Below are 55,709 nucleotides of genomic sequence, written 5' to 3' on the forward strand. Positions count from 1 at the left end.
GCCCCTGCTTCAACCCACAACCGGGCTCACCGTCGAACGACTGTCGGAGCCAGAAGAACTCGGTGCGCTGGTACCCGAAAGCCTTGCTGCAGACATGGCGGGCTACTTAAGGCCGTGCGCGGCGGCAATGTGTGGTCTCCGAGCGAGAAGGGCTTCCAGCCGGCTGTCAGGCCACAGTTCGATGTAGGGCGCGTTGCCCTCCGAGTTGTGCCGTTCCGCCCAGGACACTGCGTCAGCAGTGAAACGGCCGCTAGTGGCCAGGACAATCCCTCGCACGAGCGGCGGCCCCCACAGCTTGCCCGCCGTTGCAGTCTCGCTGACGGCAACAGCGTTCACCGAACGACTCCGCCAGTGTTTTGCCTGAACGATGACGCGTTCCGTACGGACACCGCCGGTACCGTCGCGAAGGACGCGGTCCATGGATAGGTCACGCCCGCGGTCGGGAGCGCGAGTTTGCATCAGCCACTCGACATTCTGATGCTCGGGAATGTCTCGCAGCAGGTCATAGAGAAGCCGTTCGAAGCCATCGTCGTCCAGCCGCTCCCACGGCAGTGCCAACGTCGCCGCCCCCGTGAGATTGCCAGAAGCTGCCTGCCCAAGGTCGATGTCCGGGACGGGTAGCGGGTCACTGTCACCTAGCGCCTTGGCCTCGATGCCGGCGCGTACGGCGGGCCAATCGAGCTCGGTGATGTCGCGCCAATCCTGGCCCTGACTGAACCGCATATGCCGATGCAGATCCCACCACCGATCGATGTTCTCAGCGTCTTCACCCAGGAGCCTGGCGATCTCTCCAATCGCCGTCTCGATCTTCTCAGTCTGTTCGTTCTCTAGGCGCTCCATGGAGTCCCGCGCCGTACCTCCCAAGGCGAGAGGGAGAACGGCGTCAACCGTAGAGACAAGCTGATCCAATCGACCTCGTGCGGCGCGTCGGCGAGCCCGGTCCAGCCGGTATCGATAGGCAGCAATGTCCGCTCCCGGCTTGTCCCCAGCAGCATGCACAGCGGTTGGCGGCACGCCGATGTCGAGGCAGTCGATGAAGGCTTGACCTAGGTCGTTGATGTCCGGAAGCGGGTCGGTGATCGTCCAACCGTCGATTTGCGGGAGCCCGGGGAGTAGGTCCGCCCAGGCCTCCCTGAGGCCGTCGTACTGAACATCCGAGCCGAGTTGCGGGCCGGTTGGGATGAACGGCTTTGCCCTCTCCCATACGCTGTCCAGTTTCTTCAGGTTGGCCGCCGTGCGGTCCATGGCGCGAAGAAGCTCCTCCAGTTCCATGCGCACAGACTCGCACTGCACACCGTGAGAGCGGGAGGGTTTTCCGCATCAGTTCAAGTCCCTGGTTTCCCTGGAGGCCGCACGCCAGCGGCCCACGTACCTTCTTCGGCTACTGACGCCACCCGGCGTTGCTTGAGTCGCTCAGGCACCGACCCAGGTGAGGCACGATCACTGAACGTAGCTTAATCGTTACTTATTGCGATCTGGTCAGATTAACGCACATCTAGCCGAGCCGACCACGATGGCCGATCTGATCAACGCCTCCGCGCGGGTCGCAGGCAGCCAGGTCGAGGTCGTTCCGGTGCTCGCCGTAGCGGTGCCACCCTTCTTCCCGCTGATCCGCCCCGAATCGATGTGGTCGACGCAGCAGCGCAGCCCGTATCGCGCCCGAGCCGCCGGTATCCCAGCGACTCCGTTGGCGTTGACTGCCACTGACATGCTGGCCCGGGACCGCGAGCGCGGCGAACCACCGCTGGGGCACGGGCTGTCGTCAGAAGCAGAGGCGAAACTGCTCGCTGGAACCTGATCGCCAGAGCGGGCCAGAGCTACCCAGTCACATCACAATCTACGGCTGGAGTACTAGCTCAGATATCTCAACGTTCATAGGCCCCAACGACCTCTGACCTGGAGTTGTCGGGTATGACAGGACCGAGGACCGGACGGTATGCACTATACGCACATACAGCCCCAAGCCTACCAACCAGGTCCGGGGCTATTCCCTGTCCCCGAAGGCGGAAGTGGTGGGTCGTTTTTAAAGCTTTTCATCCTTCACCGCTGAAAGAATGCGCCGCTGACCCGAGCTACGGATATCGGCTTCCCACTGCGGGTAGTCATTGCCGTCGATCATGCGCCTGGTGGAGGTTATTTTCCCATATAGCCGGTCGAACTCTCGCTGGAAGGCGGGCTCGGAAACGATCAGGACATGAACTATCTCCGCCAAGTGGTCAATTATCTCACCCCGACGCGAGATGGCGAGATAATTCATCGGATCCGCAGCTCGCCCTTTGAATTGCGTCTCCAGATTGTTGAGTTCCCAAATCCATTGGCCGTGCGCGATCTTATTTCGGCCTTCGATGATCGGCTTTAGGTCATCGTCCAGCATCTCGGCAATAATCTCATGGCGTGAAATTACTGTCGGATCTACGCCTGAATCTCGAATTTCCAGATGCATCGGAACCGCATATTGCCGACGAAAAGCAAAATCTACGGCCGACTTCCATCGGTCGATTTGAGATTTCGAGCTGGCGATCAGTTTGCGCTCGCGCTCATTAAAGCCCTGGGGGTCGTGAGTAATCTTCCTAAGTCGAGCTTCAGCGATCATTCCGACCATCAGAGAGTGCATTCGCCTAGAGAAGGCGACCCCAGGCGCATCTCCCTGCCTGATCATCTGTTTGTGTATGCGCTCAGCCTGACGGAGACCTGAGACTAGAGTGCCGAGGTTCTGAGAATGCTTGCGAAATGGGTGATCTGTCGGAAGTTTTGGATAGCCACTTTGACCATTCTGCATACGAAGCGTTTCCCCGACCTCTTGACTCACGAACACCGAGAACAACAGAGTTTAAGCTGTTGATCTTGGTGCCCGGGAGTCGAACCCGGTGAACTCTGCACGAGGCAGAGCGCGCTCCGTGCGCCCACACCCATGCTGATCATAGCAGCGGCATGCTGGCCGGGTCAGCCGTATCGCAGTTGTCGATCTTGGAAAGCCCTGCAACCACGCAACGCCAGCATGAGGGTTGCGGAAGTAGTCGCCGGCTTCTCAAGCTGCCGACACGAGCGAAGGCCGCCCTCAATCGCCTCGTTGAGGCGATACTGGCCTTGCTGAGTCCCTAATGTGCGACCATGACTGAGAAGCCGTTCACCAGCCGTGTGCAGCATCTGTTCAAGCACATCACCTACGAGCAGATGGCAGAAGAGTCATGTGGCACGCGAAGCGCCTCCTGGTGGCGTCATGTGCAGCTTGAGCAAACCGACCGGTTCAACCCGCCGCCGCCGAAGGACCTGCCTGGTATCGCGAAGCTCTTCGGTACGACGGAAGAGCAGGTTGCGGCGATGATCGCTAACGAGTTCTACGGAATCACCCGGTTCCCCAACCCGCGTTCGGAGCGAGAGCGCCGCTTCGCCGAAGACCTTAATGCCTTGTCAGAGGAGGATGCGGACCTCGTGCTGAGGCTGGTGAAGAGACTGATCCACAAAGCTGATGCCGAGCCGAACGGACAAGCGAGTTGAGGCAGCGTCCTTGACGCTGCGGGGTGCGTGCCAGAACCGTGCCAGATCCTGCGGGGAACCACGGTGAGTGGCGGAAAACAATTCGTCCGCCAAGCAAGGCCCGTAGCCGCTTCGCTACAGGTCAGTCTCCCAACCACTCGCAGACAACCCAAGCTTCCCAAGCTGAGAGCGCGAGTTCGATTCTCGTCACCCGCTCCAGCAGAAACCCCCAGGCCAGAGGCCCGGGGGTTCTTTGTTGTCTAGACCGGTGAGCGGGTGCCGCACCACTAGCGCACCATTAGCCCGCTGATGACTCCTGCTCGTGGTGCGGGCCAGCGCCTTTGTGGTGCTTCGCACGCTCAGAGCGCACCATGTCGTCCAGCCCGGCGGCGACCTCCCGTTGCCGCTCGTCGTCGGAGTGCTGGTAGATCATCGCGGCCTTCTCGGAGGACTGGCCGGCGCGGACCATCGTGTCCTTGAGGGTGGCGCCGGATCGGGTCGAGAGGGTGTGTCCGGTGTGACGAAGGTCGTAGAAGCGGAAGCCGTCCGGGAGGCCGACGACCGCGCGTGCGTGGCGCCACTTCCGACCGAAGGACGTGCGCCGGAATGCCGCTCCCTTCTCGCCGATGAAGAGAAGACCATCGGGCCCTTTCTCTGCGTACCAGTCGAGGTGCCGCCTCAGATCCTTGTGGAGGAAGGCCGGGAGGACGACCGTACGGACGCCCGCATCGGTCTTGGTCTCGCCGGGAGCCCGTTTGCCGTTGGTCCGCTCGGGCTCGGCGACGCGGACGCGGATCAGCAGGTTGTCGAGGTCGACATCTCGGCGGCGAAGGCCGGCGAGTTCCTCGGGCCGCATCGGACCGTACGCGCCGAGGTAGACCATGAGGCGCCAGCGGATCCCGATCGCGTTGGCGAGGGCGTCGACCTGGGCGACGGTCGCGATACGACGCTCTGCGGCCGACTCCTTGCCCGCGCCCTTGATCCTGCACGGGTTGCGGCTGATCAGTTCGTCGTCGACGGCGGTTTCCATGATGGCTTTGACGAGCCGGTACGCCTTGGCGACGGTCGTCTTTGCACCGGTCGCCCGCAGTCGCTCAGTGCGCCACTCACGGACGCGAGGGGCAGTGATCTCGTCCAGGTCAAGGTCGGCGAAGGCCGGGAAGATGTGGACCCTGAGGAGGTCGTAGTCCGATGATGCGAGCACCGCACCACAAGCGCACCAGTTCGGGCGGGGAACAGCGGGGAACCACGGGGAATGAGGCCGATCCGAACGGGGCCTTCTTCGCCCGTTCGCCCAGGTCAGTGCATGAACAAGCCGCAAATGACCGCAGCTTCCCAAGCTGAGAGCGCGAGTTCGGTTCTCGTCACCCGCTCCATGGAGAAGGCCCAGGTCAGAGACCTTGGCCCCTTCTGCTTGTCGAGCGTGGGCTCAACTCCAGGCCTCTGGCGGCAAGCGTCTCAGGCGACGGTGTACTCAGCATCCCCGAAGTCTGCGACTACGCGCAGTCGACCGCCGAGCGCCTCCACGTACGCCCGGAGGGTCGCGACCTCCGCGCGATCCAGCTCGCCGTGCTCGATCGCGGAGACCCGAGGTGCTGAGACCCCCATCGACGCGGCCACTTGGCGCTGAGTCAGCGCCTGTTCACGCCTGACCTCCGCGAGCTTGTGAGCACGCACTTCGGCTGTCAACCGGTCCATGGCCGCTTGCTTCTCCTGAGCTGACCGTACCGGCAACCCAGCGGCCGCACGCCGCTCGCGCGCCTTGCGTTTGGTTTCCTCCCAGTTGACGGTGCTCATTCGTACTCCCTGGTTTGAAGATCTGCCAGATGCGTCCGGTACCGCTCCTCAGCAAGCGGAATGTTGGTGTCGTACCAGCGCTGCCAGTTCCCGGCCTTGTCACCGGCCACCAGCAACACGGCCCGGCGTACCGGATCGAAGGCGAAGAGGATGCGGATCTCGCTGCTCCCGGATGACCCTGGCCTCAACTCCTTCAGGTGATGATTCTCAGCACCCTTGATCCGATCGACCAGCGGGCGGCCGAGCGTTGGGCCCGTGGACGCCAGCATGTCGATAGCGTCTTCTACCTGTTCAGCGCTGTCCCAGTCCGCTTCGGCCAGTGCCTCGAACCACGCCGCGACCTCCCCGACAAGGACCACCTCCCATTGAGCCACGGCCATCATGTTAATGCAAGCGTTAACCTCGCCTGTATTGACAAGACCGGAGCGGAGCACACCACAACCGCACCAGATCGAGCGGGGTACAGCGGGGAAGCACGGTGAAAGCACCGGGCTGCATCACCATCGTTCGCCGAGGTCAGCCGCCTAACCGCCCTCAAATGATCGCAGCCTCCCAAGATGAGAGCGCGAGTTCGGTTCTCGTCACCCGCTCCATATGAAACCCCCAGGGCAATGACCCGGGGGTGCTTTGTTGTCCGGACCGGTGCGCGGGGCGCGCGCGGGTTCGTCGTTGGGAGGAGGTACCCGGTGGTCGCCGCCGGGCCGTCGGGCACATCCGGCGCGCGGCGTGGGCGTTCGACGAACTCCTCGAAGTCCGTTGGCCAACCAGTGCGTTGGGGAGGCACCGTGACCTTCTCGTCCCTCCGACCCCCTGCAACCCGCGAGCCGTCGAACCGTTAGACACGCGTCTTCCCCTGATCCCGTACATCACCCAGGGAAGGGTGAGGACGCGGCGCCGGACAATCTCGTCGTCGCGCGGCACTCCTCCGGCCCGAGGCTGTACTACGCCGACGAGGGCCCCCGGGACCGAGACCCACGGGGTGTGCTTGGGCCCGGTGCGGAGGGAATCCCGCCGACGCCCACGGCCGGATCACCGGTGAGCCTCAGTGGAAGCTGATGCACCCCCAGCGGCAGATGGTGCGCATGCGGACGCTCACCTGCCAGGTCTGCACCCGTTTCGCCCGCACACCGCTCGGCCCGCCAGCGCCACCCTGACCCGGCTCGCACCGGCCCCTGTCCCGGTCACCGTCGGCCTGGGCTCAGCGGCGAACTGGACGTCGCCGAGTCCGCCGGGGCAGCTGCTCGGCCGACGACGGCCAGCCCTACCAGAACGTCCTCCCATCCGGCACGCAACCGCGGCGGTACGCCGGCCAGGACCAGCCCATCGCACATCGCCACGTTCATCGCCAACCAATCACGGCCCGGTCTTCGTCAAGGGCACTCACACCGACCGTCCTCCGGCCCGGTCACACCCAGCGCCGCGAAGCCGCGATCGGCCCCCGTCTCCCCCGCGCCCCCGATTCCCCCGATGTCTCCCTCCTCGCGGATCGCGCGCAGGAGGGGGCGCCTTGTTCTCCAGTGCCCCGTGTCGTCTGGTCGAGGACGAAGACCGGGGAAGGCCGCACGTCACTCGGGGATTCGGCGAGGCGGTGAATGCCGTGGCGGGACGCGGCGGGCAAGGCGTCCAGAAAGAGGGCGCCCGCGAGCAGACCGGCGCTGCCCCGGGGACTCCAGCCGCGTTCGTTCAGGTCGGCGTCGAAGGCGGCGAGTGCTTCGGTGCCTGCGGCGGTCGCCATGCCGCCGACGTCGAGGACGGCGCGGGCACCGGCATGTACGTGGCGCAAGCCGAACGGTCCGGCGACATAGAGCAGTTCGCTGTCGCGGAGAGTCGAGATCACGGTCAGGAGGGCGTCGAGGCGGGCTTGTTCCTCGGTGGCGCCTGCCCTCCGGGACGCGGCCAGCGCCTTGAGGGCACGGCGCACGTGAGGGAAGCCCGCGCATGCTTCGCCGCGTGCGCCGGCCGCGCCGTATTTCACCGACATCGCCGAACCGCGTGTCGCCCTTCGGGGTGCCTTGGAGTCGGAGTGCGCGACGATCCGGCCGGCGGTCCTGGCGACGCCGTCGCCTTGTGCGGACGGATCGAGCGCGGCTCCCGCGACCAGCAGGCCAAGTGTCCACAGAGCACCTCGGTGACCGCCGCCCGCCAGCCGGAGGGAGTGCTCGGTGCACCGGCCTATCGCCCCGAGTTCAGCGCGCAGCAGGGCGGTGGGCTGCCCGGTGCGGCGGGCAGCGGCGGCCATCGCCGTGAGGCCGGGCACCAGGGCCTTCGCCGACCAGCGCAGGGCCTGGTGGTCTGTACGGGTGGTGCGTGCCTCAAGATCACGGGTGTCGGGCAGTCCGGGCTTGGGGGTCAGGGTCAGCTGTGCCGTCAGGGCGGACAGAGCGGTTTGCGCCAGTTCGATGTCGCGATGGTCGGTCATGGCAGCCTGCTGGGGAGAAACGGGTGGGGTCGGCCGAAGCGTGTGCGGGCGTCGGCGCCCCGGGGGGGCTGGGGCATTGGGGAGGGGCTGAGGCACTGGAGAGGGCTCGGGCCCTGTGGCGGCTGGCGACGTGTGGAAGCTGGGGTCCTGTGGAGGCTGGGGCCCTGTGGCGGCTGGGGCGTTGCAGAGGGCTCTCGACGGTGCACGACATGGTCAGCGACGAGGAACGCGGCCACTACGCCTCGCTCGGGGTCGCCGCCGAGATGTCCGCGCACCTCTTCGACGCGGAGGGCCGCCGGGTCGGCCGGGACCTGGGGGAGCGGTGCATCACGGTCAAGGCCGACCAGCTGCGCCGGGTGCCCCGAGGTCGTCGCGATCGCGGGCGGGCAGCGCAAGGCGGCGGCAATCGACGCGGTGCTGCACTGTGGGAGCTGGCGCCCCGTGGGGCGGGGACACTGGAGGACTGGGGCACTTTGGCGGCTGGGGCCCTGTGGCGGCTGGCGCCCTATGGGGGCTGAGGCACTGGAGAGGGCTCGGGCCCTGTGGCGGCTGGGGCCCTGTGGGAGCTGGGGTCCTGTGGAGGCTGGGGCACTGGGCGGTGGCAGGAGCGCGCGCAGAGGGGCGGCGCAGGGCTGCCGAGGGGATCAGCCGTCCCGCCCGGTCGCCCGGCGCGGCCCGTCGGTTCCCTGTGCCGTTCTCGCGCGGCTCCTGTCACCCGTCACGGGCCGCTGGGCCCCGCGGACAGCCGAGGTGTTGTCCTACGACGACGCTGACGGCGAGGCCGGTATACCGGGCACGGTGGCGTCGTCGCCGTCATGGGTGGCCTCCGGATCCACGCCGACCGTGATCGACGCGGCGACACCCTTGGCGATCTTCTTCTTGTCGTACCGAAGGGTGAGCAGGCCGCCCGTGGCGCCGCTCTGGTCGTAGATGATGTCCTCGGTGAGGGTGGTGCGGGTGACGGTGCTGGTCGAGTACGGCTTCAGCTCGGCGGCGGCGAGGACGGCCTCCTCCTCGAAGTAGAACTGGCCGGTGTGGCAGGTGTGTCCGCCCTCATAGCCGTTCTTGGTCCACTTCCCGTCCACATGCACCTTGGTGTGGATGTGCACGGCCCGGCCCTGGTACCAGCCCGGGAAGATGGTGGTGAAGCGCGCCTTGCCCTGGTGGTCGGTGCGCCAGGTGCCGCGCAGATAGCGCTTGTCGTCGGTGGGTTCCTGGTGCATGCCGGCGCCACCGCCGTCCGTCGGCACGGCGGTGGGAGTGCCCGTGGGGGTGCCGGAGGGCATGCCGCCGCCCAGGGACGAGCCGAGGGACTCATAACCGGAGTAGACGCCCAGCGCGTCGCAGTGCCAGATGTCGACCGCCGCGTTCCGCACCGGCTTGCACGTCTCGGAGTCGATCACCTTGATGGTGAGAACGGTCAGGGTGTGCGGCTTGCCGTCCGCGGGGACATCCTCCAGAGCGGTTCGCTGTGCGGTGGAGAGGGGCCGCTGATGTCCGTCGTCCGCGACCACCGCGGCGGCGACGACGTCACCGTCCGCGTCGAGACGAGCCGCGAGGGTTCCGGCGGTCTGACCACGGATCCTGAGAAAACCGAGGTTCCGGGTGTCGCCGGCGTACTGATCGAGGGCTCCCTGGCTTCGTTCAGCGGCTTCGGTGACCCGCTCGTCCAGGTCTCGCATCAGAAAGTCCCGCTGGACGATCGCGGTGGCCGCGGCCATGGCACCGCAGACGAGAACGAGCATCACGGACAGGAAGACGACCAGCCGCGTCCGCAGAGACCGGCCGCGTGGGACGAGGGTTCCGCGTACGCCGGTCACGGCGCCACGGGATGCCCGTCCTCCGCGGGCCGGATCGTATAGCCGAGTCCGCGCACCGTGTGGATCATCGGAGCCCGCCCCTTGTCGATCTTGGAGCGCAGGCTGTAGATGTACACCTCGATCAGATTGCCCTCGCCATCGAAGGAACTGTTCCAGATCCGGTCGAGAAGTTGTGCCTTGCTGAACACCTGCCGGGGCCGGCCCATGAGGAACCACAGCAGGTCGAACTCTTTGGTGGTGAGCCTGACAGGCGTGCTGCCGCGCCACGCCTCACGGCTGCTCTCGGACAGCACCAGATCGCCCAACCGCCGGACGGACTCGGGTACGGCGGTCTTCGCGGTTCCGGCACCGGTGCCGACGCGACGCAGCAACCCTCGCAGCCGCAGCATCACCTCTTCCAGGGCGAACGGTTTCGTCACATAGTCGTCGGCTCCCGCCGACAGCCCCTCCAAACGGTGGGCGAGCGCGTCGCGGGCGGTCAGCATGAGAATGGGCAACCGCGTGTTCTCGGACCGCAGTCGGCGCAGTACGTGCAGACCGTCGAGATCGGGAAGCATCCAGTCCAGGACCACGGCGTGCGGCGCGCAGTCGCGCGCGAGCCGGATGGCCTTGTGCCCGCCGCCGGCGACGTACGGCTGCCATCCGGCGTCGGCGACAGCGGCGGACAGCAGCGCCGAGAGCTCCGGCTCGTCATCAACGATCAGCACTCGCACGGTGTTGTCCCGGGTGACATCTTGCCCATGCATGGCCTCATCGTCCGTCCCGAAGCTGTGGCACACCTGTGAGCTTCGGCCTCACAGTCTCCAGGGGAGACTGTTCTTCGGTGGCCTGGGCCACATAGTGCGAACATGGTGCTCAAGTCGCGTCACTTGGGCGGCAGTTGGCACGAGCCTTGGACAACGCCTCTTCATGGGCATCGACGGGGAGAGCGTGCGCCATGGCGGCGACCTGGGTGGTCCCGCTCCGCTGTCGCCCTGCGTTCGTCAACCGCCGGCCGGGCTACGGGGCGCAGACACGTCTCACCGGTCGACGTAGCTGAGATCGCCTACGGTCCATGCGCTGACGTCCTTGATCGCGACTCGGTACATGCCGCCCGTCTCCGGGATGCCGAGGCTTCCCTGGAGGATCCGGGCGAGATGAAAGTGCAGATGCGTGGGCGCCTCGCCACTGCCGGGCCGGCTCCCTCGCGGGCCGCGGGTGAAGACGTCCGAGAACGGGCCGAGACGATCCGAGCCCTTGAGGACCTCCGCCACCCGCTCTCTCCACACGGCCTCGGGCGCCAGCCGGCCGGTGATGACGGCGCCGCCGACGACCACGGTCAGCGACATCTGATTGCTTCGCTCGGACTCCACCGCGGCGGAGATGGCGACGAGCAGCTCATCAGGGTTCGACATGACAGCAGAGCTTATGCGCCCCGTCGGTACCCGGACCGCCCGCAGGGCTGAAGCGGTTTGCGCGGGCGGCGGGAGGCCGGCTTCCGGCACCCGGTAAGGGCCGTTCACGGCAAAGTTTCTTCCTCCGCCGGAAGGGTGAAATCTGCGCTTGCCGGAGCAGGGTTTCGTATCTGTCGTGGGTACGGTCTTCTTCGTAGACACGGTCGAAGGAGACCCGCCAGACACGAACTGGCGGGTGGCTGAATGCGAAGTATGCAGGTCAGTGCGGCTGTCGAGCCTCGAAGCCACAGTGTTTTCAGAACGGTGACGGGACTGACAGCCGCACTGGGCGGCTCGCACGTCGAGAAGCCGCCGACAGCGGTACCTGTTCATTCAGTGGTTGGTCCAGGAAGGGATGGTGGTCCCCGGTCACGCAGTTGCGATCCCCCGCTCCGCCCTGCCGGGCCGGTAGCGGAAACAGAAGGTCGGCACAGCAGTAGGGCCGACAGATGGTGTTGACATCCCCTTCGGGGCCCCGGTGCCGTACGGCGCCGGGGCCCCTCGACGCGTTGCACAACGAGGTGACATGACATCGGACAGCCCTCTGAACGACCGTCTGGACGACGACGACTACCCCGCGTACACGATGGGCCGGGCGGCCGAGATGCTCGGCACCACCCCGGCCTTCCTCCGAGCGATCGGTGAGGCCCGTCTGATCACTCCGCTCCGCTCGGAGGGAGGACATCGCCGGTACTCCCGCTACCAACTGCGGATCGCCGCGCGCGCCCGCGAACTCGTCGACAAGGGGACCCCGATCGAGGCCGCGTGCCGCATCGTCATCCTGGAGGACCAGCTTGAGGAAGCACAGCGCATCAACGCCGAGCCGCCACGCTTCCGTCGGCGCGACTCGCTCCGGTCGACGACATGGCAGCGTGGCTGAGGCCGGTGGGGTGCGTCGAGGCACACGCGTACATGGTCGGTCGACGCACCCGCCACCGTGACCGACTGTCGTCGGCTCAGGCCCAGTCGGCCGGGGGCCCACTCAGTCGGATGCCCGGTGCGGCTGTCGCTCCTCGCCGTTCAGAGCGTCGCTGATCTCCCGCAGGCGACCCTCCGGCAGAGCGAAGGCGTTGCAGGGGTTTCGGTAGGAGTGCCCGCCGTCGTTGATCGGTCATGAACAGGGCAAATGCTAGGATCCGGCCACTTGCTTGGGGGGATGTCTGAACGGCATGTGTGCCGCGTCCATGGCCTGGGGCTCGGGCGGCGTACGCACAGGTCTCTCCCGGCTTTCGCCTACCGTTCCCGGAGAGGTCCTGCATGGGCAGACGTGCGCTCGTACGAGGCGCCACCGCCGCCGCCGTGTCCTTCACACTGGCTCTCGGCCTCGGCCCGCTGACGGTCGGCAGCGCGCACGGGGAAACGGCCACCGGTGAGGTGACCGTGCCGGCCACCGCGGCCCTGCTTCCCCAGACGAGTCTGCTGAGCGCGGGGCCCTCGGGGTTCCTCCGTTACGAGAGCGGGCGCGGCCGGTTGTGGACGACGTACGACGGCGTCGACACGGTCGTCGACGGGTCCGCGACGGCCGGGACCGAGGTCACCGGTGCCGGCGCGGGCTCGGACGTCGTCGCCCGCTACGACGGCTCCGCCAGGACCGTGACGCTGCGCGACATGACGTCCGGCCGGGTCAGCGAGGTCGCGCTCCCGGACGGGCAGGCGTACTTCAGCACCCTCGGGTCGACGGTCGTCACGACCGCGGGGACCCCGGGCACCGACGCCGTGTGGCATCTGCTGGACGTCCGGGACGACGGCTCCGTCGCCGACCGCACGGTGGAAGGCGTACCCTCCGGCGTCTATCTGTCGTCCCCCTCGTCGCTGGGTGACGCGCACGGACAGGTCGTGCGGTACCGCAAGGGCGACGACGACTTCACCGGCTGGCTCGATGTCGAGCAGGGGCGCCTGACGACGCTGCCGTACGCCGTGCGGTCATGGTACTCCCTTGTCGCGCTCAGCTCCACCCACCTGGTGTGGTGGTACGACGGCACTTTGCACATCGCCTCCCGCAAGGACCTGACCGCCGCCCCGCGGACCATGCCGCTCGCCGACGTCGGGCAGGTGCTGGGCCTGGTCGGTGACACCGTCGTCGTGTCGCGGTACGACTCCTCGCTGGGCCGCTACGACACCGGCCTCCCGGTCTGGCGGGTCGACGCCGTCCCCCTCGACGGCTCCGCGCCGCGGACGCTTCTGGCGAGGACGTCCCGGCAGGCCGTGCCGACTCCGGACGGCGGGCTCCTGGTGCCGGGCGGCGCCGGCACCGACCAATGGGGTGTCTCCCTCGTCGAGCCGGCCGAAGGCGGCGGGGTCACCGTGCGCAGGGTCGCGGACGCATATCCCCGGACGACCGTCCACAGCGTCTCCCAACTGACGCTCACCCAGGGCCGGTTGACCACCGTGGAGAAGGACCCCGAGGGGGAGTGGACGTATCTCCACACCCGTGAGACCGGCGCGACCGGCTCCCCCACGGTGGGGGCACGCACCACCCGGGGCCGTATCGCGCCGGAGAACTACGCGCAGGGCGGCCCGCGCCTCCTCGACACCGGTGACGGCCGGACCGTCATCTCGGGTTACGGCACGAGCACCGCCCAGCAGCCCTACGTCCTCGGGCCCACCCAGTCGCTGCCCGGCACCCGGATCGACAGCTCCCGCGTCTACCGGTCCGCGACCGCCGCCAGTGGCCGTTTCGCCGCCCTGACCAGGCCGTGGGCCAGCGACGGAACGGCGGAGACCCGGGTCGTCGACCTCGACTCCGGGCGTACGGTGTTCACGACGACGGACGGCGTGCGGGCGCTGTGGGGCACCACCTTGTGGGTGATGTCCGGCAACGACACCGCGGTCCCCGTCGACGTGCTGACCGGGCGGCGGGGCGAGCCGGTGTGGTTCGGAAACGGCTGTCTGCTGAACGACTTCCAGGCGGTCGGCCGCTGGCTGCTGTGGAACTGTGTGCCGCAACGACGTGCTCGTCCGGTTCAGCAGCGGCGCCCTGCGCGCCTACCGGCCCGCGTGCGGGGCGGCGGTGACGCCTTCCACCGCGTACACCTCGTTGGGCACGGGCTGGAACCAGTACGACATGCTGACCTCGCCCGGGGACATCAGCGGTGACGGCCGGGCCGACCTGGTCGCCCGCCAGTCCTCGACCGGCGACGTCTACCTCTACAAGGCGACGAGCACGGGCAAGCTCTCCGCCAGGGTGAAGATCGCGTCCAGGTGGACGGGTTACAGGAAGATCGTGGGCGCAGGTGACCTCAACGGCGACGGCTACGGCGACCTGCTGGCGCAGGACAAGTCGAACGAGCTGTGGCGCTACGACGGCACCGCGACCGGCAAGTTCAAGAGCCGGGTGAAGGTCTTCGACGACTGGGGCCCGTCGTACAACGTGATCGTGGGTGTGGGCGACATCACCGGCGACGGCAGAGCTGACATCGTCTCCCGCGACAGCTCCGGCACCGTCTGGCGCAACAACGGCAACGGCAAGGGCTCCTTCGGCGGCCGTACGAAGATCGCCACCGGCTGGCAGGGCTACAAGGCCCTGTTCTGACCGGCCCTCACACATCCCCACGGGCCCGGACGACACGGATCGTCCGGGCCCGTCCCGTGCGCCGGGCCTCGTCGGCCACCGGTCCTCCGGAGACCGGGCGTGCCCGAGCCGAACCCGTACGCGGGTCGCCGGCGTCGGAGCCGTGCAGGTGCGGCGGATCCGCTCGGGGTGGGGCCGGTGGTGCTTCTGGCGGTTGCCGGGCTGCGGGACGTGGTGTTTCCCTACGCTGGGTTTGCGGTACAAGTGGGTTCGCGGGCCGAGAGGTTGAGGATGAGTGCGGAGATCGTTCAGTTCATGGGGCAGGCGGGTCCGTATCTGACGGCGGCCCTGGGTGCCTATGGCACAGGGGTGTTGACCCGGGCCGAGGACGCCGCGGTCGAGGCGACGGCGAACGTGGGGCGGCGCATGCTGCGAGCGGTGTGGCGCAGCCGCGACGAGCAGGGGCGCGCCGAGCTGGAGACGGCCGTCCAGGACGCGGCCGAGGAAGCCGGCGATGCCGAGGCCGCGGACGCGGCTGCCGCGCTGCGCCGGCAGATCAGGCGGACGGTACGCGAGGACGCCGGGTTGCTGCGGGAACTCGCCGCGCTGCTGCCCGCCGGCGGGCCGGTGACGGTGACGGCGTCGGGTGAGCGGTCCATCGCGGCCCGGACGATCGGTACCGCCGTCACCGGTGACAACACCAGGCTCGGGCCGTGAGCGGCCCCCAGCCGGTGCCGCCGGGCGGACCACAGGCTTCGGGGCCGCGATCGGTCGCGGCCGCCGGCGGCATCGAGGTGGCGATCACCGGCGACGGCGCCCGCGTGGTGATGCTTCCGCCGGAGGCCGTGCGCTGGGCGCGGGAGGTGAGCGCACCGCCCGGGGCGGCGAACCTGCCCGGATCGGCGTCCGGGGTGTTCGTGGGCCGCGGCCGGGAACTGGCGCGGCTGCGGGAGCTGCTGGCCCGCGAGGGCGACGCCGCGGTGACCCCGCCCTCGTCCCGGACCCGGGCCGTCCACGGGCTCGGCGGGGTCGGGAAAAGCTCCCTCGCGCTGCGCTACGCCCACGCGTACCGGAGCGAGTACACACTCGTGTGGTGGATCACCGCCGAGTCCGCCGAGCAGATCACCACGGGTCTGGCCGCCCTGGCGCTACGGCTGTGCCCGCACTGGGCGGCGGCGGTGGGCGTGCCGGAACGGGCGGCGTGGGCGATCCTCTGGCTGCAATGGCATCCGGGCTGGCTGCTCGTCTTCGACAACGTGGAGGACCCGAAGGACCTGCGCCATTGCCTCGGGGCGCTGCCCGACGGCCATCACCTGGCCACCAGCCGCAAGGCGACGGGCTGGCACGGCATCGCCCCGACCATGGCCCTGGGCCTGCTCGAACCGGACGCCTCCGCGGACCTGCTGTGCGCCCTCGCCCTCGGGCCGGAGCGGCCACCCACTGCGGACCAGCGCCACCAGGCCGAGGATCTGGCCGCGGAACTCGGGTATCTGCCGCTTGCGTTGGAGCAGGCAGGCGCCTATCTGCACCAGACCGGCACCGAACTGGGCTCATACCGGCGGCTGTTGGGCCGGGTCGTCGACAGGGCGGCGGACGGCACGGATCCGGAACGTACGATCGCCCGCGTCTGGAACCACACGCTGAGCGCCGTCGAAGGCCGTGACCCGCTGGCCGTCCGGTTGCTCCACACGATCGCGTGGCTGGCGCCCGACGACATCCCCCGGACGCTCCTCGCTACGGTGGCCCCCGACCCGGTCGCACTGGGCGACGCGCTGGGCGTACTGCACGCCTACAACATGATCGCCTTCACCGCCGACCGCCAGGGCCTCACCGTGCACCGCCTGGTGCAGACCGTGCTGCGCATCCGAGCCACCGCCGAATCCCACCCCGCGGTCCGGGGCCGGCAGGAGGCCGAACAGGGCCTGTGCCATGCCATGGCCGACGCGGACCGCGTGGCACCGGAGCGGGACGCGCGATGGGAACGCCTCCTCCCCCACGTCTTCGCCCTGGCCGAATCCGCGCCGCCCGACCGCCCGCTTTCACCCCAACTGGCCGACCTGTACCAGGACGCCGCCCACTGCCTTGACCGACAGGGCCGGAACGCCGACTCCGTCCCCCTGCGCACCGTCGTCGTCGCGCAACGCGAACGGGCCCTGGGCGACACCCACCCCGACACCCTGACCAGCCGCAACAACCTCGCCCGCGCCTACGAGGACGCGGGGGATCTGGGGCGGGCCATCCCGATGTTCGAGGCCACCCTCGCCCAGCGCGAACGGGTACTGGGCGACGAGGACCCCGCCACCCTGCGCAGCCGCAACAACCTGGCCCTCGCCTACAGCGAGGCAGGGCAGGTGGAGCGGGCCGTCCCGATGTTCGAGGCCACCCTCGCCCAGCGCGAACGAGTGCTGGGCCCCACCCACCCCGCCACCCTGACCAGCCGGAACAATCTGGCGCTCGCCTACAAGAGGGCGGGCGACCTGGCGCGCGCCGTCCCGCTGTTCGAGACCACCCTCGCCCAGCGCGAACAGGTACTGGGCGACGCTCACCCCGAGACCCTGACCAGCCGGAACAACCTCGCCCGCGCCTACCGGGCGGCGGGTGACCTGACGCGCGCCATCACACTGTCCGAGACCGCCCTCGCACAGTCCGAGCGGGTGCTGGGCGACACCCACCGCGACACCTCGACCCTCCGTAACAGCCTCGCCGGCGCCTATGTGGCGGCGGGCGAGCCGGCGCGGGCCGTCCCGTTGTACGAGGCCACCCTCGCCCAGCGCGAACGACTGCTGGGCACCACCCACCCGGCCACCCTGCGCACCCGCGCCAATCTCGCCATCGCCTACGAGAAGTCGGGGGATCCGGCACGGGCCATGCCGCTGTACGAGTCCGCCGTCGCCGACTTGGAGCGGGTACTGGGGGACACCCACCCCGACACGGTGGCCGCCCGGAACAATCTCGCCGGTGCTCGCCGGAATGCCCAGGCGGTGCGGCAGTCAGGTGCTGCATTGGCGTCACCGGCGTCACCGGGTCGGCGGACTGCGCCTCCGGCCGCCGAGCCGAGCGTCCCGGATCGGTGTGACTATCACTCCAGGTGACTTCGCCTCTCCCTACCGTCACCATGGAGGACGATCGATGAACATCACTTTGAAGCGCCTGCTCGGCACCACCGCGGCGGTGACCACCGGCGCGGCGGCCCTGCTCGGCGCCGGCGCCGGTACCGCAGGCGCAGGCGGCGCCAACGGCAGGGCGCACTGTGAACGCGCCGAACGGGTCATGTGGAGCAGCGGGCCCGCCACCGACGTGATCGGCCACCGGTGCGACCTGCCGGACGAAAAGCGCCGCTGGTACACCATCGAGATCGACACGCTCGTGCACACCCATCACCAGATGGACTACGCGGACGGAAAGGTCGTCCGGACCGAGACCCTGCACGACAGATCCGTCAGATGCCTGGGTTACACCTCCCGCAACGGCACGGTCCACTGGTTCGGCTGCCCACCCTCCTGACGCCCCCCGGGGCTCCCATGCCGACACCCCGCCCTCCCGGCCCGGCAGGCCACCGCACGGCGGGGGCGGCGGGGTCGGGCCGGCTCGCGTGACGTGTCGGACGGACGGTGAACACCGGCCGCACGGCTCGGCGGAACGGCTACGGCGACGGCTACAGCGACAGAGGCAGCGACGGCTACAGCGACAGCGACAGGTGCGGCTACGGCTCGAGGGCTGCGGTGGGGTGGGTGGTGCTGGTTAGTCTGCTCGCGTGAGCGGTGAGTTGGTTTTGTTGGCCGGGGTCGTCTGGCGGGGGCGGGAGATCACCGCGCCCCGGCTGCGTGGGCTGCTCGCGCTGCTCGCGCGTGATCTGCGCACCGGGTGCAGCACCGGCCGGCTCGTGGAGGGGCTGTGGCCCGACGAGTTGCCGGAGCGGCCCGGCAAGGCCGTACAGGTCCTGGTGTCGCGGCTGCGCGCGCAGTTGGGTGCCGAACTGGTCGTGAGCACCCCGGCGGGCTACCGGCTCGCGCTGGAGGAGACACAGGTCGACAGCTCCGCGCTGCTGCGGTACGAGGCGGCGAGCGCCGAGCGGGCGCGGGCCGGGGACCACGAAGGCGCCCTGCGGCAGGCCGAGGCGGGCCTGGCGCTGTGGGACGGGAACACCGGCGCCGCGGTGGCCGAGGAGCTGCACGACCCGGTGGCCGCCCTGCGCGCCGACCGGGTCCCGGCGCGCCGTGCGCTGGCCCGCTCCCGGGCGCTCGCGCTGGCCCGCCTTGACCGCCCCCGGGAGGCGACGGCGCCGCTGACCGAGCTGGCCCGGGAGCGGCCCCGGGACGAGGAGGTGCTCGCGGAACTGCTGCGCTGCGAGGCCGTCACCGCGGGCCGGGCCGCGGCCCTGACCCGGTACGACACCTACCGGCGCCGGCTGCGCGAGGAGCTGGGCACCGATCCCGGGCCCGCCCTGCGGTCCCTGTACCAGCGGCTGCTGCACGCGGACGCGCCGCCGGTACGGCACGGCGTACCGCACGAACCCAATGAGCTGCTCGGCCGGGACGCCGACCTCGACGCCGTGGCCGGGCTGCTGCGCCGGGCGCGGGTCGTCACCGTCGTGGGGCCCGGCGGGCTCGGCAAGACCCGGCTCGCCCACGCGGTCAGCCGGGCGGCCGAGCAGCCCGCGGTGCACTTCGTCACCCTGGCCGGTGTCACCGCCGACGACGACGTGGCCGCCGAGGTGGCCTCGGCCGTCGGCGCCGGCGAGGGCCGCCAGTTCAGCGGTGGCCACGACCCGGTGGCCGGCATCACCGCCGCGCTGGGCACCGGACCCGTCCTGCTGGTGCTGGACAACTGCGAGCACGTGGTGCGCGGCGCCGCCTCGCTCGTACAGGCGCTGGTGTCGCGGTCGAGGGAGCTGCGGATCCTCGCCACCAGCAGGGCCCCGCTCGGGCTGACCTCGGAGTCCGTGTACGCGCTGCCCGAGCTGTCCCTGGCGACCTCGGTCGCGCTCTTCGAGCAGCGGGCGCGGGCGGCCAGGCCCGGGGTGGAGCTGCCCGCCGACCGGGTCACCGAGGTCTGCCGTCAGCTGGACGGGCTGCCGCTGGCCGTGGAACTGGCCGCGGCCCGGGTACGGGTGCTGTCCGTGGCCGACATCTCCCGTCGGCTGCGGGACCGGTTCGCGCTGCTGCGCGGCGGCGCCCGCGACGCCCCCGAGCGGCATCGCACGCTGTGGGCCGTGGTGGAGTGGAGCTGGAACCTGCTGGAGCCCGACGGCAGGGCGGCGCTGCGCGCGCTGTCGGTGTTCCCCGGCGGCTTCGCCGAGGACGCGGCGGAGCGGCTGCTCGACGGGACCGGGGACACGCTGGCCCTGCTGGAGCAGCTGGCCGGCCAGTCCCTGATCAAGGTGGATGACAGCCCGTCCGGGGTGCGTTTCCACATGCTGGAGACGCTGCGGGAGTTCAGCGCCCGACGGCGGGCCGAGGCGGGCGAGGAGGAGACGGTCACCGACCGGTTCCTCGGCTGGGCCCGGGACTTCGGCCGGGCCCGCCACGATGTGCTGTTCTCCGGCGATCCGTCGGTCGCCTCGGTCCGTATCAGGGCCGAACAGGACAACCTGGTACTGGCGTTGCGGTGGGCGCTGGCCCGGTCCGACGGGCCCACCGTCGCGGCCCTGACCGCCGTACTGGCCTCCCTGTGGGCCGGCGACACCAACCTCACCCGGCTCGCCGCCCTGGCCGCCGAGACCGGCGGGCCGCTGTCCCGTTTCCGGCCAGGACCAAAGGACGTGGAGGTGGCCCGCAGCGCGGCGGCGGCGTGCACGGCGAGCCTGTTCATGGGCCACGGCCCGCACGCGGTACGCCAGTTGGTCACCCTGCGCCGGCTGCCGCCCGCCCCGCCGGACACGGTGCTGCGCGCCCTGGCGGTCGTGCTGTGCGCCGTCCCGGACATGCGCCCGCCGCACTACGCGCGGCTGCGGGAGCTGTGCGACCGCGACGAGCCGCTGCTGGCCGGCGTCGCGGCGTTCGTCGCCAGCTATCTGTGGGAGTCCGAGCACGAGCCGGAGCGGGCGCTGGCGTACGCCCGCCGGATGGCCGACGCGCTCGCGCCGGTCGACCACCCGATGCTGCGGGTGGTGTGCCACGGGCGGATCAGCGAACTGTCTCTCCAGGCCGAGCGGGGTGTGGAGGCGTACGACCATCTGCGGGCCGCGCTCGACGCGCTCGGCGAGTTGGACGACTCGTCGGACTCGATCGGCGTCCGCTGGTCGCTGGTGCTGGCCTGTCTGCAACGCGGTGAGGTCGACGAGGCCGAGTACTGGCTGGGCCTCGCGGCCCTGGACCGGCAGCCGGAGGCCGCCCGGATCTTCACCCCCGACCTGCCGGCCCGCGCCGAGATCGCGCTGGCCCGCGGGCTGACCGAGGTCGGGCTCGGGCTGTGGCGGCAGGCGGTGGAGCGGATACGGGAGGACAGCCTGTCGCATGCCGGGGACCCGTTCGTGGACCCGTGGGAGCTTGAGGTGCAGGCCGCCGCGCTGGCCGCGCACGCGCGGCACGGCCGGCTGGACCCGGTGGCCGGGCTGGCCGAGCGGCTGCGGGAGCGGCTGCTCGGCATGCTGTCCGGCTCTCTGGGCGACCGCTCTCCGGTGGATGTCCCGGTGTACGGCACGGTGCTGCTGGCGCTCGGGCTGGCCGGGCTGGCCGCGGGCGAGCCGGCGGCCGTCCGGCTGGTGGCGCTGGCCGAACGGATGCCGGTGGTACGGGAGTTCCCCACACTGTCCACAGCACGGTCCCGGCAAGCCGCCGAGGACACCGACCCGGCGGCGTACACCGAGGCACGATCGGCATACGCCACCCTGGGACGACAGGAACTGCGAGCCGCAGCGCTCCACGAACTCAATGCCGCGGCTCCCGAGTGAACTGTCCCCTGGCCCACAGGTAGCCGAGCAGGGCGAGGCCCAGGCTCCAGGCGACGGCCAGCACCGCGTTGCGGGTGCCGATCTCGCCGCCCAGCAGCAGGCCGCGCAGGGTCTCGATGGCGGGCGAGAAGGGCTGGTACTCGGCGAACCAGCGGAACCAGCCCGGCATGGCGTCCACCGGTACGAACGCGCTGGACAGCAGCGGCAGCAGCATCAGCGGCAGTCCGATGTTGCTCGCGCCCTCCGGGTTGGGGGAGGCCAGGCCGATACCGACCGCGACCCAGATCAGCGCGAGAGCGACCAGCGTCAGCAGACCGGCCGCCGCGAGCCATTGCACCGGGCCCGCGTCGGGCCGGAAGCCGATGGCCAGCCCGACGCCCAGCACCAGCGCCAGGGCGAGCAGCGTCTGGATCACGCTGCCGATCACATGGCCGGTCAGCACGGAGGCACGGGAGATGGCCATGGTGCGGAAGCGGGCCATGATGCCCTCGGTCATGTCGGAGGCCACGGACACCGCGGTGCCGAGCGCGGTACCGCCCACCGTCATCAGCAGGATGCCCGGGACCAGGTAGGCGAGATAGTCGCCGCGGTCGGCCGGTCCGCCGGTGATGCCGGCGCTCATCACGTCACCGAAGACGTACACGAACAGCAGCAGCAGGACGACCGGGGTGAGCACGACGTTCAGGGTGAGGGAGGGGTAGCGGCGGGCGTGCAGCAGATTGCGCCGCAGCATGGTCAGGTTGTCGCGGACGGCGTGGCCGGCGGCGGTCATCGAACGGTCTCCTTGTCGGCGGGGGCGGTGGCGGTGGCAGTGGCGGTCGGGGCGATGCCGGTGGTGCCCGTGGCGCCCGTGGTGCCGGTGGTGCCCGTGGCGCCCGTGGTGCCGGTGGTGCCGGTGGTGCCGGTCAGGGCGAAGAAGACGTCGTCCAGGTCCGGGGTGTGCACGGACAGTTCGTCGGCCTCGACACCGGCCGCGTCGAGCCAGTCGAGGATGGCGCGCAGCTCACGCTGGCTGCCGTCGCTGGGGATCTGCAGCGCGAGCGAGTCGTCGTCGCGTGCGCTCTCCCGCAGTGCGGTCGCCGCACGTTCGTACGCCTGCGGGTCGGCGAAGCGCAGCCGTACGTGGCCGCCGGGGACGAGCCGCTTCAGTTCGTCGGCGCTGCCCTGGGCGACGAGCCTGCCGCCGTTGAGGACGGCGATACGGTCGGCGAGCTGGTCGGCCTCCTCCAGGTACTGGGTGGTCAGGAAGACGGTGGTGCCGCCCGAGACCAGGGTGCGGATGATCTGCCACATGGTGTGGCGGGAGCGCGGGTCGAGGCCGGTGGTCGGCTCGTCGAGGAAGATGATCCGCGGGTCGCCGACCAGGGTCATGGCGATGTCGAGCCGGCGTTTCATGCCGCCGGAGTAGGTGGACGCCGGCTTCTTCGCGGCCTCCACCAGGTCGAAGCGTGCCAGCAGTTCCGCGGTCACGCGGCGGCCCTCGGTGCGCGGCAGATGGTGCAGGTCGGCCATGAGGAGCATGTTCTCCTCGCCGGTGATCAGACCGTCCACGGCGGAGAACTGGCCGGTGACGCCGATGGCGGCGCGTACCGCCTGAGCCTCGGCGGTGAGGTCGTGTCCGGCGATCCGGGCGCGTCCGGCGTCGGCGGAGATCAACGTGGAGAGGATGTTGACGGCGGTGGTCTTGCCCGCGCCGTTCGGTCCGAGGAGGGAGAAGACGGTGCCGGTGGGCACGTGGATGTCGATGCCGTCGAGGACGGTCTTGTCCCCGTATGCCTTGCGCAACCCGCTGGCTTCGATGGCGAGTTCGTGATGCGTCGTCATACCGCGAAGCCTGCGGCCACCCGCCTTCAGACCGGCTTCAACCCGGTTTCACCCTCCCCCGCCCCCACCTCGACCGCTGAAACCGGCGTCGGGGGCGGGCACGCGCATCTGGCGACAGCTTTATGCGCGTTCTAGGCGGGGGCCTGGGGCGGGTTCAGACGGTCGAGTTCGTCGGGGGTGAGGTCGGGGCGGGAGTGGAGTGCGGTGCGGACCGTCGTGGCCTTCGCCGTCCCGGCGTGCTCGGTCAGCCAGGCGAGGGCGAGGGCGATCGCCCGCCGTATCTCCTCGGCGGCCAGGTCACCGCGGGCCAGCAGCGGGCCGAGCACGAACCGGGCCCGTGCCGCGGCCCCGTGCTCGCCGAGCCAGGCGAAGGCGAAGGCGACCGTGCGCGCGGCGTCGGCGGGACCGAGTGCGGTGTCCGCGAGGAGCGGCTTGAGGACGATCGGCGCGCCGGCGACGGTGGCGTGTTCCTCCAGCCAGGTCAGGGCCAGCGCGCGGACCGCGGGGGCGTCCTCGGCGGGCGGGTCGTCGCGGGCGAGCAGCGGGCCGAGCACGAACCGGGCCCGCGCGGTGGGCGCGTGCTCACCGAGCCAGCGGAGTGCGGCGGCGGCCGCCCGCCGGGCGTGGTCGGGTGTGAGGCCGGTGCGTTCGAGCAGCGGTCGCAGCACATGTGCGGCGCTCGGCGCGAGGGGGTAGCGGTCGAGCCAGTCGAGCGCGGCGGACACGGCCCGCCGCACGTCGTCGGCCGGCCGGTCGGCCCGGACCAGCAGTGGTTTGAGTACGTATCCGGCCCCGAAGGCGGTGGCGTGCCGGTCCAGCCAGGCGAGCGCCACGACGGCGGACCGCCGGGCCTGGTCGTCGGTCGCTTCGGGCCGGCCGAGCAGCGGGTCCAGCACGAAGCGGGCCTCCGTGAGGGACGCGTGCTCGTCGAGCCAGGCGAAGGCCGTGGCCAGCGCGCGCCGGGCGTGATCGGCGCTGAGGTCGCGGCGGGCGAGCAGCCGCCCGAGCACATAGGCGGCGTCGACGGTGAGTGTGTGCCGGTCGAGCCAGGTGAGCGCGGCGGACGCGGACCGCCGGGCGTGGTCGTCGGTCAGGTCGGTCCCGGCGAGCAGCGGTTTGAGGACGTATCCGGCGGTGAGGTCGAGGGCGCCCCGGTCGAGCCAGGCCAGGGCGGCGGCGGCCGATCGCTGGACGTCCGCGGCCCGCAGATCGGTCCGCACGAGCAGGGCGTTGAGGACGAACCGGCCCTTCGGTGTGGTGGCGTGGTGGTCCAGCCACACCAGGGCGGCGGCGACCGACCGCTGGAGGTCCTCGGCGGACAGATCCGTACGGGCCAGCAGCGGGTCGAGGACGAAGCCCGCGCCGGGCGAGGCGGCGTGCAGGCCGAGCCATGCCACGGCCTTGGCGACCGCCCGCCGGGCGGCGTCGGACGGCAGGTCGGCGCGGGCCAGCAGCGGGTCGAGGACGAAGCGCGCCTCCGGCAGGGCCGCGTGCCCGTCCAGCCAGCGGTACGCGGCGGCCAGCGCCCGCGGTGCCTCGTCGGCGCCGAGATCGGCGCGGGCGAGCAAGGTGTTCAGGACGAACTGGGCGCTTTGGCCGGTGGCGTGGTCGTCGAGCCAGGTGAGGGCCGCCGTGACGGCCCGCCGGGCGGCGTCGGACGGCAGGTCGGCGCGGGCCAGCAGCGGTTTGAGGACATAGCCGGCGCCCGGCCCGGCGAGATGGTTGTCGAGCCAGACCAGCGCCGCGGCGACGGCCCGCCGGGCATGGTCGGCGGGGAGATCGCCGCGGGCGAGCAGCGCGTTGAGCACGGACTGCGCCCTCGCGGTGCCGGCGTGGTGGTCGAGCCAGGTCAGCACGGTCGACGCGAACCGCTGGGTGTCGTCGGTGCCGAGATCCGTGCGGGCGTCCAGGGCGTCGAGGACATGGCGGGCCTCCGGCGCGGTGAGGTGGTCGCCGAGCCAGGCGAGGGCGGCGGGCAGCAGTTCCTGTGCTTCGTCCGGCGGGATGTCGGGGTGGGCGATCAGCCGGCCGAAGACATATCCGGCGTCGGGTGTGGCGGTGTGCCGCTCCAGCCAGACGCGGGCCGCGGCGAGCGCCCGCCGGGCCTGGTGGGGGGTCAGGTCACCGCGGGCGAGAATAACGTTGAGGACGTATCCGGCGCCCAGCGTCCTCTCGTAGTGGGCGAGCCAGGCCACCGCGGTGCGGATCGCCCGCTGGGCGTCGGGCGCGGTGAGGTCGGACCGGGCGAGCAGCGGTCTGAGGACATAGCCGGCGTCGCTGATCATGTGCTGGTCGAGCCAGGTCAGGGCGGCCGTCACCGCCCGCCGGGCCTCTTCGGGGGTGAGGTCGGTACGGGAGAGCAGCGGGGCGAGGACGTGCCCGGAGTCGTCGGCGGCGTGCTGGTCGAGCCAGGCCAGGGCGGCGAGGACCAGCCGCCGCACATCGGCCTCGGCGAGGTCGGACAGCGTGAGCAGACGGCCGAGGAGGTACTTGGCCCGTTCGGCGGTGGTGTGCCGGTCGAGCCAGGCGAGGGTGGCGCGGGTGACCCGCTGGGCGTCGGCGGCGGGCAGATCGGTCCGCAGGACGAGGCGGCTGAGGACGAACTCGGCGTCGGCCGCGGTGGCGTGCTCCTCCAGCCAGACCAGCGCGGCGGCCAGCACCCGCGCGGCGTCCTCGGCGGCCAGGCCGGAACGCTGCACGAGACGGCTGAGGACCGACTCGGCGTCGGCCGCGGTGGCATGGTCCTCCAGCCAGACCAGCGCGGCGGCCAGCACCCGCGCGGCGTCCTCGGCGGCCAGATCGGTGCGGGCGAGCAGCGGGCCGAGCACGAACCGGGCCTCCGCGGTGGTGGCGTGCTGGTCCAGCCAGCGCAGGGCCGCGGCCTGTGCCCGCCGGGCGGCGTCGGCGTCCGTGTCGGTGCGGGCGAGCAGCGGGGAGAGGACGAACGTGGCCCGGTCGGTGATTCCGTGCAGGTCCAGCCAGGTGAGCGCGGCCCGTACGGCCCGGCTCGCGTCGGCGGGGCCGAGGTCGGCGCGCGAGAGCAGCGGCCGGAGGATGTGCCCGGCGTCGGGCGCGGTCGCATGGTGGTCGAGCCAGGCGAGGGCGACCGACAGCATCCGCCCGGCGTCCGCGGCGTTCAGGTCGGAGCGGGGCAGGAGGGTGCTGAGCACATAGCCGGCGCTGTGCGTCGCGGTGTAGCGGTCGAGCCACACGAACGCGGCGGCGAGGACCCGTTGGGCGTCGTCGGCGGGCAGATCGACGCGGGCGAGCAGGGGTCTGATGACATAGCCGGCGCCGGCGTGCGTGGTGTGCCGGTCGAGCCAGGCCAGCGCGATGGTGACGGCCTGCTGCACGGCCTCGGTCGGCACGTCGGTACGGGACAGCAGCGGGCCCGCGACATAGTTGGCCTCGCTGGTCAGACCGTGGGTCTTCAGCCACGCCAGCGCGGCGGGTACGAGCAACAGGGCGCCGTCGCCGGGCAGATGACGCAGTCCGCGGTGGAGCACGTGCCGGGCGTCGTGGCCGGCGCCGTGGTCGGCGAGCCACGGGCTGACGACCTGCCCCCAGTTGCGCACGGCGGAGGCGGACCAGGGCGGTCCGGAGCAGATGGCGCCGAGCGCGTACCCGCCGACGTCCGAGTCGTGCCGCATCAGCCGGCCGATGTCGGTGGCGTGTGCGGTGAACCATGCGTCGAGCACCGCCGCGCTCGCGGCGGCCCGGTCGGCGAGGACCAGGTCGTTGACGAGCCGGCCGATGTTGACGGCGAAGCGGCCGACGGTGCGGGCGCCTGTGAGGCAGCCGGCGAGCAGGGCGTGGGTTCCGGGGACGTCCGGCGCGGAGTCCGGCTCGGGCAGGATGACCGACTCGATGAGCTGGTCGGCGACGATGTCGTGGGCGACCGACAGCACCCCGTCCTCGTCCTCGAGCCAGCCCAGCGACACCAAAGTCGCCACCACGTCGGCGGCGGCGGGCACGTCGCCCGTGGCGTCGGCGACCGCCGCGTGCGCGGCCGCCACGACCTCCGCGTTCTCCTGAGGGCAGGCCGCCGCCGCGGCCGCCGCGGCCACCAGGCCGTGCGAGGCGCGGGCCGGGGTGTAGATGTTCGGGCGGCCGGGCACGGCGAGTTCGTCCTCGCTGAGCCGGCTGTGCAGCCAGGCGGGCAGTTCGCCGCCGGCCCGCAGCCCCGCCGTCTCCGGCATGGACAGCACTCCGGCCTTGACGCGGCGCTCGATCTCGCGGGCGATCAGCAGGGCGACGATGGGGCGGTCGCCGCTGACCGCGAGCATCCGGTCCCGGCCCAGCTGCCGGATGGCCGTGGGGGCGAGCGTCCGCAGCACATTGTCGGTGATCTGCCGCTGGAACGCCTCGTCCTGTCGCAGCTTCACCTCGTCGAACAGCTCGTGCACCAGCGCGCGATCGGCCTTCAGCAGCCAGCCGGGCCGGGCGGAGGCGAGCAGCGCCAGCGGAACGCCACGGCGGCGGGCCTCGGGCAGCAGATGGTGACGCAGGGCCAGCAGATCCAGGCTGGTCTCGTTGAGGTCGACCACCAGCAGGACCGGGGTCAGCTCCGCGAAGACCTGGTCGGCTATCTGCTCGATGACCGACTGGTTCTCCTTCTCCTTCTCCTTGTGGGGCAGGACGTGCAGCACGCGCCAGCCCTGTTCCAGCGCGAGCCGGCCCACCTCCAGGCCGGTGCGGCTCTTGCCGGTGCCCGCCGTGCCCACCAGCAGCACACCCCGGTCCTCGGACATCACCAGCCTGGTCAGCAGCTTCTTCGGGGATGCCTCGTTGTCGCCGCCCGGTGAGACGAACGGCAGCCGCTCCGGGGTGAGGTTCTTCTCGAAGTCGCTGAAGCCCTCGATGAGTTCGCCCTGGGAGATCACCGCCCGCAGCCGGCGTACGGGTTCTGGGGCGGGCGGGTCGAGCGGCACCGCGCTGGGCCGTACGAAGTTGTCGGCGAGTACGGCGGCGAAGGCGGGGTCGCGCAGTGCCTCGGCCACCGGCTGGGCCTCCGCGCTGTTCGGCCCCGCGGCGCGCAGCCGGTGGGACTGCACCCCGATCAGAAACCTGTCGTGGGCGAACAGGGCCGTGCCGGACATGCCCTGCCAGGCGTCCTGGCCGTCGGGGCCCCGTTCGTGCGGGAAACGCGAGGTGATGGCGAGGTCGAGCAGCCCCGACTTCATATTGGAACCGAGCTGGACGCGTCCGGTGACCTCATGGGTGTCCCGCCGGTCGAAGCCCTCGAACCGCTTCGAGGCGGCCCGCTGGGCGAAGGCGGGAAAACCGATGCCGGTGAACGGCACACCGCCCACCGCGTCCGGCAGGCTGCCGAAGACGACCTGCGGTACGGCGCCGAGGCCCGCGGGCGCCTCGTCGAGGCGCAGCAACGCCATGTCCTGCCGGGTGCCCCGCCACACCACGGTGGCGGGCAGCTCGTCCTTGTCCCGGCCGAGCATCACCGTGCACGCCGGGTCCGCGGCCCGGCCGAGCAGGTGTTCCACGGTGAGGACCAGCCGGGCGCTGATCAGATAGCCCGAGCCGTACTCGATGCTGCCGTCGCGTCTGACGACGACCTGCGCGACCCTGCGTTTGTCGAGCGAACTCATCCAGCGGTCAGCCGGTGGGGAAGAGGCTCGACACGTCGTCGCCCGTGAGGACCTGCTCGCCGGTGTCCGTCTCGGCGGCCAGGCTGAGCTTGACCGTGTGGGTCTGCGCCGACTTGCCGCCGCCCTTGCCGCCGAGGGACACCACCCAGAACCGCACGCCGGCGTTGGCCTCGGCGGTCTTCTCCACGGCGACCTGGAGTTCCAGGTCGATGGAGTTGATCCGGAACCGCACGTCCTGGCCGGCCGCCGCCAGCCGGGCACGGTCGATCTCCGAACGAAGTGACGTGAGCAGATCGGCCAGTTCGATGTCCATGGGTCCCCCGGAATGACGCGGAATCAGTCTGCCGCCTGTGGCGTGAATGAAGTGTCTCAGACACCAGGGCAACGCCAAGCCGAACCAGCCACATCGGCACCGTTCCCCGGCCCGCCGCCGGCTCAAGCAGCGCCCTCGGAGCGGAACTCCGGCCGGGAACGGCCGTGTCCGGGGACGCCGTCCGCCGACCCGCACCCGCCAGCCACGAAGAGGCCGCCGGAAACCCGAACCAGCCACACCCACAAGGGCCTCCCGCCCGGCCGCAGTTCAAGCGGCATGCACGCAACCGGACTTCGGCCGAGGGCCGACGTGTGGGGTGCGCGACCTCCTGAAGCGCTGACCGCGCACCCGCATTCGGCAGCCACGAAGGCGCGCCGGCGGACACGCGAACGGTCCCGCGGAGCACGAGGGAACGCGCTCCGCGGGATCGTGTGCGACCGCTACTCGGTGCCAGCTACTCGATGACGGCTACTTGATGTAGACGAGGCCGTCCGTGGTGATGGTCGGTCGGCCGCTGGTGCCGACCACGACGATCTTGACGGTGTGTTTGGCGCTGCTGGACCAGGTCTTGGTCCATATGGCCTGTCGGTACAGCGTGCCGGACGACTTCAGGTCGACCGTCGCGACCTTGGTGCCGTCGACGTACACGTACGCCTGCCCGGAGCTGGAGGCGCGGGAGACCACCCAGCCGGCCGAGCGGCCGGTGAAGGTCCAGCTGAGGCTCGCGTTCTTGGCGGAGCTGGAGTACGACGTGCCGCCGAGGTAGCTGGAGCTGGAGCGGGTGGACCAGGTACCGGTCTTGGTGGCCGAGTTCTCCTGGAGGATCACGGGGGTGTAGGAGGGCGAGGACGTGCGGTAGTTGCCGGCCCAGTCGTACGCCCGCATGGACCAGGTGGTGGCCGAGCCGGACGGGGCGGTGCGCTGGGAGCTGGTGGTGGTCGGGCCGAAGGTGACGGCCGTCGGGGACAGCAGCTTCACCTGCCGCAGGGCGGTCTCGTCGGCCGCCTTCCAGCCGAGCGTGACCGGTACGGCGGTGGTGTTGACGGTGCCGGTGCGCAGGGACAGTTTCGGCGAGCTGGTGAAGGTGGGTGCGGTGGTGTCCGCCACGACCTTCACCGAGGCGGTGGCCGTCCTGCCGGACTGGTGCACGGCCCGCACGGCCACCGTGTGGCTGCCCACGGCCAGCGTGGTGCCGGCGGACGTGGCGGAGCCGGCGAGGGTGGCGACGGTCTTGCCGTCGACCAGCAGCTGGTACTTGGAGATGAGCGGGGCCGGCGTGGTGGCCGACCACTTCACGGTGACGGCGCCCTTGGTGTAGTAGGCCGAGCCGTTCTGGGTGGCGCCGGAGACCGAGGAGACCTTCAGGCCCTGCACCGGGCCGGCCGCCAGGGTACGGATCGTCGGCAGCTGCGCGTAGAGCGCGCTGCCGGGGCACTCGGTGTTGTAGCCGTCACGGTGCGCGGAGATCCTCGGGAAGGTGTACTTGGTGCCCGCGGTGAAGCTGGTGCCGAAGTAGTTCTTCTGGCTCGCGCCCGCGGTCAGCTGCACGGTGCCGGCCGGATCGGCGCCGTACTGCCCGAGTTTCCAGGCCGCGACCCGGGCGATCGAGGCCAGCGTGGCGTTTGAGGCGCTGACGGTGGTGTTGGTGCCGAGCACCGCGATGCCCGCGGACTCCCGGTTCCAGCCGTAGGTGTGCGCGCCGAGCACCGGCCGGTCGACGCCGCCCTTGCGGCCCTCGAAGACGGTGCCGCACTTGTCGACCAGGAAGTTGTAGCCGATGTCGTTCCAGCCGTTGGTCTTCACGTGGTACGTGTAGATGCCCCGCACGATCGCCGCCGAGTCGGCGCACGAGTAGTCGTTGACGCTGTCCGTGTGGTGCACGAACACGGTCTTGACGTCCGCGTTGTACTCCGACGGGTCGGGGCTGATGGATTCGTCGGCGCCCCAGCCGGCCCGCGAGACCATCGAGGGCTGCGGCACGGTGGACGGCGGCGCCGGGGGAAGGCTCTCCGACGTGCTCGCGGAGGGCGACGTGGAGGCGGACGCCGATGCGGAGGCCGAGGCCGACACGGATGCGGATGCGGACGGGGAGTCCGAGGGGGACGCGGACGGGGAGTCCGAGGGGGACGCGGACGGGGGGTCCGAGGGGGACGCGCTGGTCGACGGGGACGCGGAGTCGGTCGAGGTGACGCCGGGGCTCTCCGCGACGGCGAAGGCGGCCGGGTCGGCGTCGCCGCCGGACTTCAGCTCGGCGTCGGTCACCACGCCCGGGTCGACCAGGTTGACCTGGAGTCCCGGGGGCAGCGCGCGGGTCGAACCGTCCTTGCGGACGACCTGGGCCTGGACGCCGTCGGAGGGACCGACCCACAGCGGCTCGGAGGCACCGCGCGCCTCGGCCTCGGGGGCCTCCGGCGGATCCGCGTTCACCTCCAGGTCGTGCCAGGCGCCCCATTCGCCGGTGGCCAGGCTGCGGGTGCGCACCTGCGCGGTCCCGTCCAGCCGCTGGGCGGCGCCCTTCCAGGAGACGCCGAGCATCGAGAACTGCTCGGTGCTCGTCCGGGCCAGTTCCCGCTTGTTGCTCGCGGCACCCTTCAGGGCGAGCGCGTAGACCTTCGCGGGTCGCTTGGCGCGGGCCGCGGCTCCGTGCCCGTCGGCGGGGCTGGCGACGGCGTAGGTCACCACCCCTCCGCCACCAAGGACGACCGCTCCCAGCGTCAGCCACACCCGGCGCTTCATGCCCAACGGTCTGTACGCATGCGACGTACGACGACTCACGACGTAATCCACCCCTAAAAAGGCCGCTGAGGGTCACACAGGACCCGCGGTAGAAGTCACAGGAGGCACACCCGAGACATGGATGCACCGTTGTCTTCAGCGCACCGCGGACACCGAATGTCACCCTGACCTCATGGAGCGGTGGCGCCCCCACCGGCCGCGGGCGGGTCACGACCGAGGTACGCCACCACGCACCCGCGCCGGCCCGCCCGGCCGCCCAAGCACCCCCGCACGGCGTAACGGGACGCACGGCGGCCCCGGTTGCCATGGCGCCGCCCTCCGTCCGGCAGCTTCACGGTGTGCTTGCTGCGTACCTGTGTACTGGCGTCCGTCTCCGGGTTCGCCCTGTAGACCTCGATCGTTTCACTGGACGCTCCCCCAAGGGTCCGCCTGGGCGCCTGTGCGGGCGGTGCGGGGCGCTTCTCCCCGGGCGTCGACACAGGGCCGGACAAGAGGCCCCGTATGCTCCCGTGTTTCCTCTGCCTCCCCATCGCGCTCCGGCGCGCACCACGCGGCGCGCGGCTGGCGTTGAGGCGGGTACGGGGTCCCCGTGTGCCGTTCCGCGCGGCGCCTGCCGGCGATGACCAACCGCGCGCCCCACGCGTCCGGCGTAGAGCCCCTGCGGGGAGGCACTGCTGTGCTTGCCGGGGCGCGTCGGCGGAATGCGGCTCTCACTCGTTCGAGGGTTCGTGATGGGCGTTGCATCGTCCGTCTGCTCCTGTCGGATCGGCCATGCCCCCAGCCTTCGCCACGTCGCAGGGTGCTTGCTTCCGTCTGTCCATGCTTGGGAATCGCAATGGCTACGCGGTAGTTGACCAGGATTGACTACTCTGGAAGCACTGTCGGTCGACCCCCGAGGTTCACGATGCGCGACTTTACCGATCTTGCTCGCGGAGCCCTGCGGGACAGCGGCTATTCGATGAAGGCTGCCGCGCGCGCACTGAATTACGACGTGGCTTATCTGTCGCGCGTACTCAACGGGAAGCAGAAACCGTCGGCAAAACTTGCCGAATCACTCGACGCTCTTGTTGACGCAGGAGGCGCACTGGCCGCAATCATGCTCGACCCGGACGATGAATCCCGTGTGGCACGTAGCGCTGCCCAGCCTTCCCGTCTGGATGCCGGAGCAGTCGACGCATTGGCAAGAGTGCTAGCCGCATACCGACGCCTGGACGACACCGTGAAGCCTAAATCGGTAATCCCTGCGACCATGGAGCAGATGCGCGAGGTTACACGGATACTGAAAGGTGCCCGGGGTCCACACCGTGACAGCCTCGCGGAAGTGGCCTCAGAATGGGTGCAATTCGCGGGCTGGATGCTTGCCCAAGTACGCAGGGATGATGAGGCGGTAAGACTCCTCAACCACGCTTTAGAACTTGCCGACGAAATCGGAAACGGTACCCTTGCCGCCCAGGCGCTCAATTTCAAAGGATATATCGCCCGGCAACAGAACCGCCCCCAGGGCATTGCGCGTTGGTTCTCTGCCGCAGCGAACACGCCTGGGGCACACCCTGCCCAGAGGATCGGCGACTATCTGCAAGCGGCTGCCGGAATGGCAGCCATAGGGGAACTTGACGCAGCCCTGCACCTGGTCGAGGACGCGGAAGGGTTGACGGACAAGGCGGCTGCCCTGCCGCCCCCAGACACCGCCTATTGGCTTACCCCGGCGTTCAACCGCCTGAATATGGGTCTGTGCACTCTAGCCCTGGGGCGCTACAGCGAGGCAGCCGACCACTTGCGGAACGGGCTCGCAGGATTGCCCGATGACTTGCGGGATGCGCCCTGGTCGTGGGAACACAAGGATGCGCTACGGAAGGCGCTGGAGGCGGCCTAGCGTTTACGGCAGCCGATATTTGCCACGCCCATTTCTGATTGCTGCGGGCGAGTCGGTCAAGGTCGTATCCGAACGGCTCGGCCACACGAACGCGGCGATGACCCTGAACGTGCACAGCCATCTGTTCTTCGACCGTGTACAGCCGCCTGTTCCCCGACTCGGAAGACAAGACGCGGAAGGCACTCGGCAAGGCTTTCGCAGCGCCGAGCGCCCCCGCTGCGCCCCCCGGCCGGCCTCTGACCCACAAAGACGCAGGTCAGACGCAGGTCAGGACCCACGAGCTACCGGCTGTCAGACGTTGACACCGAAGTCGGTGGCGATGCCGCGTAGGCCGGAGGCGTAACCCTGGCCTACCGCGCGGAACTTCCACTCGGTGCCGTGCCGGTACAGCTCGCCGAAGACCATCGCCGTCTCGGTCGAGGCGTCCTCCGACAGGTCGTAGCGGGCGATCTCCTGGCCGCCTGCCTGGTTCACCACCCGGATGAACGCGTTGCGGACCTGGCCGAAGCTCTGTCCGCGCTGCTCCGCCTCGTGGATGGAGACAGGGAAGACGATCTTGTCGATGTCGGCGGGTACGGCGGCGAGGTTCACCTTGATGCTCTCGTCGTCGCCCTCGCCCTCACCGGTCAGGTTGTCGCCGGTGTGCTCCACCGAGCCGTCCGGGCTCCTGAGGTTGTTGTAGAAGACGAAGTGTGAGTCGGAGGCGACCTTGCCGGACGTGTTCAGCAGCAGCGCGGAGGCGTCCAGGTCGTAGTCCGCGCCGGTCGTGGTGCGCACGTCCCAGCCGAGGCCGACCAGTACGGCGGTCAGGCCCGGCGCCTCCTTGCTCAGCGATACGTTGCCGCCCTTGGCGAGGGAAATTCCCACGGCTCGTCCTTCCGGTGTGGTCCGTCGGTACCGTCACTGCTTTCCACGCGAACCCCGCACTCACGGTTCCGATCATTGCGCAATCACGAAAGCATTCGGGCGCAGGCGACGGCAAGGGCAGGGGGCGTCGGACCGGCGAGTTCTCCGCGGACGCCCGGGCAGAAGTCCCGTTCCGCGCGAGGCCGCAGTTCCAGGACTTCCCGTTCGGTCTAGGAAGCCGGGATCTGTCCGGGGGACGGGGTGTCCAGGGTGCGCAGCAGGGTCAGCGAGCGGTCGAGGAGGAGTCGCGTGGCACCCCGGCATCCGCCGCGGCCCGCGCCCTCCCACCACGATGATGTGACGCACACCACACAGCAGCCTCCAATTTTTACCCGGCGCGCTGATCGGCCGTCGCGGTCGCCGCGTACCTCGTGGTACGAGTCGTACGCCCCAGGAGGCACCATGCGCATGTCCCGCAGCACGATCGGCACCGTCTTCGTGGCCGGCGCACTGGGCATGACCCTCACCGCGCTCGCCTATCCCGCGATGCTCGGCGTGCAGAAGACGTCGAGCAGCTCCTCCAGGATCATCGCCAACACCCGCTACGGACCGCTCACCGAGGCCGACCGCGACTTCGTGGTCAAGGTCCGCTCCGCCGGGCTGTGGGAGTACCCGCTGGGCGAGATCGCCCTGAAGAAGGGGTCCACCCCGCAGATGAAGGAGGCCGGCAAGCATCTGATCGTGGGACACGCGGGGCTGGACGAGCTGTGCCGCAAGATCGCCCCGGAACTCGGCATCACCCTGCCCAACCAGGCCACGCCACAACAGCAGCAGTTCGTGGAGACCTCGGCCGCGCAGTCCGGCAGGCAGTTCGACACGACGGCCGCCAACATCATGCGGATAACCCACGGGCAGATCTTCCCGGCGATCGCCAAGATCCGCGCCGAAACGCAGAACACCCTCGTGCGCGAGCTGGCCGACCTCGCCAACGACACCGTTCTCGACCACATCACCGTGCTGGAGAAGACCGGAGTGATCAACTTCGACCAGGTCAACTTCCAGCAGACCACCCCGCCCAAGCTCCCCAAGGACCAACTCACCCCGCCGCCGCCGCAGGCCGGCGCCCCGGTGGTCGCCCTGACCCCGCGCCCCGACCTGAACATCAACACGGCGTCCCCGACCCCGAGCCCGTCCACAGGCTGACGCCCTCCCCGGAACGCTCCACGGCACCCGCGTGCCGGCCGGAGGGAACGCGGCGCCGTCCGGTGCCGTCCTCCCGGTGGGGACGCGACGGGCGAGGAGAAGAGGGGGCCGTGTCCACTCGGCAACCGGACAGCGATGGACCGACGGGCGGGGGCGATGGCGCCGCGCCCGTCCCGGACACGGTGTGGCAGCAGTTCCTCGACGACTCCGAGCGGGCCATCCGCAGGTCGGCGCCCAGGGAGCCGTCCGCGCGGGAGCGGGCCGTGCCGCCCCCGGCGGCACCGCGGCCGACGGCACCGCGGCCGGACGCGGTCGGCGAGTTGTGGCAGCCGCGGGAGCTGTCGTACGGCCCGGCCTGGCGCGATCTGGACGGCCCCGCCAGGCGCCGCCGGGTGGGCCGCGTCCTCGGCACGGTCGCCGCGGCCGCACTGGCCCTGTCCGCCCTCTCGCTGCTGCCCGCGGGCCCGGGCGGCGGCCCGGCGGGCCCCGACGACGCGACCTCGCAGCGGTCCGAGGACGTTGCCGACCCGCTGCCCACGGCGACCGCCTCGCCGGACGTCCTGATGCCGCCCGTCCCGACGCCGGCCGGCCCGACGTCGACGAACCACTCCGGGTAGGACCTGCCATCGCGCCGTCACAGGAGGACACTGAAAGGCGAGGGGTGGCCTGTCGGTGCCGCAAGGGGGTGTCGACCATGGCAAGGACACAGCTCCGCCGGATGCGGACCTGGCGCTGGCGCCGTAATCCGCTCAGGCGCCGCAGTGACGTGATCGAAGCCTGGCTCGTGCTCACGGCGTGGGTGATCGCCCTGGTGGGCGGCGCGCTCGCCGGGCTGCTGGCGGCGTCCACGGTGGCAGGCAACCTGGCCCAGCAGCGGACGGAGCGGCACCCGGTCGCGGCCGTCGTCACCCAGGACGCACCGACCGGCCCGTCCGCCCAGACCCTGGACGGCGGTCATATCTGGGCCCCCGTGCGCTGGCAGTCCCCGGACGGTTCGACACACCTCGCCCGCACGGAGGTGCCGCCCGGCGCACCGCAGGGCACCCGGGTCACGGTGTGGACGGACGCGCACGGCAAGCTGACGGCGAAGCCGCTGTCCAGCGGTGACGCGACGTTCCAGGCGGCCTGGACCGGCGTCCTGGTGGCGGTGGCCACCGCCGGCAGTGTGGCCGGGTGCGCCCAGTTCGCCCGCTCCCGGCTTGAACACCGCCGCATGGAGCAGTGGGCCGAGGAGTGGGAGCGCGTCGACACCCGCTGGGGCGGAAAGACGGGCTGACCCCGCCGCGCCCCCGCACCCCGAGCCCGGCACCCCGCCCCGCCCGGCGTCCCCACACCCCTGCACACCCAACCGGCCCCGCACCGCCCGGCGTCCCCACACCCCTGCACACCCGACCAGCCCCACACCCCGACACCACGCCACCCCTCACCCAGCCAGCCCCACACCCCGACACCACGCCACCCCACACCCGACCAGCCCCACACCGCCCGGCATCCCCACACCCCAACACCACGCCCCCACACCCAACCAGCCCCACGCCCCCACACACCCAACCGACCCCGCACCCCAACGCCACGCCCCCCCACACACCCGACCGGCCCCGCACCCCGACACCACACCGCCCCTCACCGACCGGCCCCGCACCGCCCGGCATCCCCACACCCCTGCACACCCGACCAGCCCCGCACCCCGACACCACGCCACCCCACACCCAACCCGCCCACGCCCAACCCGCCCACGCCCGCAACCACACCCGCACCCGCACCCGCCCCCACACCCACGCCCACTCCACGCCCACGCCCACGCCCACGCCCACGCCCACGCCCACGCCCACAAGGGCAACCGGCCCACCGCCGCCCGCCCCGGCGTATGCAGTGAATCTGCGCAGGAGTGGCACACGGGCTGCACACAGACTTTCGAAAGGCTCGTTACTGTTGCTGGCCGCTCGCCGGGTGTGCGAGCGCGACCAGGCCGTGCCCGGGCGGGCCCACGGCGCCAGCGATCCAGGAAGACCGCGCATGGACTACTGCTCCTCGTGTCGCCGAGACCTCAACGGCGCCCTGGTGTGTCCAGGGTGCGGCGCCTACGCCCCCGACATCGCACCGCCCCACACTGCGGTCACCGCCTACGCCCCGGCCCTGCCCGCTCCGCCGGCCCTCCCGGCCGACGCCCCGACCGCCCGGCCGCCCGCGACGTGGGACTCCTGGCACGACACGGCCCCGCCGGACCAACCCGACGCCGCACCCGACGCCGCACCCGACGGCGCACCCGACGCCGCACCCGACGGCGCACCCGACGCCGCGTCCGACACCACGGACACCCCTGACACCGCGCCCCCGGCCGGCGACGTCGACAGTCCGGCGCCAACGGGCGAGGGACGCGCCGCGCGCCGCCGGCAGCGGGCCCGGTGGAAGAAGAGCCGGCGCCGGGCCGTGGTGGCGACGGCCGTCGCGCTCGTCGGAGGCGGCCTCACCGTCGTCTCGCTGGACCGCCATTCGGCCGCCCGGCCGCAGGCGGCGGCGGCTCCGGACGACCGCGGCATGGGCCTCGCGGACGAACTGCCGGAGCAGCCCCCCGCGGCGACGCCGCCCCCCGACCGCACCTCGACCACCGCACCGCGATCGCAGGACCCGGGGACCGGCGGCGTCCCGCGGCAGCGGACCGTGGCGGCCACCGCGCCGCGCGCGACATCGCCGGCCACCCACCCGGACGCCGCCCGCGCGGCCCACCCCGTCGTCCCCTCCGTACCGGAGCAGCCGAGCGCCACGCCGTCCGCCGTGGCGTCGGACCCGGCCCGCACCGGTACGGCGGCGCGGCAGCCGAGCGCGCCCGAGACCGCGACCACGCCCGCGCCGGCCCCAGACACCCCGCGGACCAGCAGTCCCGCCCCGTCGGCGCCGGCCGCGCAGCCGTCGCGGCTGTGCGTGCTCGTGCTGTGCCTCGGCTGAGGCAGCATCAGGCAGCCCCCGGCGTTGCGCCCCTGCACACCCCCGCATCCGACAGAAGGGATACGCACAGAAGGGACATCTGGGGACTTAGGTCGCTGTAACCACCCATCGCTGCCATAGTGCGGCCATGAAGATCACGAAGGCGTCGTCCCTCGTCCTCACCGGTGCCGTCGGGATCGCCGGTGCCGCCCTCCTCGTCGGCACCCTCCCCCACGACGGCCGCCGCTCCCCCGCCCGCTCCGGCGCGCAGGCGCCGGTCGCGGTCCCCTCCCCCGGCGCCCCGGGCATCGGCGACCCGCTCATGCCGCTCGACGGCAACGGCGGCTACACGGTGCGCCGTTACACCCTGGACTTCGACTGGCGGGCACCTCGTACGCCGTTCGCCGCCGGTGCCACCATCAGCGCCACCGCCACCCAGGCGCTGTCCCGCTTCGACCTCGACTTCGCGGGCAACACACTGCACACGGTCACCGTCGACGGCGCCCCCGCGCGGGCGGTGCGCGAGGGCGACGAACTCGTCGTCACCCCGGCCCGGCCGATCCCGGACGGCGCCGCCTTCACCGTGCACGTCTCCTACACCGCCGACCCGACGCAGCAACGCCACCGCGACGACGCGATCGGGGACTACGGCTGGATGCCGACGGCCGACGGCACCGTGCTGTGTCTCCAGCCCGACGGCGCCAAGCTGGTCTTCCCGGTCAATGACCACCCGAGCCTGCGCGCACCGGTCACCTTCCGCGTCACCACCCCGCCGGAGCTGAGCGCGGTGGCGGGCGGCCGGCTGGTGGAGCGGGTGCGCCGACCCGACGGCCGGATCCGCTGGACCTACGACTCCGAGCAGCCGGTCGCCGGACAGCTGGTGCAGCTGGCCATCGGCAGGTTGACGTTCGCCGACGGCCGCGGCCCGCGCGGGCTGCCCGTGCGGGACGCGGTGCCGCAGGATCTCGTCGACGACACCGCCGCGTACCGCGCGCTCACCCCGGAGCACCTGGAGTGGCTGGAACAGCGGCTCGGCCCGTACCCCTTCCGGCGCTACGGCGTTCTCGTCGGCGACGCCGACCTGCCGGTGGCGCTGGAGACACAGTCGCTGTCCGTCCTGCCGAGCGCCACCCTGCTGGGCGACCGGGTGGCCGCCGAACGGGATCTGGTGCACGAGCTGGCCCATCAGTGGACCGGCAACAGCGTCGCCCTGCGGCACTGGTCCGACCTGTGGCTGAGCGAGGGTCACGCCCGTTTCTACGAACGCCTGTACAGCGACACACACGGCGGCCCCGGCCTGGAGGACGCCATGCGTTCGGCGTACGAGCAGCACGACCGGTGGCGGCACGACGACGGGGCGCCCGCCGAGCCCACCGGGTCCTCACTGTTCCGTCAGATCCGCTACGACGGCTCGGCGCTGGTGCTCTACGCCCTGCGCGAGGAGGTCGGCGAGAAAACCTTCGAGCGGATCGAACGCAGCTGGGTGACGCGCTATCAGGGCCGGTCCGCCGGCACCGCGGACTTCATCGCGCTCGCCTCCGAGGTCGCGGGCCGGGATCTGAAGCCGTTTCTGACCCCGTGGCTGTACGGCGCGCACACCCCGCCGATGCCCGGACACCCCGACTGGCAGGTGACTCGGGTCGAGGACTGAAGGGGGCCGCCGCCGGGCCCGGACACGCTGCCGCCGACCGGGTGGCCTGTGCCGCGCGGCTGGTCCACGCCGGTGACTCTCGGCGCGCGCCTGCGCGCCGGGCAGGGAAACGTATGAGAGGTGGCGTGCGGGGCAACTCCCTTGTCCTGGTTGCGCTTGTCCATGTTGCGACGAGCCCGTTGGAGTCACCTGCAATGAAGAAACGTGTCGCCTCCCGTGTCCTCATCGCCCTGCGCGGCCACCGGCTGACGGTCTGTGTGGCCGCGTCCTCGGTGCTCGCGCTCCCCCTGCTGATCATCCCGCCCGGTGGCGGTGACACGCCGGACGACCGGAGCCTGCAGCATGACTTCCAGGCCGCCGCGAAGGAGTACCACGTGCCGCAGAGCGTGCTCCTGGGCGTCTCCTATCTCCAGTCACGCTGGGACACACACTCCGGCGCCCCGAGCGTCGCCGGCGGGTACGGGCCGATGCACCTGGTCGACGGGGCCCGGATGCCGCCCGCCGCCTCCTCGGGGCCGCCGCCGACCGAGGAACAGAACCTCGCCGGGCCGCCGCCGCGCGCACCGCTCCCGATGAGCCGCCCGTCCCTGCAACCGGCCGAGCTGCGCCGCGCCGCCCGGCTGATCGGCGCCCCGACGGAGCGGGTGCGCACCGACCCCGGCGCCAATGTGCGCGGCGGCGCCGCGGTGCTGGCGGCGACCCAGCGGGAACTCGGCAAGCCGCTCAGCGACAACCCGGCCGACTGGTGGGAGGCGGTGGCCCGGTTCCCGGGCTCGACCGACGCCGCCACGGCGACGACCTTCGCGAACGATGTCTTCGCGCTGATCCGCAAGGGCGCGCAGCGCACCACCGAGGACGGGCAGCAGGTCACCCTGGCCGCCCAGCCGAACGTGCGCCCGCGCCCGCAGCCGGCACCGAAGGACCCGGACCGGCCCCAGCAGGTCGAGTGCCCGCAGGAGGTGACCTGTTCCTGGCTCAGCGCGCCGTACGTCCAGTTCGAGGACGAGTACGGCAACCACGACCTGGCCGACCGGCCCCGCGACGAGAAGATCGAGTACATCGTCATCCACGACACCGAGGCGTCCCTCGACTCCATGCTCAAGACCATCCAGGACCCGACGGAGGCGTCCTGGCACTACTCGGTGCGCTCGAGCGACGGCCACATCACCCAGCACATCAGGACCAAGGACGAGGCCTGGCACTCGGGCAGCAAGTTTGTGAACGCCCGGTCGATCGGCATCGAGCATGAAGGTTTCCTCACCCAGCCCGACGCCTGGTACACGGAGGAGATGTACCAGTCGTCGGCCCGGCTCGTGCGCTATCTGGCGAAGAAGTACGGCATCCCGCTGGACCGGCAGCACATCTTCGGCCACGACAACGTGCCCGCACCGACCGGCGACACCATTCCCGACATGCACGACGACCCGGGCCCCTACTGGGACTGGCGGCACTACTTCGACCTGCTCGGCGCGCCGCTGAAGGCCACGGCCGGGGCGGACAGCGCGATGGTGACCATCCTGCCGGACTACGCCACGCACAGGCCGACGTACACGGGCTGCACCGGGGACGGCCAGCCGTGCGCGGCGCACGGCTCCAGCGCCGTACGGCTGTACACCGAGCCGCGCGAGAGTGCCCCGCTGATCCAGGACCGGGGCCGGCGCCCGGACGGAGAGAGTTCCACGACGGACGTCAACGACCTGGGCTCGCGGGTCTCCGCAGGCCAGACGTATGCGGTCGCCGGACGCCAGGGCGACTGGACGGCGATCTGGTACCTGGGCCACAAGGCGTGGTTCAGGAACCCGAAGGACCACCCGACGGCCGTCGGCGCGGCGGGCAAGATGGTGACACCGAAGGACGGCCTGACCGAGATCCCGGTGTACGGGCGGGCCCTGCCGGAGGGCGCCGCCTACCCGGCGGACATCGAGAAGGCGACCGAGGCGCCGCTGCCGTACACCATCGCCGCGGGCCAGCGCTATGCCACCGGGGCCCGGCTGACCGGCTCCTACACCGACCGGTCCGCCTTCGTCCACTCGCCGAGCCCGGTGGTGAAGGGCAGCGAGGAGTACTACGAGATCCAGTTCGGCCACCGCCTCGCCTACGTCCGCGCCAGCGACGTGGATGTCATCAACGCCCCAGGGACACCCCCCGAGCAACCCGCCCAGCCCCAGTCCAAGTAACCCCGCCCCGGCTGTCTGTGGCCGGACTGCCGCCACCGAGGTCCGGCCGACAGGCGTCCGCGCTCGAACGCGGGACGACGGGCGGCCGGACCGTGCCGTGCGCGGGGCGGCGGACATGTGAACCGCCGCCCGGCGCACGGCAGTTGTCCGACTAGGGCCGCCCTAGGCCCCCAGGCCGCCCGCACAGTATTCAGCCACGTAGCCCTTGCGGCCGTTGTAGTTCACCGGGATCCACCAGTTGTCCTGGGGCTCGCCCGTCGCACACCGGTAGGTCCCTCCGGGCTCTGAAGAGCATCCGTTCTGCCATGTGGGCAGACGGGTGCCCGTGTATTTCACGATCAGGTTCGCGGTAGCGGACTTGGCGCTGCGCACGTTGTAGTAGCCGTACTTGTCGGAAACGTAGAGGTAGCACGTCACGGCGGGCGCCTTCGAGCCACCGGGGGTCGCGGACACCGCAGCGGCAGCCGGACCGGGTGCCGCCGTGAGCGAACCTTGCCGAAAGCTTGGGCCGGCCGCACGGAGCCGCGGGGCGCGCGTGCCGGCATGTGGCCGGGGTCAGCGCGTGGGCGCGGTGCGGGCGGGGTCGCGGCGGAAGGCCCAGGTCATCCTGGGCTCCATGACGAACCGGAACATCCGTTGCACCGGCGGTGTGCACAGCAGCGTCACCCCGGCCGCGGCGACCAGGGTCAGCACCACCGCGCCGGCCGGCCGGTAGAGCCACTCGGGGTCGTACCAGCCCGCGGGCTTGGACCACTGCAGGACGAAGCCGTGCAGGAGATAGCCGTACAGGGTGCCCGCACCCAGCGCGGTGCACCACAGGTGGCGCCCCGGCACCCAGGCCAGGAAGCAGGCGACCAGGGTCACCGAGCAGCCGAAGGTGGCGAGCGCCATCACCGGCCCGTACCAGGCGGGCGCGGCCAGTTGCTCGGCGCTCGTACGGTGGAAGAACCAGGCGTAGTTCATCCGCGGCACCGCCCAGTACGCCACGGCCAGCGCGACGGCGAACACCGGCACGGCCGCGATCCGCGCGGCGCGGCGGCGCACCAGCCGGAAGTGCTCGGGCCGCAGGCACAGGCCGAGCACGAAGTACGGCAGGAACTGCAGGACGCGCTGGAGGTCGAGGTCCTTGCCGATGGACGGCGGCAGGGTGGCGAGCATCGCGATGCCGAGGGCGACCGGCAGCGGCCGGCGCACGAGCTTCCAGACGGGGGTGGTCAGCCGCCAGATGAACAGGGCCGCCAGGAACCAGGTCAGATACAGCGGGTCCAGCAGGCTGATCGGCCGGTCCGGGGCGTCGTCCGTCCACCGGGTGAAGCAGGTGTACGCGATCTCGAAGACCACGTAGGGCACGGCGACCCCGGTGATCAGCCGCTTGAGCCGGGCCGGGCTCGCGTCGAAGGTCCGCGAGAAGTAGCCGGAGACGACGATGAACGCCGGCATGTGGAAGGCGTAGACGAGCGTGTAGAGGGCGGTGACGGCGCGGCTGTCCGAGCGCAGCGGCTCCCAGGCGTGTGCCACGGCGACGAGCACGATGGCCGCGTACTTCGCGTTGTCGAAGAACGCGTCCCGCCGGCCGCCGGGGTCCGGTGGCGCGGCCGGTTCCGGACGGGGACCACCCGAGGGCGGCGTGTCGGTGAGAATCCCTTCCCGTCGGAAACCGGAGGTACCCGAGATACCGGACAGAGCGGAACACCCCTTCGCTTCGGCTGCGCGGGGAACGGCTACGGCCCCCGTCCGGCACCGTAGTCACCCGTCGTCGCATTCGTAAACCCGGCCGGCGTCGTGGCTGGACGCGCCCGCGCGGCGGAGCCGCAAGTCGATACGGCCCCGCGCCCCCTTGTTTCTTCGGGGCTGTTTCTTTGGGGCGCTGCCGAACCGCTCGCCTCAGCGGCTCTCCGCGGTGGGGCGCGCGGACGCGCCCTCGGGCGGGACCTCGGGCGTCCGCGTGCCGTCCTCGTCCTTCATGGCCTTCGCCTCGCTCTTGAGGATGCGCATCGACTTGCCCAGCCCACGGGCGGCGTCGGGCAGCTTCTTCGAGCCGAACAGCAGGATGATCACGACCGCCACGATCAGCAGGTGCCACGGTTCCAGTCCGTTGCGGAGCATCCGGCCCTCCTCTCTTCCTCACCGGGCAGCGGTACGGACCCGGGCGGCGTACCATCTGCCATCGTTGCTACATTGCGCAACTGTACAACCATGGGGCGGGGCGAGGCGTCCCCTCTGCATGAGTCTGGACGAGTCGGACGGATGAGGGCGCGCGGATGACCACCACCAGGGACGTTGACACACCCTCGTCTCACCGGCGCCGTGACGCACCGTCCCGGCGCGGCGCCCCGCACGGCCGGCGCGCGGCCCGTGGCCGCAGACGCGGCCCGTGGCGCACCGCGCTCCTGGTCACCCTCGCCCTGGTGGTGCTCGGCACGGCCGGCCTCGGCTGGATCTACCTCAAGCTGAACGGCGACATCAACACCTTCGACGCGGGCGGCCTGTCCAGGAACCGCCCCGACGCCGCCGCGTCCAAGGGCCAGAACGTCCTGGTCATCGGCTCCGACGCGCGCACCGACGGCAACGCCGCGCTCGGCGGCGGCAACAAGGACGACATGGGCCGCTCGGACACCGCGTTCCTGCTCCATGTCTACGCCGACCACCAGCACGCGATAGCCGTCTCCATCCCCCGCGACACCCTGGTGACCATCCCGCCGTGCAAACTGCCCGACGGCAGCTGGACGAAGACGCAGACCGACGTCATGTTCAACACGGCGTTCTCCGTCGGGCAGACCCGGACGGGCAATCCGGCCTGCACCCAGAACACGGTGGAGCAGCTGAGCGGGATGCGCGTCGACCACACCGTCGTCGTCGACTTCAAGGGTTTCGCCGCGCTCACCGACGTGGTCGGCGGGGTGAAGGTGTGTCTGCCCGACGACATCTACCAGAACGACCTCAACCCCCATCGCGCCTCCCGCGGCGGCCTCGTCTTCCACAAGGGCGTGCAGACCGTCTCCGGGCAGCGGGCCCTGGACTACGTACGGATCCGGCACGGCATCGGTGACGGCTCCGACATCGGCCGCATCAAGCGCCAGCAGGCGTTCGTCTCCAGCCTCCTCAAGCAGATCAAGAGCGAGGGCCTGACCCCGACCAAGCTGCTGCCGCTGGCCACCGCCGCCACCAAGTCGATGACCGTCGACCCCGGCCTCGGCACGGCGAACAAGCTCATCTCGTTCGCGATGTCCCTCAAGGACATCGACCTGCGCAACACCAAGTTCGTCACCATCCCCTGGCGCTACGAGGGCTCGCGGGTCGCGGTCGTCGAGCCGGACGCCTCCGGCCTGTGGGCCGCGCTCAGGGCCGACCGCACCATCGACGGCAAGGACGCCAGTGGCAGGCGGAAGCCGAAGGCCACCGCCGCGGCCTCGCCCGGCCCCACCGAAAGCGTCTCGGGCGAGGGCGTCTCGCTCGCCGTCTACAACGGCACCACCACCGGCGGCCTCGCCTCCGAGGCGGCGCAACTGCTCACCCGGCACGGCTTCACCGTGACCGGTACCGGCAACGCGAGCAGCCGGGAGTACACCGGCACGGTCGTCCAGTACGGGCCCGGACTGCGCACCCAGGCCGAGACCGCCGCCAAGCTCTTTCCCGGCGCCCGGCTTGAGGCGATCGGCGACGCGGTCCTCGATGTGGTCGTGGGCGCCTCCTACGCCGACTCCGCCGCGGCCTCGCCGACCCCGGCCGCCGTGCCCGGCTCGGTCGCGGACGACGCCCGGTCGGCCGACGACGACCTGTGCTCCAACCTCACCTACGGCGCGGGCGGCTGAGCCGCGCGATCCGGCTCCCGCGGCCGGTCCGCCCTCCCCTGGCCGGCCGCGGGTCCCTTCTCAGAAGCCGTTCCTCGGGAATCCGTTCCTCGGGAAGCCGCTCCTCGGGAATCCGTTCCTCGGGAAGCCGTTCCTCGGGAAGCCGTTCCTCGGGAAGCCGCTCCTCGGGAAGCCGCTCCTCAGGGGCGGGTTGGGCTCCGCGGCCCGCGGGCGAGCGTTCGTAGCGGCCCCGCGCCCAGACCAGCGCGGCGGCGTACAGGGCGAGGACGACTCCGAGGAGCGGGTAGTACGCGCCTGGGAGCGTGGTCAGACCGAGCGCCGGGCCGAGCGGCGACGGGGGCAGGGCGACCCCGATGACGGCCAGCCCCATCGCCGCCCAGCCGACCGGGCCGAGCGCCCGCTCCGCGACCAGTCGGCGGCCGGTGCGCAGCAGCACCATCACCAGGGCCTGGGAAGATCGCTTCGTCGTCGCCGGTGCCCGGCCCGTGCAGGGACAGGGCGAGGACGGCGAACGTGGCCAGGTCGGCGAACGCGTTGAGGAGGCCGAAACCGGTGATGAAACGCAGTACCTCGCGCGGGCTGAGCACCGTGGGGCGGCGCAGCACCGAGGGGTGCGGGCGGTCGTGGGCGAAGGCGAGCTGGACGGTGTCGAAGCACAGGTTCTGCACGAGGACCTGCGCCGGAAGCATCGGCAGGAACGGCATCAGCAGGCCCGCCGCGAGCATGGCGATGACGTTGCCGAGGTTGGAGGACAAGGTGATCCGCAGATACCCGGCGACATTGCCGCCGCTGTGCCGGCCGGCCTCGATGGCGTGCCCGATCGCGGTGAGGTCCTTCTCGGCGAGGACGACGTCGGCGCTCTCCCGGGTCACGTCCGCGGCGTCGCGCGGGGCGATGCCGACGTCCGCGGCGCGCAGCGCGGGCAGGTCGTTGACGCCGTCGCCGAGGAAGCCCACGGTGTGCCCGCCGGCCCGCAGCGCGGCCCCTACGCGCGCCTTGTGCTCGGGGGTGCAGCGGGCGAAGACGGTCGTACGCCGGGCCAGTGCGGTGAGTTCGGCGTCGGTGAGGCCGTCGAGCCGGTCGGCGGTCACCACGGCGTCCGGGCCGAGCGGGATGCCGAGGTCGCGGCAGGCGCGGGCCGCGGTGCCCGGGTGGTCGCCGGTGAGGACCTTGACGCCGACTCCCTTCTCGGCGAACGCGGCGAGCGCGTCGGCGGCGGTGGGCGCGAGGGCGTCGTGGAAGGTGACCAGGCCGCGGAAGGTCAGCCCGCGCTCGTCGGCCGGGGTGTGGTCGCGGGCGCGGGCGGGGCGTTCGGCGGTGGCGACCGCCAGGATCCGCAGCCCCTCGTGCGCCGTCCGGTCGGCGAGGTCCGCCAGCCGCTGACGTTCCTCCTCGGCCAGCGCGCAGCGCTCCAGGACGGCTTCCACGGCGCCCTTGACGACGAGGGTGTGTGTGCCGAGGCGGTGCGGGGTGCGCACGACCGCGGTGGACAGCCGGCGCACGGGGTCGAACGGCAGGGCGGCCACTCCCTCGTACGCCAGGAGGCAGGCCTCGTCGGCCGCGTCCAGGACCGCCTCGTCCAGGGCGTCCGGTGCGGGCAGGTCGGCCAGTTGCAGGGTCCACCAGGCGTTGACGGCCGCCCAGCGCAGTACGTCCGGGTCGGCGCGGCCGTCCGCGTCGAGGGCCCGCTCGACGACGGGCCGGTCCTGGGTGAGGGTGCCGGTCTTGTCCAGGCACAGTGTGTCGACGGCGCCCAGGTTGTGCAGCGCCGGGAGCCGCTTGACGATCACGCCGTGGGTACGGGCCAGCAGGGCCGCGCCCCGGGTCAGACAGGTGGTGACGACGACCGGCAGCATCTCCGGGGTGAGCCCGACGGCCACGGCGACGGCGAACGGCAGGGTCTCCAGGCCGCGTCCGCGCAGGGCGGCGCCCGCCATCAGCACCAGCGGCGGGGTGAGCAGCATGAAACGGATCAGGATCCACGAGATGCCGTTCACCGACTGCTCGAAGGCGCTCGGCTCGCGCGGCCGGGCCGCCTGCCCCTGGGCCGCGGCCAGCCGGGTGTGCGCCCCGGTGGCGACGACGACGGCGGTGGCGCTGCCGGAGACGACGCTGCTGCCCTGGAAGCACAGCTGCGGCTGGTCGAACCCCGCCGCGCCGTCCGGGTGGTGGGCGTCCGCGGCGCTCTTCGCGACGGGCGCCGACTCTCCGGTGAGCGCGCCCTGGTGCACGGTCAGCCCGCCGGCCCGCAGCAGGCGGACGTCCGCCGGGACCAGATCACCGGCGCCGAGCCGCACGATGTCGCCGGGGACCAGCTCCGCGACCGGGATCTCCCGGGCGGCCGGCGCGGTCGCCCCGTCGGCGCGGCGCAGCACGGTGGAGGTGGTGGCGACCAGTTCGCGCAGCCCGGCCATGGACCGGTCGGCCCGGTGTTCCCCGGATGCGCGCAGTACGCAGCTGACGGCGACCAGCAGCAGGATCACACAGGCGGTGCCCCAGGCGTACACGGCGGCGGAGACCAGGCCGAGGCACAGCAGCACCGCGGTGAACGGGTCCCGGACGCCGCGGACGAGGAGCCGGAGCCAGGAGGCGTCCTGCCGGTCCGGGAGGGTGTTCTCCCCGGCGTGGGCCAGCCGGTCCGCGGCCTCGTCGTCCGTCAGCCCGCGCGGCCCGGTCTCCAGCTGCCGCAGAACGTGCAGGGCCGGGCCCGGCCCCGAGGCCGCGGCCTTCCCGAGCCAGTCGGGAGATGTCCGCTGCGGTCCGGCCGCGCCCCGAAGGGCGCGGGGCTGTATCAGCCTGCGGCTCCGCCGCGCGGACGCACCCAGCCACAACGCGCCCGCAGCCGACCGACGACCCGTCCCGGCCGATCCCGCGGAGCGCTCAGCCACCGGTTCCGTGCGCCCTGCGGCGCGGTACGGACGGGAACTCGGCGCGGGCGGCCAGCTGTCCGACCATGAGCCGGACCACCGTCACGACGTCGGGGTCGTCGACGTAGTAGACCTGCCGTCGGCCCTCGCGGCGGGAGCGGACCAGGCCGGCCAGCTTCAGCTTGGACAGATGCTGGCTGACCGCGGGCAGGGCCCCGCCGACCCGGTCGGCGAGATGGGTGACGTCGCTCTCGCCCTGGGACAGCGCCCACATGATGTGCAGCCGGGCCGTCGAGGCGAGCAGCCCGAAGGCGGCGGCCGCCTCCGCCAGCACCTCGGCGGACGGATCCTGAAAGCCACCGACGAATCGCCCCACGGCTCCCTCTCCCGTCCACCCGGCTCACGGCCTCATCCAGCGCCGCCCAAGTGTATGCGGGCACGGCAGCGCGCCCGGAACCGGAAGGGGCACGGGGCTGTATCACCCTGCGGCCCCGCCGCGCGGGCGCGACCAGCCACAACGCCGCCGCAGACGAATGACGACCCATCCCGGCCGACCACAACGCACCCCCAGCCGACCGACCACCCGTCCGGCCCCACCCCACACAGCACCCCCAGCCAACCGACCGCCCCACCCGGCCGACCACAACGCACCCCCAGCCGACCGACCACCCAGCCGGCCCCACCCCACACAGCACCCCCAGCCGACCGACGGCCCCAGCCCGGCCGGCCCCGCGGAGCGCTACGCCCGTGTGCGGCCGGGCTCCGGGAGTTCGGCCTGGGCGGCGCGGATGTGCAGGACGTCGCCGATGAACAGGTCGTAGACCAGCACCCCGACCACCCCGCCGACCAGGGGTCCGACGATCGGGATCCACCAGTACGCGCTGAACGAACCGGGCAGCGAGCCGGGCAGCGCGAGTTGGTTCCATCCGGCCAACCAGGTGAACAGGCGCGGCCCGAAGTCGCGGGCCGGGTTGATGGCGTACCCCGCGTTCGGCCCGTAGGAGATGCCGACGGCGACGACCGCGAACCCGATCAGCAGCGGCCCGAGGTTCGCCCGCACGGCCGTGTTGCGCAGGTCGATGAGGGCGACGATGAACAGGACCAGGAACGCGGTGCCGACGATCTGGTCGACCAGCGGCCCCCAGATCCCGCCGTGGAAGTACGGCGCAGGGAAGGTGCCGAAGATCGAGAACGTGGTGAGCGTGTGCCCGTTGGTCTTCGGGCCGCTCACCGTCCGGTCGAAGGTGTTGATCGCGTCGTGGTAGACGCCGTACACCAGCGCCGCCCCGACGAAGCCGCCGGTCACCTGGGCCAGCCAGTACGGCGCGACCTTGACCCAGGAGAACTTGCGGCGCACCGCGAACGCCAGCGTCACCGCCGGGTTGATGTGGGCGCCGCTGACGCCGCCGGCCACGTACACGCCGAAGACGACGGCCAGTCCCCAGCCCCAGGTGATCAGCAGCCAGTCCCCGGCGCTGATGAAGAAGGTCGTGGGCCCCGACGTGCGGCCCGACCCGGGAAGACCCGCGACCGCCACCGCGACCGAGCCGCAGCCGAACGCGACGAGGACCAGCGTCCCCAGGAATTCCGCCAGGCATTCCCCCAGAAGCCCTCCGCGCTGCTTGAGCGCGGAGGGTTTCACCAGGGGAGGGATTTCCACAGCCATCGGTACCCCCTTGCAGGGAACATTGCGGTCAGTAACACCATCGTTGCGCAGAATTCGCATTCCGCCACCGCGACGACTACCCAACGAAGGGGATCACTTACACACAGTGACAGGCCTACTTGCGCACGGTGACTGGCCCCGGCCCCGGTCAGGAGGGGCCGCCGGGCACCGCAGCAAACAGGCTGTGCCGCCGTCCCGGGTTACTGACCGGCCGGGGCGGGGGCGAGGCGGGGCGGTCCGGTGAGCGGGCGCACCACCGCGGAGGCGATGATCGGCACGGCGGCCCGCACAGCCGTGAACGCCCTGCGCGCAGGCCATGGGACCGGCTGAACTCCCGGCGCGGTCACACCCGATGGTCTACGCGCCGTCCGCGCCGGTGGGTGCCGGCCCGCCCGCCGCGCGTTCGCTCTGCACCGACGTGACGGCCCGGACGACGAACACCGCGGCCACGGCCGCGCCCACGACGGCCGCGTCGGACACCAGCAACTGCCACACATCCGAGTAGGCGCGTTCGATGAGCCCGTCCCGGGACTCCCGGGAGATCAGGCCGACCCCGCTCAGCATGCCGATCAGCCACAACGCCCACCACACGTTCACCACGAACGGCAGCCGCTTGTCCGGCGCGCTCGCCCGGTGGACATCCACGACCAGCCCGCGCGGCACCCAGAGATTGACGACGGGCACGATCCAGCCCAGGTAGACCCAGATCCCGCGGTACCTGGGCGGCCGGCCCGACAGCGCCCGCGCATTGTCCCGTACCTGCCACAGCCAGGCGAGGAACGCGGCGGCGCACAGCACGACGACGACATCGCCCACGGCGCCGACGATGTGGTAGGCGTCCTCCAGCGAGGTCAGCGGCCGGTGGTTGCCGTCGCCCTGGTCCGGTGGGCCCGAGGCCGGCTCGCCCGCCACCGAGAGTCTGATCTCCCAGACGGCGCGGGCCAGCCAGGCGGCGCCGGCGAGGAGCAGCAGGGCTGTCGCGAGCAGGGCCGTGGGCCGGGCCGCCCGGAAGGCGGGACGCGGGGCTGTCTCTTCGATCACCGAGGCATCCTCGCGCACGGCTACCGTCACATGCCAGAACGACCCACGCAGGCCGGTCAGTTGGCCACACGGGCCGGTTACCCGGCCCATGCCTGCCCGGCGGGTCAGGTTTTGCCAAGTGCAGAGGATCGGGGAGGGGGTCGGGGCCGTACTGGTCGGTGGTCGCAGGGGTCGTCCCTGTGGGCGGGACCGTCGGACGATGGGAGGCGTGGTGCGGGTTTCGCGTAATGCTGCGGGGACTGTCTTCGTGGGAGGTGCCCTGAGTCTGACCCTCGTGGCGCTCCTGTATCCGAGCATGCTCGGGGTGTCCACGGTGTCGAGTTCGTCGTCACGCGTCATCGCGCAGACACAGTGGGGGCCGCTGACCGAGGCGGACCGGGACTTCGTGGTCAAGGTGCGGGCGGCGGGGCTGTGGGAGTACCCGGTCGGGCAGATGGCGCTGAAGAAGAGCACGTCAAAGGCCGTGCTCACCGCGGGACAGCATCTCGTGTCCGGGCACGCCGCGCTGGACGCCACCTGCCGGAAGATCGCCCCTCAGCTGAACATCACGATCCCCGACCAGCCCAGCCCCCAGCAACAGGGCTTCATCGACACACTGAACGCGGACAGCGGCAGGACGTTCGACTCCGACTTCGCCAACATCCTCCGGGTGACCCACGGACAGATCTTCAACACCATCGCGAAGATCCGCTCCCAGACGAAGAACACCCTCGTACGGGAGTTGGCGGACCAGGCCAACACCACGGTCCTCGACCACATCTCCGTCATGGAGAAGACCGGTCTGGTCGACTTCGACCAGGTGCTCTTCCAGGAGACCACCCCGCCGAAGCTGCCCGACACGGAGCTGACCCCGCCCCCACCGGCCCCCGGCCGGCCGCAGGTGGTCCTCACCCCACCGCCGAGCAGCAGCCCCACGGCGGGGTGACACACCCCGGCCCCGATCCCGGCCCCGATCCCGGCCCCGGTCCCGGTCCCGGTTCCGCTACGCGCCGAGCCAGGCCGTGGTGTCCGGGGGCAGCGCCGTGGCGTTCTCCGGCAGCGGCCCGCTGGTGAGCAGCACCTCCCCCGGCGGCAGCGGCACCGGCGCCGACGACAGGTTCGCCACGCACCGCCAGCCCTCCGAGCGGGCGAACTGAAGGACTCCGGGCGGGGCGTCCGGCGCCCAGGTCAGCGTCTCGCCCTCCAGCAGTTTGCGGCGCAGCCGCAGCGCCGTGCGGTACAGCTCCAGCGTGGAGCCCGCCGTACCGGCCTGTGCCTCGACCGCGTACCCGGCGAAGGAGGCCGGCTGCGGCAGCCAGGCGGCACCCGGCCCGAAGCCGTACGAGGGACCCGTCGTCGTCCACGGCAGCGGCACCCGGCAGCCGTCGCGGCCCTTGCGGACATGGCCCGTCTGTTCCCAGATGGGGTCCTGGAGCACCACGGTGGGCAGGTCGGCGACCTCGGGCAGACCGAGTTCCTCGCCCTGGTAGACGTACGAGGAGCCGGGCAGCGCCAGCATGAGGAGGGTCGCCGCGCGCGCCCGGCGCAGGCCCGCCGCCGTGTCGACGGCCGGTGCGTGCCCGCCGGACAGCAGCCAGGCGTTGTCGTCGGTGCCGGGCGGCAGCATCAGCCGGGAGGCGTGCCGGATCACGTCGTGGTTGGACAGGACCCAGGTCGCGGAGGCGCCCGCGGTACGGGCCGCGGCCAGCGAGTCGGTGATGACCCGGCGCAGTTCGTCCGCGTCCCAGCGCGCCTCAAGATACTCGAAGTTGAAGGCCTGGCCGAGTTCGTCGGGGCGGGCGTACAGGGCGCGGCGGGCGCCCGGGACCCAGGCTTCGGCGACCGCCGTGCGCGGCGGGGTGTAGGCGTCGAAGATCTTGCGCCAGTCGCGGTAGATCTCGTGGACCTCGTCCCGGTCCCAGTACGGGTGTGAGCCCGGCGGCACCTGTTCCAGGGCCTCCTCGCCGAGGGCGCTCAAGTCGCCGATGTCCCGCAGTGGTTCGGTCAGATCCTTGGCGAGGGCGTGCGCCACGTCGATACGGAAGCCGTCGACGCCGCGGTTCGACCAGAACCGCAGGGTGATGCGGAAGTCGGCGCGGACGTCCTCGTTGTCCCAGTTGAGGTCGGGCTGCTGGGGGGCGAACAGGTGCAGGTACCAGTCGCCGTCGGCCACCCGCCGCCAGGCGCTGCCGCCGAACACCGACTGCCAGTCGGTGGGCGGCAGTTCGCCGTGCGCGCCGCGGCCGGGACGGAAGACGTAGCGGTCGCGGGCGGCGGAGCCGGGTCCTGCGCGCAGCGCCTCCTGGAACCACGGGTGCTGGTGCGAGGTGTGGTTGGGGACGATGTCGACGAGCACCTTCAGGCCCAGACGGTGTGCCTCGGTGACCATGGCGTCGAAGTCGTCCAGGGTGCCGAGGCGCGGGTCGACGTCCCGGTAGTCGGCGACGTCGTAGCCGCCGTCGGCGAGTTCGGAGGGGTAGAAGGGGCTGAGCCACAGGGCGTCGACGCCGAGTGCGCTCAGATGGGTGAGGCGTTCGGTGATGCCCCGGATGTCACCGAGCCCGTCGCCGTCGGCGTCGGCGAAGCTGCGCGGATAGACCTGGTAGATCACGGCCTGTCGCCACCAGTCGGGGTTCTTTGACGAGATGTCGGTCACACCAACTCCCTTCGCACGGACTACGGTCGAGCCTGGTCGACGCCGGTTACGGGAACTCTGTCCACATTGCCCAGAAAGCGAAACTTTCGCGCCCGCTTTCCGCCGCCCAACACCAAGGTGAGCCCCCTCCACCCCACCACGCGCCCCCAACCGCGTTTCCTGCCCCAAAGGGAGCGCAGAGCTGGTGTGTTGACAACGGCCGACCGGATCCGTCCTTCAGGAGACGACGATGCTGATGCCGTCTCCGAGGAGTTTGAGGCCGAGGACGAAGAACAGGACCGCCATGACGGCGACGTTGTGGCGGGTGGCCCAGCCCCGCCAGTCGCTGAGGACGCTCTTCGCGCGTTCGCCCATGAGGAGGTAGACGGCCGGCGGTGCGAGGACGCCGACGGAGGCGATGATCACAAAGATGGCGAGTACGCCGATCTGTTGCGCAAGGGGGAGCCCGGCTGAGCTGATCGAGGCGCCGGCGGCGATGGTCAGCGGGGCGTTCTTGGCGTTGGCCGCCGACAGCGCGAGCCCCAGTCCGAGGACCTTGACCGGCGTGAAGCGGTCGATCGCGGCCATCCACTTCGGCAGCTGTGCTTGCGAGGGGTCGGCGGGGCGTCGGCGCCACTGTCGTACGCCGAACAGTGCCAGGAGCGCGCCGAGGGCGAGTTTCAGCGCTCCTACCCAGGTGGCCGGGTGCTGGTGCGTGGATGCGCCGCCCGGCCCTCCGACCGCCAGCATGATCGCGCCCAGCGCCGCAAGGCCCAGAAGCCAGCCGAGGGCGAACAGGGGGCCGTTGAGGCGTCCGCGAGGAGTGGCCAGGATGAGGATGATCGCCACGATGGGCAGCGGACTGACGGCGACACCGGCTGCCAGGCCCAGCACATCGCCGACGGCGTGTCCCACGATGGCCTCCGCAAGGGCAGACAGGTCGGGCGGGCCGCGGGGGTGGCGGTTCGCCACCGGCCCCGGGAGCCATCGTCACGCCGCACAGCGACCGACGCACCCAGTGAACTCCGAACAGGGGAGACCCACCCGACACCCAGGCAGGAACACCCCGCCCACCGTTCCTAGAGACTGTGCGGGAGTGGGTCCTGTTGCTGGAACCCGTGCTCAGCCGAACGCCCCGAACGGTGTTGGGCGTTCTGGTCCACCGCGTTCACTCCGTATCCGGCGCGCACGGATCGTGTCCGTGGT

General features: G+C 71.3%; 39 protein-coding genes and 5 pseudogenes. 19 read left to right on the forward strand and 25 right to left on the reverse strand.

Annotated features, from left to right (window positions below; all coding sequences use genetic code 11):
• Positions 1–102: 102 nt before the first annotated feature.
• The gene (locus tag ABT245_RS37330) at positions 103–1,272 is read right to left on the reverse strand and encodes a restriction endonuclease (protein WP_351742923.1); all 1,170 of its coding nucleotides are present in this window, start codon (positions 1,270–1,272) and stop codon (positions 103–105) included.
• A gap of 241 nt (positions 1,273–1,513) precedes the next feature.
• Between ABT245_RS37330 and ABT245_RS37335 the strand changes: the two genes are divergently transcribed.
• A complete protein-coding gene (locus tag ABT245_RS37335) occupies positions 1,514–1,798 on the forward strand; it encodes a hypothetical protein (RefSeq protein ID WP_351742925.1) in 285 nt (94 codons plus the stop codon).
• Positions 1,799–2,023: 225 nt separating this feature from the next.
• Here the strand turns inward: ABT245_RS37335 and ABT245_RS37340 are convergent, their stop codons facing one another.
• Entirely contained in the window at positions 2,024–2,593 is a 570-nt protein-coding gene (locus ABT245_RS37340; protein WP_351742928.1) for a hypothetical protein, read from the reverse strand.
• Between the two features lie 518 nt (positions 2,594–3,111).
• On the opposite strand from ABT245_RS37340, the gene ABT245_RS37345 reads away from it, so the two are divergent.
• The gene (locus ABT245_RS37345) at positions 3,112–3,498 is read left to right on the forward strand and encodes a hypothetical protein (protein ID WP_351742931.1); all 387 of its coding nucleotides are present in this window, start codon (positions 3,112–3,114) and stop codon (positions 3,496–3,498) included.
• Positions 3,499–3,775: 277 nt separating this feature from the next.
• Here ABT245_RS37345 and ABT245_RS37350 read toward each other — a convergent pair.
• The 4 genes and pseudogenes from ABT245_RS37350 to ABT245_RS37365 all read right to left on the reverse strand — a co-directional run.
• Positions 3,776–4,657, reverse strand: a pseudogene (locus ABT245_RS37350) (tyrosine-type recombinase/integrase); the annotation flags it as partial.
• A gap of 278 nt (positions 4,658–4,935) precedes the next feature.
• Entirely contained in the window at positions 4,936–5,274 is a 339-nt protein-coding gene (locus ABT245_RS37355; protein ID WP_351742937.1) for an XRE family transcriptional regulator, read from the reverse strand.
• Positions 5,271–5,657, reverse strand: coding sequence for a type II toxin-antitoxin system RelE/ParE family toxin (locus tag ABT245_RS37360; RefSeq protein WP_351742940.1), 387 nt, complete (start codon positions 5,655–5,657; stop codon positions 5,271–5,273). The genes ABT245_RS37355 and ABT245_RS37360 overlap by 4 nt, the downstream gene beginning before the upstream one ends.
• 1,220 nt (positions 5,658–6,877) lie before the next feature.
• Positions 6,878–7,693, reverse strand: a pseudogene (locus ABT245_RS37365) (triphosphoribosyl-dephospho-CoA synthase); the annotation flags it as partial.
• Between the two features lie 188 nt (positions 7,694–7,881).
• Here ABT245_RS37365 and ABT245_RS37370 point away from each other — a divergent pair.
• A pseudogene (locus ABT245_RS37370) lies at positions 7,882–8,122 on the forward strand (sugar-binding domain-containing protein); the annotation flags it as partial.
• A gap of 329 nt (positions 8,123–8,451) precedes the next feature.
• Here ABT245_RS37370 and ABT245_RS37375 read toward each other — a convergent pair.
• From ABT245_RS37375 to ABT245_RS37385, 3 genes are all read right to left on the reverse strand, one after another.
• The gene (locus tag ABT245_RS37375; protein WP_351742943.1) at positions 8,452–9,513 is read right to left on the reverse strand and encodes a peptidase associated/transthyretin-like domain-containing protein; all 1,062 of its coding nucleotides are present in this window, start codon (positions 9,511–9,513) and stop codon (positions 8,452–8,454) included.
• Entirely contained in the window at positions 9,510–10,259 is a 750-nt protein-coding gene (locus ABT245_RS37380; RefSeq protein ID WP_351742946.1) for a response regulator transcription factor, read from the reverse strand. Before ABT245_RS37380 ends, ABT245_RS37375 begins: the two co-directional genes overlap by 4 nt.
• A 273-nt stretch (positions 10,260–10,532) precedes the next feature.
• The gene (locus tag ABT245_RS37385) at positions 10,533–10,907 is read right to left on the reverse strand and encodes a GvpU-like protein (protein WP_351742949.1); all 375 of its coding nucleotides are present in this window, start codon (positions 10,905–10,907) and stop codon (positions 10,533–10,535) included.
• Positions 10,908–11,472: 565 nt separating this feature from the next.
• Between ABT245_RS37385 and ABT245_RS37390 the strand changes: the two genes are divergently transcribed.
• The 7 genes from ABT245_RS37390 to ABT245_RS37420 all read left to right on the forward strand — a co-directional run bounded on the left by ABT245_RS37390 (position 11,473) and on the right by ABT245_RS37420 (position 21,349).
• Positions 11,473–11,826 (forward strand): MerR family transcriptional regulator, encoded by a 354-nt coding sequence (locus tag ABT245_RS37390; RefSeq protein ID WP_351742952.1) that lies wholly within the window; start codon positions 11,473–11,475, stop codon positions 11,824–11,826.
• A gap of 377 nt (positions 11,827–12,203) precedes the next feature.
• A complete protein-coding gene (locus ABT245_RS37395) occupies positions 12,204–14,042 on the forward strand; it encodes a hypothetical protein (RefSeq protein ID WP_351742955.1) in 1,839 nt (612 codons plus the stop codon).
• Entirely contained in the window at positions 14,011–14,478 is a 468-nt protein-coding gene (locus ABT245_RS37400) for an FG-GAP repeat domain-containing protein (protein ID WP_351742958.1), read from the forward strand. Before ABT245_RS37395 ends, ABT245_RS37400 begins: the two co-directional genes overlap by 32 nt.
• 270 nt (positions 14,479–14,748) lie before the next feature.
• Entirely contained in the window at positions 14,749–15,174 is a 426-nt protein-coding gene (locus tag ABT245_RS37405; RefSeq protein WP_351742961.1) for a hypothetical protein, read from the forward strand.
• A complete protein-coding gene (locus ABT245_RS37410) occupies positions 15,171–17,549 on the forward strand; it encodes a tetratricopeptide repeat protein (protein WP_351742964.1) in 2,379 nt (792 codons plus the stop codon). The genes ABT245_RS37405 and ABT245_RS37410 overlap by 4 nt, the downstream gene beginning before the upstream one ends.
• A gap of 37 nt (positions 17,550–17,586) precedes the next feature.
• A complete protein-coding gene (locus ABT245_RS37415; protein ID WP_351742967.1) occupies positions 17,587–17,961 on the forward strand; it encodes a hypothetical protein in 375 nt (124 codons plus the stop codon).
• A 250-nt stretch (positions 17,962–18,211) separates the two neighbouring features.
• A complete protein-coding gene (locus ABT245_RS37420) occupies positions 18,212–21,349 on the forward strand; it encodes an ATP-binding protein (RefSeq protein ID WP_351742970.1) in 3,138 nt (1,045 codons plus the stop codon).
• Here the strand turns inward: ABT245_RS37420 and ABT245_RS37425 are convergent.
• From ABT245_RS37425 to ABT245_RS37445, 5 genes are all read right to left on the reverse strand, one after another.
• The gene (locus ABT245_RS37425; RefSeq protein ID WP_351742973.1) at positions 21,327–22,121 is read right to left on the reverse strand and encodes an ABC transporter permease; all 795 of its coding nucleotides are present in this window, start codon (positions 22,119–22,121) and stop codon (positions 21,327–21,329) included. The genes ABT245_RS37420 and ABT245_RS37425 overlap by 23 nt on opposite strands.
• Positions 22,118–23,173: an ATP-binding cassette domain-containing protein gene (locus tag ABT245_RS37430; protein ID WP_351742976.1), complete on the reverse strand. Its 1,056-nt coding sequence runs from the start codon at positions 23,171–23,173 to the stop codon at positions 22,118–22,120. The genes ABT245_RS37425 and ABT245_RS37430 overlap by 4 nt, the downstream gene beginning before the upstream one ends.
• A 131-nt stretch (positions 23,174–23,304) precedes the next feature.
• Positions 23,305–28,779, reverse strand: coding sequence for a trypsin-like peptidase domain-containing protein (locus ABT245_RS37435; RefSeq protein ID WP_351742979.1), 5,475 nt, complete (start codon positions 28,777–28,779; stop codon positions 23,305–23,307).
• A 7-nt stretch (positions 28,780–28,786) separates the two neighbouring features.
• Positions 28,787–29,092, reverse strand: a complete 306-nt coding sequence (locus ABT245_RS37440) for a trypco2 family protein (protein WP_351742983.1) — start codon at positions 29,090–29,092, stop codon at positions 28,787–28,789.
• Between the two features lie 468 nt (positions 29,093–29,560).
• Entirely contained in the window at positions 29,561–31,828 is a 2,268-nt protein-coding gene (locus ABT245_RS37445) for a peptidoglycan recognition protein family protein (RefSeq protein ID WP_351742986.1), read from the reverse strand.
• Between the two features lie 904 nt (positions 31,829–32,732).
• On the opposite strand from ABT245_RS37445, the gene ABT245_RS37450 reads away from it, so the two are divergent.
• Positions 32,733–33,701, forward strand: a complete 969-nt coding sequence (locus ABT245_RS37450; RefSeq protein ID WP_351742989.1) for an NsdA family TPR-like regulatory protein — start codon at positions 32,733–32,735, stop codon at positions 33,699–33,701.
• Positions 33,702–33,992: 291 nt separating this feature from the next.
• Here ABT245_RS37450 and ABT245_RS37455 read toward each other — a convergent pair whose 3' ends face one another.
• Positions 33,993–34,568 carry a TerD family protein gene (locus tag ABT245_RS37455; RefSeq protein ID WP_351742992.1) on the reverse strand — a complete coding sequence of 192 codons (576 nt, stop codon included), beginning with the start codon at positions 34,566–34,568 and terminating at the stop codon, positions 33,993–33,995.
• Positions 34,569–35,009: 441 nt separating this feature from the next.
• On the opposite strand from ABT245_RS37455, the gene ABT245_RS37460 reads away from it, so the two are divergent.
• The 6 genes from ABT245_RS37460 (at position 35,010) to ABT245_RS37485 (ending at position 42,503) form a co-directional block, all read left to right on the forward strand.
• Entirely contained in the window at positions 35,010–35,750 is a 741-nt protein-coding gene (locus ABT245_RS37460) for a DUF4142 domain-containing protein (RefSeq protein WP_351742994.1), read from the forward strand.
• A 110-nt stretch (positions 35,751–35,860) separates the two neighbouring features.
• Entirely contained in the window at positions 35,861–36,367 is a 507-nt protein-coding gene (locus ABT245_RS37465) for a hypothetical protein (RefSeq protein ID WP_351742996.1), read from the forward strand.
• A 77-nt stretch (positions 36,368–36,444) separates the two neighbouring features.
• Positions 36,445–37,026 carry an Rv1733c family protein gene (locus tag ABT245_RS37470; RefSeq protein WP_351742998.1) on the forward strand — a complete coding sequence of 194 codons (582 nt, stop codon included), beginning with the start codon at positions 36,445–36,447 and terminating at the stop codon, positions 37,024–37,026.
• A gap of 740 nt (positions 37,027–37,766) precedes the next feature.
• Positions 37,767–38,696, forward strand: coding sequence for an SCO2400 family protein (locus ABT245_RS37475; RefSeq protein WP_351743001.1), 930 nt, complete (start codon positions 37,767–37,769; stop codon positions 38,694–38,696).
• 127 nt (positions 38,697–38,823) lie between these two features.
• The gene (locus ABT245_RS37480) at positions 38,824–40,326 is read left to right on the forward strand and encodes a M1 family metallopeptidase (protein ID WP_351743004.1); all 1,503 of its coding nucleotides are present in this window, start codon (positions 38,824–38,826) and stop codon (positions 40,324–40,326) included.
• Between the two features lie 194 nt (positions 40,327–40,520).
• On the forward strand, positions 40,521–42,503 hold the full coding sequence (locus ABT245_RS37485) for an N-acetylmuramoyl-L-alanine amidase (protein ID WP_351743007.1): 1,983 nt from the start codon (positions 40,521–40,523) through the stop codon (positions 42,501–42,503).
• A gap of 162 nt (positions 42,504–42,665) precedes the next feature.
• Here the strand turns inward: ABT245_RS37485 and ABT245_RS37490 are convergent, their stop codons facing one another.
• The 3 genes from ABT245_RS37490 to tatA all read right to left on the reverse strand — a co-directional run bounded on the left by ABT245_RS37490 (position 42,666) and on the right by tatA (position 44,609).
• Positions 42,666–42,920 (reverse strand): hypothetical protein, encoded by a 255-nt coding sequence (locus ABT245_RS37490; protein ID WP_351743009.1) that lies wholly within the window; start codon positions 42,918–42,920, stop codon positions 42,666–42,668.
• A gap of 138 nt (positions 42,921–43,058) precedes the next feature.
• Positions 43,059–44,144, reverse strand: a complete 1,086-nt coding sequence (locus ABT245_RS37495; protein ID WP_351743032.1) for an acyltransferase family protein — start codon at positions 44,142–44,144, stop codon at positions 43,059–43,061.
• A 243-nt stretch (positions 44,145–44,387) separates the two neighbouring features.
• The gene (tatA, locus tag ABT245_RS37500) at positions 44,388–44,609 is read right to left on the reverse strand and encodes a Sec-independent protein translocase subunit TatA (protein WP_351743012.1); all 222 of its coding nucleotides are present in this window, start codon (positions 44,607–44,609) and stop codon (positions 44,388–44,390) included.
• Positions 44,610–44,764: 155 nt separating this feature from the next.
• Here tatA and ABT245_RS37505 point away from each other — a divergent pair, with 155 nt between their 5' ends.
• Complete coding sequence (locus ABT245_RS37505) at positions 44,765–46,315, forward strand: LCP family protein (protein ID WP_351743015.1); 1,551 nt, start codon at positions 44,765–44,767, stop codon at positions 46,313–46,315.
• Between the two features lie 199 nt (positions 46,316–46,514).
• Here the strand turns inward: ABT245_RS37505 and mgtA are convergent.
• The 4 genes and pseudogenes from mgtA to ABT245_RS37525 form a co-directional block, all read right to left on the reverse strand.
• Positions 46,515–49,107, reverse strand: a pseudogene (gene mgtA / locus ABT245_RS37510) (magnesium-translocating P-type ATPase); the annotation flags it as partial.
• A gap of 88 nt (positions 49,108–49,195) precedes the next feature.
• On the reverse strand, positions 49,196–49,558 hold the full coding sequence (locus ABT245_RS37515) for an ArsR/SmtB family transcription factor (RefSeq protein ID WP_351743017.1): 363 nt from the start codon (positions 49,556–49,558) through the stop codon (positions 49,196–49,198).
• 363 nt (positions 49,559–49,921) lie between these two features.
• A complete protein-coding gene (locus ABT245_RS37520; RefSeq protein WP_351743020.1) occupies positions 49,922–50,848 on the reverse strand; it encodes an MIP/aquaporin family protein in 927 nt (308 codons plus the stop codon).
• Between the two features lie 357 nt (positions 50,849–51,205).
• Positions 51,206–51,886, reverse strand: a complete 681-nt coding sequence (locus tag ABT245_RS37525; protein ID WP_351743035.1) for a DUF4328 domain-containing protein — start codon at positions 51,884–51,886, stop codon at positions 51,206–51,208.
• A 250-nt stretch (positions 51,887–52,136) separates the two neighbouring features.
• Between ABT245_RS37525 and ABT245_RS37530 the strand changes: the two genes are divergently transcribed.
• Positions 52,137–52,814, forward strand: coding sequence for a DUF4142 domain-containing protein (locus ABT245_RS37530; protein WP_351743023.1), 678 nt, complete (start codon positions 52,137–52,139; stop codon positions 52,812–52,814).
• 57 nt (positions 52,815–52,871) lie between these two features.
• Here ABT245_RS37530 and ABT245_RS37535 read toward each other — a convergent pair whose 3' ends face one another.
• The 3 genes and pseudogenes from ABT245_RS37535 to ABT245_RS37545 all read right to left on the reverse strand — a co-directional run.
• Entirely contained in the window at positions 52,872–54,524 is a 1,653-nt protein-coding gene (locus ABT245_RS37535) for a glycoside hydrolase family 13 protein (RefSeq protein WP_351743026.1), read from the reverse strand.
• A 216-nt stretch (positions 54,525–54,740) separates the two neighbouring features.
• Positions 54,741–55,418 carry a GAP family protein gene (locus tag ABT245_RS37540; RefSeq protein ID WP_351743029.1) on the reverse strand — a complete coding sequence of 226 codons (678 nt, stop codon included), beginning with the start codon at positions 55,416–55,418 and terminating at the stop codon, positions 54,741–54,743.
• A 164-nt stretch (positions 55,419–55,582) separates the two neighbouring features.
• Positions 55,583–55,709, reverse strand: a pseudogene (locus ABT245_RS37545) (transposase); the annotation flags it as partial.

This window comes from Streptomyces sp. NPDC001508, from assembly GCF_040298665.1.
In the GTDB taxonomy this organism is placed as follows: Bacteria; Actinomycetota; Actinomycetes; order Streptomycetales; family Streptomycetaceae; genus Streptomyces.

Coding starts and splice junctions, on each gene's coding strand:
- ABT245_RS37435 (WP_351742979.1), bottom strand. CDS start 28,779: ATGAGTTCGCTCGACAAACGCAGGGTCGCGCAGGTCGTCGTCAGACGC.
- ABT245_RS37480 (WP_351743004.1), top strand. CDS start 38,824: ATGAAGATCACGAAGGCGTCGTCCCTCGTCCTCACCGGTGCCGTCGGG.
- ABT245_RS37450 (WP_351742989.1), top strand. CDS start 32,733: ATGCGCGACTTTACCGATCTTGCTCGCGGAGCCCTGCGGGACAGCGGC.
- ABT245_RS37335 (WP_351742925.1), top strand. CDS start 1,514: ATGGCCGATCTGATCAACGCCTCCGCGCGGGTCGCAGGCAGCCAGGTC.
- ABT245_RS37405 (WP_351742961.1), top strand. CDS start 14,749: ATGAGTGCGGAGATCGTTCAGTTCATGGGGCAGGCGGGTCCGTATCTG.
- ABT245_RS37360 (WP_351742940.1), bottom strand. CDS start 5,657: ATGATGGCCGTGGCTCAATGGGAGGTGGTCCTTGTCGGGGAGGTCGCG.
- ABT245_RS37430 (WP_351742976.1), bottom strand. CDS start 23,173: ATGACGACGCATCACGAACTCGCCATCGAAGCCAGCGGGTTGCGCAAG.
- ABT245_RS37505 (WP_351743015.1), top strand. CDS start 44,765: ATGACCACCACCAGGGACGTTGACACACCCTCGTCTCACCGGCGCCGT.
- ABT245_RS37380 (WP_351742946.1), bottom strand. CDS start 10,259: ATGCATGGGCAAGATGTCACCCGGGACAACACCGTGCGAGTGCTGATC.
- ABT245_RS37330 (WP_351742923.1), bottom strand. CDS start 1,272: ATGGAACTGGAGGAGCTTCTTCGCGCCATGGACCGCACGGCGGCCAAC.
- ABT245_RS37425 (WP_351742973.1), bottom strand. CDS start 22,121: ATGACCGCCGCCGGCCACGCCGTCCGCGACAACCTGACCATGCTGCGG.
- ABT245_RS37470 (WP_351742998.1), top strand. CDS start 36,445: ATGGCAAGGACACAGCTCCGCCGGATGCGGACCTGGCGCTGGCGCCGT.
- ABT245_RS37415 (WP_351742967.1), top strand. CDS start 17,587: ATGAACATCACTTTGAAGCGCCTGCTCGGCACCACCGCGGCGGTGACC.
- ABT245_RS37400 (WP_351742958.1), top strand. CDS start 14,011: ATGCTGACCTCGCCCGGGGACATCAGCGGTGACGGCCGGGCCGACCTG.
- ABT245_RS37345 (WP_351742931.1), top strand. CDS start 3,112: ATGACTGAGAAGCCGTTCACCAGCCGTGTGCAGCATCTGTTCAAGCAC.
- ABT245_RS37440 (WP_351742983.1), bottom strand. CDS start 29,092: ATGGACATCGAACTGGCCGATCTGCTCACGTCACTTCGTTCGGAGATC.
- ABT245_RS37390 (WP_351742952.1), top strand. CDS start 11,473: ATGACATCGGACAGCCCTCTGAACGACCGTCTGGACGACGACGACTAC.
- ABT245_RS37475 (WP_351743001.1), top strand. CDS start 37,767: ATGGACTACTGCTCCTCGTGTCGCCGAGACCTCAACGGCGCCCTGGTG.
- ABT245_RS37485 (WP_351743007.1), top strand. CDS start 40,521: ATGAAGAAACGTGTCGCCTCCCGTGTCCTCATCGCCCTGCGCGGCCAC.
- ABT245_RS37385 (WP_351742949.1), bottom strand. CDS start 10,907: ATGTCGAACCCTGATGAGCTGCTCGTCGCCATCTCCGCCGCGGTGGAG.
- ABT245_RS37355 (WP_351742937.1), bottom strand. CDS start 5,274: ATGAGCACCGTCAACTGGGAGGAAACCAAACGCAAGGCGCGCGAGCGG.
- ABT245_RS37340 (WP_351742928.1), bottom strand. CDS start 2,593: ATGATCGCTGAAGCTCGACTTAGGAAGATTACTCACGACCCCCAGGGC.
- ABT245_RS37460 (WP_351742994.1), top strand. CDS start 35,010: ATGCGCATGTCCCGCAGCACGATCGGCACCGTCTTCGTGGCCGGCGCA.
- ABT245_RS37520 (WP_351743020.1), bottom strand. CDS start 50,848: ATGGCTGTGGAAATCCCTCCCCTGGTGAAACCCTCCGCGCTCAAGCAG.
- ABT245_RS37395 (WP_351742955.1), top strand. CDS start 12,204: ATGGGCAGACGTGCGCTCGTACGAGGCGCCACCGCCGCCGCCGTGTCC.
- ABT245_RS37445 (WP_351742986.1), bottom strand. CDS start 31,828: ATGAAGCGCCGGGTGTGGCTGACGCTGGGAGCGGTCGTCCTTGGTGGC.
- tatA (WP_351743012.1), bottom strand. CDS start 44,609: ATGCTCCGCAACGGACTGGAACCGTGGCACCTGCTGATCGTGGCGGTC.